At 66.8% G+C, this 56,581-nt stretch carries 50 protein-coding genes (2 of these 50 only partly in view); 18 read left to right on the forward strand and 32 right to left on the reverse strand.

Annotation, left to right across the window (positions count from 1 at the left end):
• A protein-coding gene (locus Q368_RS0108935; protein ID WP_029458725.1) for a PAS domain S-box protein crosses the window boundary here: on the forward strand, positions 1-312 show its 3' portion. The gene continues 1,725 nt to the left of window position 1, outside the view; 312 of the gene's 2,037 nt are visible here — the last part of the coding sequence; its start codon lies off the left edge, out of view; its stop codon occupies positions 310-312.
• 64 nt (positions 313-376) lie between these two features.
• Here the strand turns inward: Q368_RS0108935 and Q368_RS0108940 are convergent, their stop codons facing one another.
• From Q368_RS0108940 to Q368_RS0108950, 3 genes are all read right to left on the reverse strand, one after another.
• Positions 377-2,509, reverse strand: a complete 2,133-nt coding sequence (locus Q368_RS0108940) for a methyl-accepting chemotaxis protein (RefSeq protein WP_029458726.1) — start codon at positions 2,507-2,509, stop codon at positions 377-379.
• A gap of 80 nt (positions 2,510-2,589) precedes the next feature.
• A complete protein-coding gene (locus Q368_RS0108945) occupies positions 2,590-4,347 on the reverse strand; it encodes a glycoside hydrolase family 3 protein (RefSeq protein WP_052360087.1) in 1,758 nt (585 codons plus the stop codon).
• Between the two features lie 18 nt (positions 4,348-4,365).
• The gene (locus Q368_RS0108950) at positions 4,366-5,610 is read right to left on the reverse strand and encodes a GGDEF domain-containing protein (protein ID WP_029458728.1); all 1,245 of its coding nucleotides are present in this window, start codon (positions 5,608-5,610) and stop codon (positions 4,366-4,368) included.
• Positions 5,611-5,738: 128 nt separating this feature from the next.
• Here Q368_RS0108950 and Q368_RS0108955 point away from each other — a divergent pair, with 128 nt between their 5' ends.
• The 9 genes from Q368_RS0108955 to Q368_RS0109000 all read left to right on the forward strand — a co-directional run bounded on the left by Q368_RS0108955 (position 5,739) and on the right by Q368_RS0109000 (position 13,795).
• Positions 5,739-7,292: a glycosyltransferase family 9 protein gene (locus Q368_RS0108955; protein WP_029458729.1), complete on the forward strand. Its 1,554-nt coding sequence runs from the start codon at positions 5,739-5,741 to the stop codon at positions 7,290-7,292.
• A gap of 83 nt (positions 7,293-7,375) precedes the next feature.
• Positions 7,376-7,981: a DUF8043 domain-containing protein gene (locus Q368_RS0108960; RefSeq protein WP_029458730.1), complete on the forward strand. Its 606-nt coding sequence runs from the start codon at positions 7,376-7,378 to the stop codon at positions 7,979-7,981.
• Between the two features lie 4 nt (positions 7,982-7,985).
• Entirely contained in the window at positions 7,986-8,336 is a 351-nt protein-coding gene (locus Q368_RS0108965) for a hypothetical protein (RefSeq protein ID WP_029458731.1), read from the forward strand.
• Between the two features lie 258 nt (positions 8,337-8,594).
• The gene (locus Q368_RS0108970) at positions 8,595-8,981 is read left to right on the forward strand and encodes a YbjQ family protein (RefSeq protein WP_029458732.1); all 387 of its coding nucleotides are present in this window, start codon (positions 8,595-8,597) and stop codon (positions 8,979-8,981) included.
• Positions 8,982-9,021: 40 nt separating this feature from the next.
• Positions 9,022-9,585 (forward strand): hypothetical protein, encoded by a 564-nt coding sequence (locus Q368_RS0108975; RefSeq protein ID WP_029458733.1) that lies wholly within the window; start codon positions 9,022-9,024, stop codon positions 9,583-9,585.
• A gap of 366 nt (positions 9,586-9,951) precedes the next feature.
• Positions 9,952-11,334 (forward strand): sigma-54 interaction domain-containing protein, encoded by a 1,383-nt coding sequence (locus Q368_RS0108985; protein ID WP_029458734.1) that lies wholly within the window; start codon positions 9,952-9,954, stop codon positions 11,332-11,334.
• Positions 11,318-12,124, forward strand: coding sequence for a glutaminyl-peptide cyclotransferase (locus tag Q368_RS0108990; protein WP_029458735.1), 807 nt, complete (start codon positions 11,318-11,320; stop codon positions 12,122-12,124). The genes Q368_RS0108985 and Q368_RS0108990 overlap by 17 nt, the downstream gene beginning before the upstream one ends.
• Positions 12,125-12,161: 37 nt before the next feature.
• Positions 12,162-12,401: a hypothetical protein gene (locus tag Q368_RS0108995; RefSeq protein WP_029458736.1), complete on the forward strand. Its 240-nt coding sequence runs from the start codon at positions 12,162-12,164 to the stop codon at positions 12,399-12,401.
• A gap of 350 nt (positions 12,402-12,751) precedes the next feature.
• A complete protein-coding gene (locus tag Q368_RS0109000) occupies positions 12,752-13,795 on the forward strand; it encodes a linear amide C-N hydrolase (protein ID WP_281174622.1) in 1,044 nt (347 codons plus the stop codon).
• Between the two features lie 86 nt (positions 13,796-13,881).
• Here the strand turns inward: Q368_RS0109000 and lgt are convergent, their stop codons facing one another.
• The 3 genes from lgt to panB form a co-directional block, all read right to left on the reverse strand.
• On the reverse strand, positions 13,882-14,676 hold the full coding sequence (lgt, locus tag Q368_RS0109005) for a prolipoprotein diacylglyceryl transferase (RefSeq protein ID WP_029458738.1): 795 nt from the start codon (positions 14,674-14,676) through the stop codon (positions 13,882-13,884).
• Between the two features lie 68 nt (positions 14,677-14,744).
• Positions 14,745-16,088, reverse strand: coding sequence for a tetratricopeptide repeat protein (locus Q368_RS0109010; protein ID WP_029458739.1), 1,344 nt, complete (start codon positions 16,086-16,088; stop codon positions 14,745-14,747).
• A 29-nt stretch (positions 16,089-16,117) separates the two neighbouring features.
• Entirely contained in the window at positions 16,118-17,005 is an 888-nt protein-coding gene (panB, locus tag Q368_RS0109015; RefSeq protein ID WP_029458740.1) for a 3-methyl-2-oxobutanoate hydroxymethyltransferase, read from the reverse strand.
• Positions 17,006-17,062: 57 nt separating this feature from the next.
• On the opposite strand from panB, the gene Q368_RS0109020 reads away from it, so the two are divergent.
• The gene (locus tag Q368_RS0109020) at positions 17,063-17,653 is read left to right on the forward strand and encodes a TrmH family RNA methyltransferase (protein ID WP_029458741.1); all 591 of its coding nucleotides are present in this window, start codon (positions 17,063-17,065) and stop codon (positions 17,651-17,653) included.
• A gap of 132 nt (positions 17,654-17,785) precedes the next feature.
• On the opposite strand, the gene Q368_RS0109025 is transcribed toward Q368_RS0109020, so the two are convergent.
• From Q368_RS0109025 to Q368_RS0109085, 13 genes are all read right to left on the reverse strand, one after another.
• Positions 17,786-19,024 carry an oligosaccharide flippase family protein gene (locus Q368_RS0109025; protein WP_029458742.1) on the reverse strand — a complete coding sequence of 413 codons (1,239 nt, stop codon included), beginning with the start codon at positions 19,022-19,024 and terminating at the stop codon, positions 17,786-17,788.
• Positions 19,021-19,641 (reverse strand): D-glycero-alpha-D-manno-heptose-1,7-bisphosphate 7-phosphatase, encoded by a 621-nt coding sequence (locus Q368_RS0109030; RefSeq protein ID WP_029458743.1) that lies wholly within the window; start codon positions 19,639-19,641, stop codon positions 19,021-19,023. Before Q368_RS0109030 ends, Q368_RS0109025 begins: the two co-directional genes overlap by 4 nt.
• Positions 19,641-22,646, reverse strand: coding sequence for a glycosyltransferase family 39 protein (locus Q368_RS0109035; protein WP_029458744.1), 3,006 nt, complete (start codon positions 22,644-22,646; stop codon positions 19,641-19,643). The genes Q368_RS0109030 and Q368_RS0109035 overlap by 1 nt, the downstream gene beginning before the upstream one ends.
• Before the next feature lie 102 nt (positions 22,647-22,748).
• Positions 22,749-23,786: a tRNA 2-thiouridine(34) synthase MnmA gene (gene mnmA / locus Q368_RS0109040; protein ID WP_029458745.1), complete on the reverse strand. Its 1,038-nt coding sequence runs from the start codon at positions 23,784-23,786 to the stop codon at positions 22,749-22,751.
• Positions 23,787-23,850: 64 nt separating this feature from the next.
• Complete coding sequence (gene gatA, locus Q368_RS0109045; RefSeq protein ID WP_029458746.1) at positions 23,851-25,317, reverse strand: Asp-tRNA(Asn)/Glu-tRNA(Gln) amidotransferase subunit GatA; 1,467 nt, start codon at positions 25,315-25,317, stop codon at positions 23,851-23,853.
• Between the two features lie 17 nt (positions 25,318-25,334).
• A complete protein-coding gene (locus tag Q368_RS0109050) occupies positions 25,335-26,432 on the reverse strand; it encodes a hypothetical protein (protein ID WP_052360088.1) in 1,098 nt (365 codons plus the stop codon).
• A gap of 69 nt (positions 26,433-26,501) precedes the next feature.
• The gene (gene gatC / locus Q368_RS0109055; RefSeq protein WP_029458748.1) at positions 26,502-26,786 is read right to left on the reverse strand and encodes an Asp-tRNA(Asn)/Glu-tRNA(Gln) amidotransferase subunit GatC; all 285 of its coding nucleotides are present in this window, start codon (positions 26,784-26,786) and stop codon (positions 26,502-26,504) included.
• Between the two features lie 20 nt (positions 26,787-26,806).
• Positions 26,807-28,300, reverse strand: coding sequence for a penicillin-binding protein activator (locus Q368_RS0109060; RefSeq protein ID WP_245611307.1), 1,494 nt, complete (start codon positions 28,298-28,300; stop codon positions 26,807-26,809).
• A gap of 167 nt (positions 28,301-28,467) precedes the next feature.
• Positions 28,468-30,381, reverse strand: a complete 1,914-nt coding sequence (gene dnaK / locus Q368_RS0109065) for a molecular chaperone DnaK (RefSeq protein ID WP_029458750.1) — start codon at positions 30,379-30,381, stop codon at positions 28,468-28,470.
• A 163-nt stretch (positions 30,382-30,544) separates the two neighbouring features.
• The gene (locus Q368_RS0109070; protein ID WP_029458751.1) at positions 30,545-31,078 is read right to left on the reverse strand and encodes a nucleotide exchange factor GrpE; all 534 of its coding nucleotides are present in this window, start codon (positions 31,076-31,078) and stop codon (positions 30,545-30,547) included.
• Positions 31,079-31,155: 77 nt separating this feature from the next.
• A complete protein-coding gene (hrcA, locus tag Q368_RS0109075) occupies positions 31,156-32,193 on the reverse strand; it encodes a heat-inducible transcriptional repressor HrcA (protein ID WP_029458752.1) in 1,038 nt (345 codons plus the stop codon).
• Between the two features lie 131 nt (positions 32,194-32,324).
• Complete coding sequence (locus Q368_RS0109080; RefSeq protein ID WP_029458753.1) at positions 32,325-32,693, reverse strand: hypothetical protein; 369 nt, start codon at positions 32,691-32,693, stop codon at positions 32,325-32,327.
• Positions 32,694-32,936: 243 nt separating this feature from the next.
• The gene (locus tag Q368_RS0109085; RefSeq protein ID WP_029458754.1) at positions 32,937-33,635 is read right to left on the reverse strand and encodes a FadR/GntR family transcriptional regulator; all 699 of its coding nucleotides are present in this window, start codon (positions 33,633-33,635) and stop codon (positions 32,937-32,939) included.
• 212 nt (positions 33,636-33,847) lie between these two features.
• On the opposite strand from Q368_RS0109085, the gene Q368_RS0109090 reads away from it, so the two are divergent.
• Positions 33,848-34,702, forward strand: coding sequence for a substrate-binding domain-containing protein (locus tag Q368_RS0109090; protein ID WP_029458755.1), 855 nt, complete (start codon positions 33,848-33,850; stop codon positions 34,700-34,702).
• The gene (locus tag Q368_RS0109095; protein ID WP_043785471.1) at positions 34,695-35,483 is read left to right on the forward strand and encodes a 4Fe-4S binding protein; all 789 of its coding nucleotides are present in this window, start codon (positions 34,695-34,697) and stop codon (positions 35,481-35,483) included. Before Q368_RS0109090 ends, Q368_RS0109095 begins: the two co-directional genes overlap by 8 nt.
• On the opposite strand, the gene Q368_RS0109100 is transcribed toward Q368_RS0109095, so the two are convergent.
• The 10 genes from Q368_RS0109100 to Q368_RS0109150 form a co-directional block, all read right to left on the reverse strand.
• A complete protein-coding gene (locus Q368_RS0109100; protein WP_029458757.1) occupies positions 35,480-36,325 on the reverse strand; it encodes a lipase family protein in 846 nt (281 codons plus the stop codon). The two genes, Q368_RS0109095 and Q368_RS0109100, sit on opposite strands and share 4 nt — an antisense overlap.
• A 99-nt stretch (positions 36,326-36,424) precedes the next feature.
• A complete protein-coding gene (locus Q368_RS0109105; protein WP_029458758.1) occupies positions 36,425-37,132 on the reverse strand; it encodes an ATP-binding cassette domain-containing protein in 708 nt (235 codons plus the stop codon).
• A 79-nt stretch (positions 37,133-37,211) separates the two neighbouring features.
• A complete protein-coding gene (gene modA, locus Q368_RS0109110; RefSeq protein WP_029458759.1) occupies positions 37,212-37,958 on the reverse strand; it encodes a molybdate ABC transporter substrate-binding protein in 747 nt (248 codons plus the stop codon).
• 19 nt (positions 37,959-37,977) lie between these two features.
• A complete protein-coding gene (gene modB, locus Q368_RS0109115; protein ID WP_029458760.1) occupies positions 37,978-38,646 on the reverse strand; it encodes a molybdate ABC transporter permease subunit in 669 nt (222 codons plus the stop codon).
• Positions 38,647-39,164: 518 nt separating this feature from the next.
• A complete protein-coding gene (locus Q368_RS0109125) occupies positions 39,165-39,818 on the reverse strand; it encodes a PilZ domain-containing protein (RefSeq protein ID WP_029458761.1) in 654 nt (217 codons plus the stop codon).
• Entirely contained in the window at positions 39,815-40,723 is a 909-nt protein-coding gene (locus Q368_RS0109130) for a tetratricopeptide repeat protein (protein WP_245611308.1), read from the reverse strand. The genes Q368_RS0109125 and Q368_RS0109130 overlap by 4 nt, the downstream gene beginning before the upstream one ends.
• Before the next feature lie 189 nt (positions 40,724-40,912).
• The gene (locus Q368_RS0109135) at positions 40,913-42,190 is read right to left on the reverse strand and encodes a radical SAM protein (protein ID WP_029458763.1); all 1,278 of its coding nucleotides are present in this window, start codon (positions 42,188-42,190) and stop codon (positions 40,913-40,915) included.
• A gap of 12 nt (positions 42,191-42,202) precedes the next feature.
• Positions 42,203-43,558 carry a nitrogenase component 1 gene (locus Q368_RS0109140; RefSeq protein WP_029458764.1) on the reverse strand — a complete coding sequence of 452 codons (1,356 nt, stop codon included), beginning with the start codon at positions 43,556-43,558 and terminating at the stop codon, positions 42,203-42,205.
• On the reverse strand, positions 43,555-44,961 hold the full coding sequence (gene nifE / locus Q368_RS0109145; protein WP_029458765.1) for a nitrogenase iron-molybdenum cofactor biosynthesis protein NifE: 1,407 nt from the start codon (positions 44,959-44,961) through the stop codon (positions 43,555-43,557). Before nifE ends, Q368_RS0109140 begins: the two co-directional genes overlap by 4 nt.
• 234 nt (positions 44,962-45,195) lie before the next feature.
• Positions 45,196-45,894: a TerC family protein gene (locus Q368_RS0109150; protein WP_043785478.1), complete on the reverse strand. Its 699-nt coding sequence runs from the start codon at positions 45,892-45,894 to the stop codon at positions 45,196-45,198.
• 163 nt (positions 45,895-46,057) lie between these two features.
• On the opposite strand from Q368_RS0109150, the gene Q368_RS0109155 reads away from it, so the two are divergent.
• The 5 genes from Q368_RS0109155 to Q368_RS0109175 all read left to right on the forward strand — a co-directional run bounded on the left by Q368_RS0109155 (position 46,058) and on the right by Q368_RS0109175 (position 53,979).
• Complete coding sequence (locus Q368_RS0109155; RefSeq protein WP_029458767.1) at positions 46,058-47,221, forward strand: BtaA family protein; 1,164 nt, start codon at positions 46,058-46,060, stop codon at positions 47,219-47,221.
• Positions 47,221-47,850, forward strand: coding sequence for a class I SAM-dependent methyltransferase (locus tag Q368_RS0109160; protein ID WP_029458768.1), 630 nt, complete (start codon positions 47,221-47,223; stop codon positions 47,848-47,850). The genes Q368_RS0109155 and Q368_RS0109160 overlap by 1 nt, the downstream gene beginning before the upstream one ends.
• Before the next feature lie 163 nt (positions 47,851-48,013).
• Positions 48,014-48,820 (forward strand): class I SAM-dependent methyltransferase, encoded by an 807-nt coding sequence (locus Q368_RS0109165; protein ID WP_029458769.1) that lies wholly within the window; start codon positions 48,014-48,016, stop codon positions 48,818-48,820.
• A gap of 11 nt (positions 48,821-48,831) precedes the next feature.
• Positions 48,832-49,116 carry a hypothetical protein gene (locus tag Q368_RS0109170; RefSeq protein ID WP_029458770.1) on the forward strand — a complete coding sequence of 95 codons (285 nt, stop codon included), beginning with the start codon at positions 48,832-48,834 and terminating at the stop codon, positions 49,114-49,116.
• 417 nt (positions 49,117-49,533) lie between these two features.
• Entirely contained in the window at positions 49,534-53,979 is a 4,446-nt protein-coding gene (locus Q368_RS0109175) for a DEAD/DEAH box helicase (RefSeq protein ID WP_029458771.1), read from the forward strand.
• Positions 53,980-53,989: 10 nt separating this feature from the next.
• On the opposite strand, the gene Q368_RS0109180 is transcribed toward Q368_RS0109175, so the two are convergent.
• The 3 genes in view from Q368_RS0109180 to Q368_RS0109190 are tightly spaced (each overlapping or abutting the next) and all read right to left on the reverse strand, a layout consistent with a single transcriptional unit that may run on beyond the window.
• Positions 53,990-54,724, reverse strand: a complete 735-nt coding sequence (locus Q368_RS0109180) for an N-formylglutamate amidohydrolase (protein ID WP_029458772.1) — start codon at positions 54,722-54,724, stop codon at positions 53,990-53,992.
• Entirely contained in the window at positions 54,690-55,955 is a 1,266-nt protein-coding gene (locus tag Q368_RS0109185) for a carboxylate-amine ligase (protein ID WP_029458773.1), read from the reverse strand. Before Q368_RS0109185 ends, Q368_RS0109180 begins: the two co-directional genes overlap by 35 nt.
• Positions 55,952-56,581: the 3' portion of a RimK family protein gene (locus Q368_RS0109190; protein WP_029458774.1), read on the reverse strand. 840 nt of this gene lie beyond the right edge of the window; only the last 630 of its 1,470 coding nucleotides appear in the window; the start codon falls outside the window, past its right edge; the stop codon is at positions 55,952-55,954. Before Q368_RS0109190 ends, Q368_RS0109185 begins: the two co-directional genes overlap by 4 nt.

The following is a 56,581-nucleotide window of genomic DNA, read 5'->3' on the forward strand; positions in this document are numbered from 1 at the left end:
GTGGACAAGGCCATTCCCTTCGGGCTGATCGTCAACGAACTGGTGACCAACGCCGTCAAGCATGCCTTTATCGGCCGCGACACAGGCGTCATCCGTGTGCTCGTGACCCGGGAGGACGACATGATCCGGGCGGCGGTGGAGGACGACGGCGTGGGGCTTGGCGAGGATTTTCATCCGGAGCAGGCCAAATCGCTCGGCATGCAGCTTGTGGTGCAGCTTTCCCGGCAGCTTCGCGGCGCGCTGACGTTCGGTTCCGGGCCGTCCGGCACGGCGTTTCGCCTGTCGTTTCCCGTGAGCGAGGCGGCATCGTGAAGATGCGCCCCGGGCGGCGGCGATGCGGCCTGCCTGCCCGGGGCGTCCCTGTCGATTTTGCGCCTTATGCGCGCAGCGCCTTGGGGCGGCCGCTCCCGCCTGCCCGGAAAACGATTTCCGCCCGCGCGGATTTGCCGTCCCCGGCGGGCGTGACGGTGATCGTGACCGGCTCCCGGAAGTGCTCGGCCGCGCCGCGCAGGATGCCCTCGAAGTATTCGGGGTAGCCGCGCCGGGAGTGGTAGGTCATGACGAGCACGTCACCCTTGTCCTCATAGGTGAACTTGGGCGGCTCGATGCCCGGCATGTCCTTGGTCAGCCGGGCGTGGGTGTCGTTCATGGTCAGGTAGAAGTCCTTGAGGTGCGGCGCCTTGAAGTACCGCGGGTAATGCTGGTAAAAGCCTTTGATGGAGTAGCTGCCGAGCGTCTTGAACACGTCCCCCACGGTCGTCGCGGCGTTTGCTGCGGCCAGTTCCGCCATCTGGCGCAGCACCTGGTCGGGGTAGTTCTGGGTGGGCAGGAAGGTCGGGTGCCCCATCTCCTCCTGCATGCGCTCGAACACGTGTTCGCCGTAGCGCTCCCGGATGAATTCCTGCATGAGCTTGGGCAGGATGCCCTTCATATTGCCCGACGAGGCCCGCAGTTTCAGATCCTCTTCGTGGCGTTCGGCGAACGCGCCGGCCAGGCCGAGCAGGGACTGGGCCAGTTCCGCCAGTTCGCGCGTGGCCTGGGCGGTCTGGCTCGCGCCTTCGTCGGCTTCGCGGGCGACGCCCGCAATGACATCGACGTTGCGGTTGATCTCCTCGGCGGCGGCAGACTGCTGCTCGGCGGCTGTGGCGATCTGGGTCACCTGGCCTGTCACCTCGCGGATGCGCGTCATGATGCGCCCGAGGGCCTCGCCGGCCTGGCGTGTGGCCTCGGTGCTGTCCGCCACGCGCGTTTCGGTTTCATGCATGGAGTCCACGGCATGGCGGGAGCCTTCCTGGATCTGGTGGATGGAATGCTCCACTTCCTTGGTGGCGGTCATGGTCTTTTCGGCGAGTTTGCGCACCTCGTCGGCCACGACCGCGAAGCCGCGCCCCGCCTCGCCGGCGCGGGCCGCCTCGATGGCGGCGTTTAAGGCCAGCAGGTTGGTCTGATCGGCGATGTCGTTGATCACGCCGATGATGCGGCCGATCTCCGCGGCCTGGCCGTCCAGGGCCGTAAGCACCTGGCCGAGCTTGCCGGTGGATTCGGCCACGGCCTGGATACCCGTGACGGCCTGGCGCACTTCCACCGTGCCGGCTTCGGCGGCGCTGTTAGCCCCGTCCGCGGCCTCGGACGTCTTGGAGGCGTTTTTCGCCACCTCCATGACCGTGGCCGTCATTTCCTCCATGGCCGTGGCCACGGCGTCGGCCTGCCGCTTCTGCTCCTGCGCGCCCCGCGCCTGTTCGTCGGACGAGGCGGAAAGCTCTTCCGAGGCCGAAGCCACGCGTTGCGCCAGTTCGTTGATCTCTCCGCCAAGCGTGTGCAGGTCGGCCTGGGTCGATTCGAGCTGGGCCTGTTTTTCGCGCAGACTCGTCAGGTCGGTGATGCAGGCCACCGCGCCGAGCAGGTTGCCTTTTTCCCCGTGAAAGCAGCTGACGGAAATGTGGCAGGAGAGGAGGCGGCCGTTCCAGAGGGTCAGGTCGCGCTCGGCCTGCAGGGCTTTGCCTGCGGCGAGGGCCTCTTCCGTGATCGAGACGCCATTCTTGTTGTAGAAGGCCTGGCTTACGGTGCGGCCCACCACGGACTTCTCGTCTTTTTGCAGCATGGCCGTCAGGGCGTGGCTGGCGTGGGTGATGGCGCCTTCCTTGTTGCAGATGAAAAACGGGGTGCCGACGTGCAGGATGGCGGCGCGGTAGTATTCACGCCGGCTCATGTTGAAGGCCAGGACATCGCTTGCCGCTTCGCCCAGGGGGCCGATGGCTTTCCAGGAAAGGACTTCGTCGAGGAGAAACGCGCGCGGGTGGTTCTTGATGTTGCGCAGGCTCGTAAGAAGCGTGTCCGCAGGAGCCATGGCCCGCCCCACCAGCAGCCAGGTCGCGACGCAGCCTGCGATGCCGACGATGACGGCGGCAATGACGTTGGGGAAAAGGGCTGCCGCAATGATGCACAGGCTCAACAGCACGCCCAGAATGCGAAGGGGAAGGTGTGGCGAGGCGTTCGTTCGCTCTTGCATGGGATCGCTCCAGATTGCTTTCGGGCACGTTGAAACAAAGGGCCGTGAAACGTCAATGCTCGTTGTGAGCATCTCCCGGATTACTTTGTGGCGCCGCGGCAATTCGGCCGCGATTGCGGCGTCATTGCGGCCTGCGGCAAGGCGACGGGACAGCGGCCGCCCGGGTGAAACGGGGTGAAAAGCGCCCGGCCGAGGGCTTCCATGCCGGCGGGTGTTTCGCCGTAGATGGCCAGTCGGGCCCCGGCCTGGGGCAACAGCGGCAGGTCGTAGGGCGACTCGGCGGCGACGAGGGACAGCCTGTCTCCGGCGGCCTGGGCGAGGGCTTCGGCCAGGCGGCGCTGGCCGGGATGTTTGCGCGCGTCCGTGACGAGCAGCGCCACATGGCGGGCCGCGCGGGCCAGGGCCGTGACCCTGGCGATGGCGGCATCGTCGGGATCGGCGGGCAAAAAGAGGGTCTGCGGCCCGCTCCAGGCGTTCATGCCCGTTTTGGCCGCGGCATCGATGGCCTCGCGGCCAAGGCTTGGCCGCACCACCAGCGTATTCGCGTCGCGGCTGGCGGGAAGCCCCCGTATCGGTCCGAATGCCGTCACCGCGCGCGTGGCGATCTCGCGGGCAAGAGCCGTGTTGGCGTCGGTGGCCAGGCGTGCACTCAGGTCGGGCGCGGGCGTGGCCAGGCCGGCCGCGCGCAAAAGCCCGTAGCGCGCCTTGAGGCGCAGTACGGAGAGCACCGCCGCGTCGAGGCGCGCGGCGGGCACGCGTCCCGAGCGGACGGCCTCGATCACCCTGTCCATGGCTTCCAGGCGTTCGGCGGCGGGGCGGCCGGCGTCCGCGCCGATGAGCAAGACGTCGGCCCCGGCGGCCAGGGACTTCACTGCGGCCTCGGGCGTGCCGAAGGTGGCGGCCACGGCCCCCATGCCGAGCGAATCGGTGAATATCGTGCCGGTGAACCCGAGCCTGCCGCGCAGCACGCCGGCCAGCACGCGCCGGGAAAGTGTCGCCGGCAGCTCCTCGGGCTCCAGGGCGGGAGCCAGGACATGGGCGGTCATCACCGCCGGCGCGCCGGCCGCGAACGCGGCCCGGAAAGGCGGGAAATCCACCGCGCCGAGCCGGGTCGCGTCGTGGTCCACCCGGGGCAGGCCCACGTGGGAGTCCACGGACGTGTCGCCATGGCCGGGAAAATGCTTGGGCGTGCAGATGGTGCCCGCGCTGCGGTAGCCGGAGGTGGCCGCGGCCGTGAACCGCGCCACGTCGGCCGCCTGGCTGCCGAAGGAGCGGATGCCGATCACGGGGTTGGCCGGGTTGACGTTGACGTCGGCCACCGGCGCGAAATCGACGTTGATGCCGACGGCCGCAAGCTCCCGGCCGGTCGCGGCGGCGGCCAGGCGCGCGAGGTCGGGCCGGCCCGTGGCCGCCTGGGCCATCTGGCTCGGGAACACGGTGAATCCCTGGCGCAGCCGGGCCACGGGGCCGCCTTCCTGGTCCACGCCGACGAGCATGCCAAGGCCCAGGCGCGTCTTGGCCGCGGTAGCCTGGAGGCCGGCAGTGAGTGTCGCCACCTGTTCGGGGGAAACCACGTTGCCCGGCGCGGCGTAGAGGATCACGCCGCCCACGTGGCGGTCGCGGATGAGCATGTCGGTGTCCGCCGAGACGCTGTGGCCGCTGAACCAAAGCATGAACACCTGGCCGACCTTTTCCTCCAGGGTCATGGCGGCAAGCAGGCTCTCCGGGCGCACGGCGGCCGCCCTGGCCGGGATGGCCGCGTTGCAAAAAAGCGCCAGAAACAAAACAAAGGCGGCAGCAAGCGGCCACGAACGGGTCCGGAAGTGTCGGTTGGGCATGGGGGCTCCGCGAGCGGTTCAGGGTGTGGGCGACGCCCGTTTGTCGGCATACATGGCGGCATCGGCTTGTCGCGTCAAATCGTCGATGCTCTGGCCCGGGACGTAGGCGGCCACGCCGATGGACACGGACAGCCCCGGCGAGCCGGACAGGCCCCGGTCCCTGGCCACCTGCGCCACGCAGGCCCGCAGCCGCTTGGCCATGACGGCCGCTTCCTGGGGGCCGGCGTCGGGCATGAGCACCACGAACTCGTCCCCGCCGAGCCGCGCCAGCAAATCGTAGGCCCGCACGCGGCCGGCCATGGCCCGGGCCACGTCGCACAGGACCGCATCCCCGGTTTCGTGGCCGAACAGGTCGTTGACGGCCTTGAAGCGGTCGAGGTCGCAGAAAAGCAGGGCGGCGGGCGAGCCCTTGCGCGCGGCGAGGCTCAAAAGCGCCGGCCCGTTGCGGCGCAGGTAGGCCCGGTTGGGGATGCCGGTCAGCGCGTCGGAATCGCGCTGCCGGGCGAGTTCCTCGTGGATCTTGACGTGGAGCAGATCCCCGGACAAAACTTCGCAGAAATGCTCCAGAAAATCCGTGCCTTTCTGCGGCGTGTAGCGCCCCGGGTCGGGATCGCCCAGGGCGAAGGCGCCGATGCGCCGGTCGGGCCGGTATTTGTCGTAAAGCGGCGCGATGAAGCACGATCCCGCAAGCAGGCCGGGGGCGTCGGCGATGTCGCGCGGGGAAAAGAAAAACCGCGGCTGGGGCAGGGCGGACACCGGACCGACGTAGATGCGGCGGCCGCCGTCGGCCGGGGGCAGCGCCGACAGGGCTTCGGACAGGCACGTCGCCTCGGGGCAGGGATAGCCCGGCGGCACGAACGCCTCGAAATCCTCCCGGCACAGCAGGCAGGACAAGGCCGGCACGACCATGGCCGCCTTGAGCGTGTCCACGACGCCGGGCAGGGCGGCAAGATGCCGCAACTGGCGCGACAGGGTCAAGGCCGAGCGGAAGGTGAGGAAGGCCTGGTCGTTGATGCGGAAAATTTCCTGGAGCTGCCCCAGGCCCGCGCCGAGGCGCTTGTTGCGTTCGCGCAGACGTTCGTTGTCGGCGGCCAAGCTGCTGCAGGCCGCGGCCGCCTCGTCCCGCTGCCGGTCGCTTTGCGCGCCGATGTCCAGCAGGCCCGCGATCAGTTCCCGGAATTCCGCCTGCCTGCCCTCGGGCAGGAAACGTTCCAATTCCCGGGCCTTGTCTGCGAGGCCGGTCGTGTCTGGGGGGCTTTCCATGGGGTATCGGGGCCGCATTGCCGGCCCGTGCGCTCCGTTTTCTTGCTACCATCTTCGGCGCGGGGCAACAACCCGCCCTTGTGGGGGTATCCGTAACCGGATCGCCCCCCCCGCGCCATGGAGCATACATGAAGATTTTATTACAGAATCTCACACGGTTCGGCGATCTGCTCCAGTCCCAGCCCACCTTGGCCGAACTGGCGGGGCAGGGGCACGAGGTCGCCGTGGCCTGCCTGGAAAATTTTGCCGGCGCGGCGGCGCTGCTGCCCGAGGCCGCCGCCCTCCTGCCTCTGCCTGGGGCGCGGTTCCTGGCCGGCCTCGACGGCGACTGGCACGGCGCGCTTGCGGCTGTGGATGCCTACGTCGGTCGCGTGGCGCGGGAATTCGGTCCGGACATCGTCGTCAATCTGACGCCGGCCCTGTCGGCGCGCCTGCTGGCCAGGCGGCTTTGCGGCGATGCCGTGCGCGGCTTTTCCCTGGACGCCCACGGCTTTCGCCACGAATCCTCGGCCTGGGCGACCTTTCTCGAAGCCTCCTCGGCCAACAGGGGCCTTAGCCCTTTCAACGTCGTGGATCTTTTTCGCAAGGCCGCGGGCGTCGGCGCGGGGCCTGGGCGCTTCGCCTTGAAACGGCCGGCGGGGGAGGCCCTTGACGCGGCCGCCGCGCGCCTTGCCGCCGCGGCCCCGGCAGACGCGGCCTTTTTCGTGGGCATGCAGCTCGGGGCCAGCGCCGCGGCCCGGCAGTGGCCATCGGCGTCCTTCGCTGCCGTTGGCGACGCGCTTTATGCGCGTCTGCGCGCCGTGCCCGTGCTGCTTGGCGGCCCGGGCGAAAAGGAGCTCGCGCAACACTACCGCGCCGCAAGCGCCGCGCCGTGCGTGGACCTTATCGGCCAAACCGACCTGCCCGGACTTGCCGCGACCCTGGCCCACGTCCGCCTGCTCGTGACCAACGACACCGGCACCCTGCACCTGGCCGCGGGGCTGGGCGTCCCTTCCCTTTCGCTGTTCCTGGCCACGGCACAGCCCTTCGACACCGGCCCCTACCGGGAAGGGTGTCTGTGCCTGGAGCCGGACATGCCCTGCCATCCCTGCCCCTTCGGCGTGCCCTGCCCCATCGGCCATGCTTGTCGTGAGGCCGTGCCGGCGCAGACCGTGACCGACGCCGTCCTGGATTTTTTCGCGCGCGGCGCGTTCGCTCCGGGCCTCTATCCGGGAGCCCGGGCCTGGCTGTCGGGCTTCGACGTCTCGGGATTCATGGACATGACCTCCCTTTCCGGCCACGGAAGCGAACCCCGGGCGGTCTGGCTGCGTCTGACGCGCCAGGTGCTTCGTCAATTCCTTGACGAGGAAGACCTTGCCGCCGACGACGGCGAACGTTTCCCCCTGCCGGCGGCGGTGTACGACCCGCTGCGGGAAATCCTCGGCCAGTCCGCGGAATTGCTGCGCCTGCTCGCCGGGCAGGCCGGGCTGGCGGCGCGCAACGCGGCCATGAAGGACCGCTTCCTCGGCACCTGGGAACGCCTGCGCGGTCTGTGGACGGCTTCGCCGCACCTGGGCGTCCTCGGCCGGCTGTGGATGGAGGAGGCGCAGCGGCAGGCCGCGGACCTGGACAGCCTGCTTGCCCGCATTGCACGCTACGCCGCCCTTGTCGTGGCGCTCTCCGGACGCCTGGAACGGGCCTGACCTTCCTTGGCACGGTTGTTGAATGATGGGGGCGGGGATGGAAATCCTTTCCTCCCGACAACAACGCCAGAGGGAGGCGCACGATGATCAGCGTGGACGGCCGCGAAACCGGCATGGAAATCAAGCAGTTTCAAAATCTTGAGGAAATCCTGCTCAAGATCATGGACGGCGGCGAACTGGAAGGCCGCATCGTGACCGACGTCTTCGTCAACAACGAGAGCTTTTCCGAAATCTATCCCCACCAGGCCGAGGACATCGAGGTCGATGAGATCACCTCCGTCGAGGTCACGAGCGTGCCCGTGGCCGACATGGCCCACGAGGTCACGATCGAACTCGACAAGGTCGTCGCCCTGATGGAGCACGGCGCGCGGCGCGTGGCCGAACTGTTCCGCCAGGCCGACGATGCCGAGGCTTTGGAGGTCTACCAGGACCTGATGGACGTCACCCGCGACTTTCTCAATATGGTCGGTGTGTTGCGCGGAGAAAGCCTGAGAGTCGGCGCCCCCGCCTTCGATGCAGCGGCCGAGGACATTTCCAACCTGTTCTCCGAGATGGTCGAGGTGCTCGAGAACCAGGACTGGATCCTGCTCGCCGACCTGCTCGAATACGAATTCGTTCCCTCCATGTCCCGTTTCAAGGGCGTCATCGCCGAACTGCGGGAAAGTTTCCGGCAGCACGACAAGGAATAACGCCATGTCCGACAAGCTTGAATATCTCGAAGCGGCCCTGGTCGCCGGCGAACGCGAACTGCACTGCCTGCTTGCGGGCGAGATCGAAGAGGCCGAGATGCTGGCCAAGGATCGCGGCCGGCTGCTGGAAATGGCCTGGCGCTCCGCCGATCCGGAGAGCATCGGCCAGCTTCGGGACAAGCTGCTGAAGCTGAAAAACCTGCAAGGCCAGCTCACCGTCGAGGCCCGTCGGCTGCACGCCGAACTGAAGACCGATCTGCAACGGGCCAAGCAGGAAAACCAGCGTCTGTCCGGCTACCGCACCTCCGTGCGCCCCAATCCCGCAGTGCGCCGCTATCTGGACAAGGCCGGCTGATCCGAACTTCACTTCCCCCGGAAAGCGACTGTCAGGCCGGACCCTCGGGTCCGGCTTTTTTTTGTGTGTTCGCGGACGCCAGCGCCCGGCAAAGCGTGCCGCTGCGGCGTCATTATTTTGGCTGACGAGGGGGGTGTGTTTGTAAAAAGCTGAAATTATATAGCAAAAATATTGGCAGGGTCTTTGCTTAGGAAACGGCAGCCCGAAAACGGTGGAACGGCAAGGCCGTGTGCCCTGGCCTATGCAAAGGAGAACGACATGCTTTCATTCTTCGGTGGAGACAAGAAGGCCCGGGGACGTCACGAGGAACTCAAGAAGGGCGCACGCCTCAAAAACGCCAAGGAACTCTTCTATTCCGGCAAGTTTCCCGTGGTGACCACGCCGGGGCTCGAAGGGCGCAAGGTACGCAAGGTGCTGGGTCTGGTCAGCGGCCGGGGCTTCGATTCGGAATGCGCCTTCTACGGCCTCACAGCCAGCGCCCTGGACATCGGGGCCGACGCCATCATCGGCTACCAGGAAAACGTGGCCTTCCATCCCGACGGCTCGCGCTATTTCTCCTGCTACGGCACGGCCGTGATTCTGGAGCGGGAATCCGCCGCCCAGGGGCCGCGCAAGGCCGTGGGCGTCAAGTCCCTCATGCACTAAACCCGGCCCGTCCGGCCGGGGAATTCCAAGGAGAAACGCCATGAAGCGTCTCGCCGCAACCAGCCTCCTCGCCGCCTTGTGCGTTTTCCCCGGCAGCGCGTCGGCCCAGGAATACACCAAGGGCACGTCGTACATCGAGCCCCGGGGCGGGGTGTACGCGACCACGAATCCCAACGTGGGCGTCGTCGGTACCTACGGCGGCGCTGCCGGCCATTACGTCCTGGACGGCGTGGCGCTCGAGGCCGAAGGGCTCGGCTATGCCGTGGACCAGACCGGGAAAACGCCGACGCCGCTCGGCCAGGCCAGCAAGACCGAAACCAACAATGCCATGGGGGTGGCGGCCATGGCCAAGTGGAATTTTGTACGCACGCCCAAGGGCACGCTGTTCGTCGGCGCGGGCGGCGGCGGCGTCTTCGCCGAGAAGGACCTGCCGTACAACGGGCAAAAAAACAGCGGCATGGGCCAGGCCGACATCGGCGGCACCGTGGCGCTCGGCAAGAACGTCAGCCTGCGCGCCGCCGGCCGCTACCAGCACCTGGGCTCCTTCGACGACAAGGGCCTCGACAGCCTGGGCGGCAACGTCGGCCTCAAGATCAGCTTTTAGGGTCCGAGCGGTCCGGCTCCTGCGCCGGATCGTCGTCGGGCCGGGAAGGGCGGGGGCGCGAACCGCACCCCGTCGCGATGCCTCAGCCCCCGCGGATGCCGAGCTTCGGGAACACGAACCGGACGACCAGGAACCAGGCGACCATGATGCCGAGAAAGAGCAGAGTGTCGTTCATGCTGTGAACTATATCCTGTCCCGCGGCCCCCGTAAAGGGGAAAGACGGGACGTGGGGCGGCGCTTGCCTTGGGGCCTGGGCCATGCCATGCTCTTCGCATTGTGAGAAAGGAAGCAACGGCCGGAACTGTGGCCGCCGACGCGGCCGTCGGGGCTGTCGGGCGACGACGGCAGGCGGGTGCCGGGGGCGGCGTGGAATTCGAGCGCTATCTGCGGGAAATCGTCGATACCATGAGCGAGGGGCTCATGCTCGTGGCTGCCGACGGTGGCATCGCCATGGTCAACGAATCCCTGGCGCGCATGACCGGCTACGCCCCGGACGAACTCGTCGGCCGCAAGTGCCGCGTGCTCGACTGCGACGTGTGCGAGCGCGAGCGTGGCCTCGGGCAGGGGGCGTGGTGCCGGCTTTTCGCCGAGAAGAGCACCCTGGCCAAGCGTTGCGTCATCAGGCGCAAGGACGGCTCCTACCTGCCGGTCCTCAAGAAGCAGTCGCTGCTGCACGACGCCGCGGGCGCGCCGCTTTTCGCCGTGGAGACCCTGACCGACCTGTCCGAACTCGAAGGGCTCGACCGCAAGGTGGAGGCCCTTTCGCGCCTGCTTTCCTCCGAGGCGGGCTTTCACGGCATGATCGGAGCTTCTCCCGCCCTCGGCCGCGTGTTCGACCTCATCGAGCGCGCCGCGGCCAGCGATGCGCCGGTGCTGCTTACGGGCGAATCCGGCACGGGCAAGGAGCTCGCCGCCCGGGCCATCCACGAGCTCGGCCGGCGGCGCGGCGGGCCGTTCGTGCAGCTCAACTGCGCCGCGCTCTCCGAAAGCCTGCTCGAAAGCGAGCTGTTCGGCCACGCCAAGGGCGCGTTCACCGGCGCGCACCGCCATCGCCAGGGCCGGTTCGAGGCGGCCGACGGCGGCGACCTCTTCCTCGACGAGATCGGCGACGCCCCGTCCGCCATCCAGGTCAAGCTCCTGCGCGTGCTCGAGACCAAATCCTTCGAGCGCGTGGGCGAGAGCCGGTCCGTGCGCGTGGATGTGCGGGTGGTTGCCGCCACCAACCGCGACTTGGCGCGGCTCACGGCCGAGGGGCGCTTCCGCGAGGACCTGTTTTTTCGCGTCAATGTCATCCCCATCCGCCTGCCACCCCTGCGGGAGCGCCTGGAGGATCTGCCCGCGCTGGCCGAACATTTTCTGCGCCGCCTCGCCGGACAGGCCGGACGCCCGGTTCCGGCCGTCGCGCCAGGGGCCATGCGGCTTCTGCTCGCCCACGACTGGCCGGGCAATGTCCGCGAGCTCAAAAGTGCCCTGGAGTACGCTTTCGTGGTTACGGACGCCGGCCCCATCGAGCCGGCGCATCTGCCGCCGGGGCTCGTTGCCGAGGCTTCGCTTCCCGAGTGCCTGTCGCCCCGCGGCGTCCGGGCGGAAATCCCGGACGGCGACGCGCGCAGCGCGCTTGTCGCGGCGCTGCGCAGCGCCGGCGGCAACCGTTCCGGCGCGGCCAGACTCCTTGGCGTCAGCCGGGGCACGGTGCTCAACCGCATGCGCAAATACGGAGTGGATTCCAAACATGTTCTCGAATATTAGCCGGTCGCTCGGCCGGCTCCCCCTCCTCGCCGCATGCCTGCTGTTCGCGTCGGCGTCCCTGTCCCTGGCCGGCGCGCCGGTCTTTACGGCCCGAAGCATCGCGCAACTCCCGCACGACCCCGCGGCCTTCACCCAGGGGCTGCTTTATGACAACGGCGTTTTATACGAGAGCACGGGGCTCTACGGCCGTTCCTCCCGGCGACGCCTGGACGTGAAGACCGGCAAGGTGCTCGCCGCGCGGCAGCTGCCCGCCGCGCTTTTCGGCGAGGGGCTCGCGCTCGCAGACGGCTGGCTCTACCAGCTGACTTGGCGCGAGGGGCGGGTGCTCGTGGCCGACCCGGCGACGCTCGAAACGAGGTCCGTGCTGCCCCTGCCCACCGAGGGTTGGGGCGCGACGGTGCTCGACGGGGCGCTCGTGGTCAGCGACGGCTCGGACAGGATCGCCTTTTACGACCCCGACAACATGAGACTCCTGGGCAGCCTGGCCGTAACCGACGAGGGCGCGCCGGTGACTGCACTCAACGAACTCGAGGTCGTGGGCGGCAAGCTCTGGGCCAATGTCTGGCACGACACGCGCATCGCCGTCATCGACCCGGCCTCGGGCCGGGTTGTCGCCTGGGTGGATTGCGCCGCCCTGGCCCGGCCCCAGCTTGAAGTCGATTCCGAAAACGTGCTCAACGGCATCGCCTGCGATCCGGCCACGGGTCGCGTCTGGGTGACGGGCAAGAATTGGTCCGTGATCCACCAAATCGACGTGCCCGGGCTGCCCATGGGCGCGCCGCTGTCCTGAACGCACGCGCTGGCGCGCGCAAACGGAAAGGACCGCTATGAAGCAGAAATGCAGGATGTGTCGCTATTGGAAGGGGCCCATCCCGGCCGAGCACCGCTACTGTCCGCCCGAGGAGATGCTCACGGGCGAATGGGGCTATTGCAAACGCCATGCGCCGGCGCCGGCCGCCGCGCCCGTGGAGCAGGCCCGGGGCAAGACCTACGTGGCCGTGTGGCCGGAAACCCAGGCCGACGATCTGTGCGGCGAATTCGTGCTCATTCCGCTGCACAAGGAATAGCATTGCAGGACATTGTGCTGCCAAGTCCATTTGGAAGCATGCCGCGGAACTATTCTATGACATATATGAGAAGGTTTTGCGTCAGAACTCCGTAACAGATATTCACGAGCAGTCTTTTCCGCCGTTGGCAACACTTTGGGATTGCTGCTTTACTCTTGCTGCGTAATGTGATTTGTGTCAGAGTGCTACGGCAACGTCTCTCCAGGGTTGTGCGTTTTTTTTCTTGTTGGAGAGGGCGTTTCTGAGGATTCAGGGGTATTCCTGTCCGCAATCCCAATGTTCGTGGAGGCACTCTCATGTTGCAACGCGCAGTCGGCCTGTTGTTTTTGTCTTACCTGCTCGGGATTGCCATGCCGCAGGCATCGGCTTGCACCAGTGTACGGATCAAAACGTCGGATGGGCTTGTTTTTTATGCCAGGACCATGGAAGGCGAATGGACGTTGCAGACGGTCCTCGGCATTGTGCCCCGGGGAACGCCCTACCAGGGCACACTGCCTGATGGAAGTTCCAAGGGAGTGAAATGGAAGACGAAATATGCCTTCGTCGGCATGTTCGATTTCGGCATGCCCCTGGCCTCGGACGGCATGAACGAAAAGGGCCTCGTGGTCGGGCAACTGTTCCTGCCGGGATATGCAGCCTACGAACCGTTCGAAAGCGCCAAGTCCGGCAAGACGTTGGCGCAATATGAATTGGGGACGTGGCTGCTTTCGAATTTCGCGAGCGTGGCCGAGGTGCGCAAGGGCTATCGCGGCGTGCGCGTCTGCCAGGGCCCCACGGACAAGTCCGGTCCGTTGCCTCTGCATTACGTGGTGCACGATCCGTCCGGCGACTGCGTCGTCATCGAGTACACGCCCGGCAAGGTGACGCTTTATGAAAATCCGTTGGGCGTCATGACCAACTCGCCGACCATGGACTGGATGCTCACCAACCTCGACAACTATATCAACCTGTCCGTCATGAACATAGCGCAAAAGGACCTCAAGGGTCTGACGCTCAGGCAGTTCGGACAGGGGTCGGGCCTCTACGGCCTGCCCGGGGACTACAGCCCGCCGAGCCGCTTTGTGCGCATGGTGGCGCTCAGCCAAGCCGCCTTGCCGGCCAAGGGCGCCGACCAGGGCCTCAACCAGGCCATCACCATCCTGGACAACGTGGACATTCCCATCGGCGCGGTGCGGGGCTTTGAAGGCAAGGAAGAACGTTTCGACAAGACCATCTGGTCCGTGGTGGCGGACACCGCGCGAATGCGCTATTATTACCGCAGCATGGACAACAAGAACTGGCGGTATGTGGACCTTGCCAAGGCGTTCGCCGCAGCCAAGGGCATCGAATCCCTGCCGGTCTTTCTCGCCGTCGATTACCCGGACACCACGGCCCAGGCCACGCCGTTTCATTAATGCGAATGCGGCGTTCCCGGAATGTCCTCGTTGACATTCCGGGAACGCCCTGCTGCATGCTCTGCGGAGAGGGGTGGAAAGCCTTGTCAGGCGGCCTTCGTGGGCGCGGGCCGCAGCCACAGCAGCCACGCCGCCAGCAGGATGACCGGGATGCTCAGCAGCTGGCCCATGGTCAGCCAGCCGAAGGCCAGGTAGCCGAGCTGCGGATCGGGCACACGCACGAATTCCACGACGAAGCGGAAGATGCCGTACCAGAGCAAAAAGACGCCTGACACCGCGCCGGTCTTGCGCTTTTGGGCCGAATAGAGCCACACGATCAGGAAAAGCGCCAGTCCTTCCAGGCTCGCTTCGTAGAGTTGGGAGGGATGACGCGGCAGCCCGCCGGCCCTGGGGTCGGGGAAGATCATGGCCCAGGGCACATCGCCCACTTTGCCCCACAGCTCGCCGTTGATGAAATTGCCGATGCGCCCGGCCAGGATGCCGAGCGGCACGAGCGGCACCAGGAAATCCGCCACGCCCCAGAAGCCCTTGCCCGACTTTTTCCCGAGCAGCCAGGCGACCACGGACATGCCGACGATGCCGCCGTGGAAGGACATGCCGCCCTGCCAGACCTTGAAAAAGGAGAGCGGGTCGGCCACGAGCCCTGGCATATCGTAGAAGATCTCGTAGCCTGTGCGGCCGCCGAGCACCACGCCCAGCACCGAATAGGTGATGAGGTCGTCCACTTCCAGGGCGGTCCAGCCCGAGCCTGGGCGTGCGGCCCGGTAGCGGCCGAGCAGCCAGGCCGAGCAGAAGCCGATCAGGTACATGAGGCCGTACCAGCGCACGTGCAGAGGGCCGAGGCTTATGGCCACGGGGTCGAACTGGGGATAGGCGAGCATGAAGGGGTCCTGGCGCGAGGCCGGTTGGCGTCCGGGCGGCCGGCGGGCCGTCGCTTGGAAGGGGCTGTCTACTGCCCCTGGCCGATTTCTTCGAGCAGGCTTTTGGCCTTGGCGTAGTTTGGATTGAGCTCCAGCGCCTTTTTCAGGTAGTCCACGGCCTGTTCCTTCTTGCCGTAGCGGCGATAGACCGTGGCGATGTTGTAGCACACCGCCTCGCCCGTGCGCCACAGGTCCGCATTGAGCGTCAGCGCCCGGTCCAGGTACTGGTAGGCTTCGATGTACTGGCGGCCCTCGGTGTAGGCCATGGCGATGTTGTAGTACAGGCCGCCGTCGTTGGACGAAATCTTGAGCGCCTTGCGGTACTCGACGATGGCGTCCTGCCACTTGCCCTGACGGCGCAGCATGAGTCCCAGGCGGTTGAACGTCTCGATGTCCGAGCGGTCGAGCATGTTTTTGCGGGTGTTGAGCGCCTGGCGCAGGTACTGCTCGGACAGTTCGGGCGCGGATTCCATGCAGCGTACGGCGATGGACTGGGTGACGCGGCTGACCGCGTCCAGCGCTTCCTTGGTGGCGATGCGCACGGCTTGGTCAAAGGCCAGCTTGGCCTTGTCGGCATCGCCCAGCTTGATGTAGCCCGCGCCGATGTCCACCTTGCGGTCCACGTTGAGCGGCGACAGTTTGTCCAGGCGCTCCAGGAATTTGAGCTCCTCCTGGGTGTTGCCCTCCTCGCGGTGCAGTTCGGCGATCTTCTTGAGCGGATCCAGGAAAAGTTTCGCGCCTTTTTCCGCCTGGGTATAGGCCCGAAGCGCGTCATCGCGCTTGCCCATGGCGCGCAGGGCGTCGCCCATGAGCAGCAGCCCCGACGGGCTGTTGGGCTTGAGATCCAGCACCTGTTTGGCGGCCTTGGCCGCTTCCAGGGGATTGCCCATGTCGAGGCTCTGGCGGCCCTTGTCCATGAGCTCGCCGAGTTGGCCGCGCGGCTTGACCGTGAAGGCGATCTTCTCGATCAGCGTATCCGGGGAAATGGGCTTGGTGATGATGTTGTCCGCGCCCAGTTCGTGCAGGAGCACCAGCTTGTCGCGCTCGACTTCGGTGGTCAGCACGACCAGGAACAATTCATTGGTGAAATCGGACTTCAGGTAGCGGATGAGGTCGGAGGTGTTGCGGCCATTGAGTTCGCGTTCGATGAAGACAAGGAGTTTATGGCTCTTTGCCCGCAGCAGCTTGATTTCCTTGTGCAGACCCTCGACTGTGGCGACGTTATAGACGCATTCGTCCTTGATCGTCAGATGGCGCAGGAGGGTGCTGCGCAGGTTTTTGTTGAAGACGGCATCGGTGCTGACGACCACGAACACGCCGTTTTGCAACGCCACGAATTCCCGGACGTCATCATCGTATTGCTTGTTTTTCATGCAGAACTCACAGGCAGGGCGCTAGGCGCTCAGGCGGGGTCGCCTTTGGTCGCCTCGGGCCCGGCGGCAGTCGCGTCGGTGTGTATCCGGGAGATAAAGGCGGCATAGGCGTCGGGGGCCATGGAAAAAACATGCTCAGGTCCCGGGAAAACGCCGTTTCTAACCGCATCGGCCCATTGCGTCAACGCCTCCACGGCAAGGTCGCCGAGTTTGGCGTATTGCTTGACGAATTTCGGCAGGAACCGGTCATAAAGCCCGAGCACATCGTGGAAAACGAGCACCTGCCCGTCGCAGTCGGCTCCGGCCCCGATGCCGATGGTCGGCACCGGCAGGTGCTTGGTGACCACCGCCGCGACCGCGGCGGGAATGCACTCGAGCACCACGGCGAAACACCCCGCCTCGGCCAGCGCCATGGCGTCTTCCAAAAGCCGCGCCGCCGCCTCGGCCGTCTTGGACTGGACCTTGAAACCGCCAAGCGCCGCCACATGCTGGGGCGTGAGCCCCACATGGCCGATGACCGGGATGCCGGCGGCCACGATGGCCCGCACCTGCGGCAACACCTCGCGCCCGCCCTCCAGCTTGACCGCGCCGGCCCGGCCCTCCTTGAGGAAGCGCCCGGCATTGGCCACGGCCTCGGGCACCGATACCTGATAGGAAAGAAATGGCATGTCCGCCACGACCAGGGCGTTTTCCGCCCCGCGCGACACCGCCCGGGTGTGGTGGAGCATCTCCTCCATCGTCACCGAAAGCGTGTCCTCGTGACCCAGCACCACCATGGCCAGCGAATCCCCCACCAGCAGCATGTCCACGCCGGCCGCCTCGGCCAGACGCGCGGCGGCGAAATCATACGCCGTCAACATGGCCAGCTTGCGCGTTCCCTTGGCAGCCAGCACCGCCGGAGCGGTCACCTTGGTCATCACTTTCCCCCTCTTCGGCCTTGCGTCCGTCCGGTCCATGGCTTATGTGCCACGGCCATGCGCATCTGCATCACCGAACGCCGACTCGATCGTATCCGGGACGTCCTGTCCAGACGACAGACCGATTTGACGCTTGTCATAAACAACATTCACGATCCACACAATGTTTCGGCCATATTACGAAGCTGCGACGCGTTCGGCATTCACCGCGTCCACCTGCTCTACACCGATACGGCCTTCCCCGCGCTCGGCAAGAAATCCTCGGGATCGGCCAAGAAATGGGTCGAAACCGTACGCCACAAGGATGCCGCCTCCCTGGCCGCCGTCCTCAAAAGCCAGGGCTATACCCTCGTCGCCACCAGCTTCTCCGAAACCGCCCGGCCGCTGGCCGCATGGGACTTCACCGGCAAGATCGCCATCATCCTCGGCAACGAACATCGGGGCGTGGACGAAGACCTCGCTCCCCACGTCGACGGTGCGCTCTATATCCCCATGCAAGGCATGGTGCAAAGCCTCAATGTCTCCGTCGCCGCCGCCATCATCCTCTACGAAGGCTTCCGCCAACGCCACGTCGCCGGTTGCTACGACACCCCCAGCCTGCCCGCGGACGAGCTGGAACGCCTGACCCAGCTTTGGGCGCAGAAGTAGCGAGAACGGGAGAGAAGGCGGGGGAGCTGAAGAGGGAAGATGCCTCCGGCGGCCGGGGGGGATGATCCTCCCCGGCCGCCGGAGGCATCTTCCTCTTTTCCCCTCTCTTTTCCCTTCCGCTCTCCCTATTCCTTACTCCTTCTCCATCCCCTTCTCCCTTGCGCCCGCACCGAATCCTCCCCGGACGAAACAGAGCGCCAGCCCTGCGCACAGGGTCGCTTCGGTGGCGATGGTGGCCAGGGCTGCGCCTTTTGCGGCGAGCAGCGGGATGAGCAGCAGGTTGAGGAGGATATTGAGTACGGCGGCGAGGACGGTGAGCAGGGCGTAGGCGCGTTCGCGTCCCAGTGCCACGAGGGCCTGGGTGAGGACGTAGTTGGGCAGGATGAAAGGCAGCGAGCCGAGCAGCCAGGCGAGCAGCGGGATGGCGTCGAAGTATTTGTCGCCGAAGGCCAGGGTGAGAATGTAGGGGCCGAGCAGCAGGCCGCCGGTGGTGGCGGCGAGGGACAGGGCGATCATGACGCCGAGCATGCGGGTGAAGGAGTGCTTGAAGGCTGCGGTGTCGTTTAAGGAGACGCGCAGGGTGCGGAAGAAGATGTGCGCGAGCGGCGTGGCCAGCATGATGACGCCTTCGATGAGGCGGTAGGCGGCTGCGTAGTTGCCGACTGCGGCCGGGTCGTCCGTGAGCAGGCGCAGCAGGATGATATCGCAGCGGAAGTAGATGGTGGTGGCGGCGGAGATGCAGAGAAACGCCAGGCAGGGGGCGTAGACTTCGCGGGTCGGGGCCAGGCGCGGCCGGACGCGCAGGGCTCGGCCGTAGGGGGTGATGCAGGCCACGGCCTGTCCGGCGAGGAGTCCCAGGAAGATGGCGGTCGGCCCAGGCGACGGGAAAAGGAGCGCGATGCCGACGCAGAGCGCGGTGGCGGTGCGGGAAAGCGCCCGCCACAGGCCTTCGGCGGCGAAATTGTTGTGTCCTTTGAGCGAGGACGAGACCAGGGCGGCGGCGGTAAAGAGCGCGTAATAGGCCACGGCCGCGCCGAGGGGGAGGTTGTCGGCGTCCGGGAACAGGGGCACGAGGGCGAGCCCGAGGAGAGTGGTTGCACCGAGGTGCCCGAGCGCCAGGGACATGAGCGGCGGCCTGTCGGAATTTGCGGTCAGGGCGGCCTTGGCTGTTTCGCGGAAGATCAGGGTGGAAAAGCCGCCGTCCTGAAGGATGGCGAAAATCGAGGCCACGGTGAGGATGTAGGAATACTGGCCGAACTGCGCCGGGCCGAGCACGCGGCCGAGCAGGAAGGTGAGTCCCACGGACACGGCAGCGGCGTAGAGGGTCGCGGCCCACTGGCTGGTGAGGGCCTTGGCCAGGGCGCGGCTCACGGGGCGCTCCCGGGGCCGGCGTATGCCAGAAGATGGTCCACGGCGGCGGGCAGATCCCGGGCCAGGACGTGGGGCCAGCCCGGCCGGCGCGCGCCGAGGGCGAGGGAAGCGGCGTCGTTTGGGAGTTGCGGCAGGCCCAGTTCACGGGCATGGCGTGCGCCGTGGCCCGTGGTCACGAGGATGGTCAGGGGTGAGCCCAGGGCGAGGCCGAAGGCGATGTCCGAGGCGGCGTCGCCGATGACGGCCGTTTCGGCGGCGAGCAGGCCGTGGCGCGCGGCCAGGGCCGTGAACATGCCCGTGGCCGGCTTGCGGCAGGCGCAGCCGTCGGACGGGGCGTGGGGGCAATGGGCCGTTTCCGTGAGGATTACGCCATAGGGCGCGAGCAACGCGTCCAGGCGGTCGCGCACGGCTTCGTACTGGAGCGGGGCGTAATAGCCCCGGCCGATGCCGGACTGGTTGGTGACGGCGAAAAGCCGCATGCCCGCCCGGGCGAGTCTGGCCAGGGCCTCGCCGCCGCCCGGCACCAGGGCCACGCCTTCGGGGTCGCAGAGGTAGTGGCGTTCCTCGATGATGGTGCCGTCGCGGTCGAGCAGGACGTTGCGGAGGGCGGGCGGCATCAGAAGTCGTCCTGGAGGCTCGGCAGATAGGGCTGCGGCCGGGGTGAGAGAAAAAGTGACAGGGGCGCATCGGCGTTTTCGCGAAGCGTCAGGGGGAGGGTCTCCCCGGCGACGGGGATGCCGGAAAACGCCGTGGCGTCGAGTTCGGCCTCGATGCGCATGCGCGTGTCGTCCCTGGACCAGAGCTGCGCGCCCGATTCGGACAGTTCGAAGCGCACGAAACCGGTGGTCACGGGCTTGTCGAAGCGCAGCACCGAGACGCGCCGGGTCATGAGGCCTTCCCAGAGCCCGGAGCGGTCGCTGGCGAGGCGGTCCAGGGTCTTGAAGCGTTTGCCGTCCGTGGAAAAGGAGATGGTCACGTTGTTCTTGCCGGCCTTGTCCGCGTAGATACGCGGATAGGAGACGATGCGCAGCAGGCGCAGGGGGTAGGCGGAGCTCAGGGGCACGGTCACGGCGCAAGGGCCTGGGGCCTTGCAGGACAGACAGTCCTCGTTTTTGTTTTTGCGGATGTTGTCGGCCAGGGGAAAGGCGGCCAGGGCTTCGGATTCGCTATGGAAGCTCGGCTCGAAGCGCAGCACGCCGGTATTGCGCTGGAGAAGCAGGGTGGCAGGCGCAGGGGCGAGGACCGGCACGGCCACGGTCTTGCCGCCGACGTCCAGGTGCGGGCGGTTGAGCGCACCCCGGAGCTTGAGCGCCGCGAATTCCTGTGGCGGTGACTGGCCCAGGCGCGTGGTCACGGGGACGCCCGGGGCGAGGCGCACGAAAGGATCGGCTAGGGCCGGGTCGAAAAAGAGGTAGGCCGGGGAGCCGTCCGGTCCGGGGATGGTAAAGACCGGCACGAGTCCGGGGTGGGCCTGGCGAAAAGCGGCGAGGGACGCGTACGGGTTGGCCGGTCCTTGGGCGATTTCCTGCGCGGCCGGGAAGGCGTAAAGGGCGTCGGCGTCCATGAGGGGCTCGCCGGGCAGCCAGCGGGCCAGGGCGTTGTGGCCCGCCGCGCGCCAAAGCGCGGCCTCTGCCGGGCCGGGGCCGGACGGCGCGCCGTCGAGCGCGGCTTTGAGTTCGATACGCGAGACTTCGATGACGCCCGGCTCGAACACCGGGCCGTAGGCGATGCGCAGCCGCACTTGCGCCGCGCCGTTGCCTCGGATTTCCAGCGGAAAGTCCCGGCCGATCACGCGCCGGTTTTTCTCAAGCGGCGCGATGCGTTTGCCGTCCGGACCGAGGAAGTCCTTGTCGGTCACCACGCCGGCTTCCAGCCAGGGACCGTCGTCCACGGCCAGGGAGAGCGTCACGCGGGAATCCGAAGGCAGATCGGCCAGGAACTCGGCGGTGAACTCCAGGTGAACCGTCGTGCGTGCGATACGCGTGCCCGGTGCGGCCACGAAACGGTACTCCGCATGGCCGGGCTTGTCGTAATCGAAGTGGGCAAGGGTTTGGGCGAGGCTGTCCGGGGCGAGGTTGGCCGCCTCCTCGCAGTCTTCATAGAACCTGTAGGTGCTGAAATCCTCGACATAGGCGGCATCCCCGTCGGTGCCTGGGAAAAGCGCCACCGGCGCGGTGCTGACAAGGCCCATGGCGGAAATGGCGGTGTCCCGGATGACGGCGCGCCGCTGGGGCGTAAAAGGGATTTCGGGCTGCGGTTTGCCGTTTTCGATCAGGTAGAAGGCGCGTTTGTAGCCGTCCGGGGTATAGGTCGAAAGGCTTGTGAACGCGTGCGGCATGTACCAGTCGGTGACGAGCTTCATGTTGCGGTTTTTCTGAAAGAACAGATAACGGATATTGTTTTTGTTCCAGGCAAGGTAATCCGAGAGTTCCTTGTAATAGGAGGTTTCGCGCCGGTAATAAATGGAAAGGGAGCGCACGTTGGGGATGCTGACGAGCAGGCACAGGAACACGCCGGCCAGGGGCGCTGCCCATGCCGCGCGTTGCGGCGCAAGCGCCATGTGCCGGGCGACGCGATCCGCGATCCAGGCCGCGCCGAGGCCGGCCAGGGCAACCAGGGCGTAATAGGTGTTGAAGAGGTAGCGGGAGCTTAGCTCAAGCCTAGTCGCAGCAGCCAGGAACGCGACCAGCGGCATGAGCGCGAAGGCGGCCAAAAGCGCCAGTCCGTCGCACCACGGCCGCCGCAGGGCCACGGCGCAACCGAGTAGGGCGAGCAGGGCCAAGGGCAGCCAGGGCAGGCCGGGCCCGGGCGCGGCGTAGGACCCGAATTCCGACAGGACGTTGCGCAGGAAGTCGCCCGGGATCGAAGGCGACCCTCCGCCGGATTTGAGCAGGGTGAAGACGTTATTATAGGCCGTAAGCCAGGGGATGTAGAGGATGGCCGCGACGACCACGCAGCCGGCCAGGGCAAGCCCCTTGCGCAGGGCCTGCCCCGGGGAAAGCTCTCGAGTCGCCAAGCCGCGCAGCAGGAACCAGGCCGTAAAGACCCCTTCGGCCGCGATGTTCGAGGTAGCCGTATAGGCCGTGTAGCACATGGCCGTTGTGGCGGCGACGTAGCCTGCGTAGCGACCCAGGCCGCCCTTGGTCAGGGCGCGGTAGAGTGTGAGCAGCGACAGGAGCCCCAGCAGCATGAAGAGGCTGTAGGGCCGCAACTCCCGGGAATAATGAATCTGGTAGACGGAAAACGTGGCCAGGACGGCGGCGCAGATGCCGGCGCTGTGGCTGAAGACCGTCGCGCCGAGCGCGTAGACCACGCCGATGGTCGCCGTGCCGCAGGCGACGCTCAAAAGCCGCAGCACAGCGTCGTTGCGGCTTGCGGCGAGCACGGCGTGGGTGAGCAGGTGGTAGAGCGGCGGAAAGAATTCGCCGCCGATGTCCGACGGCCCCACCACGGTGAGCGTGTGGAGCATGCGGGACACGGGCAGCTTGGCGATGCCGAGCGTGATGAATTCGTCCCACCACAGCGACGGCTCGCCCAGGTGCAGCAGGCGCAGCAGCGCGCCGGCCGCGAGCAGCAGGGCGAGGAGAATGGCGTAGAGGCGTCGGGTGTTGTCGCTGGGCATGGAGGGTGCGATTTTCCTTGCCCCAAAAATGAGGGGCAAAGGCCATTTAGCCAAGGTTTGCCGGGATGACAAGGCCGCTGCGCGTCGCGTCGGTCACGTCGGTCACGCGTCTTCGAGCACGCCTCCGGCCAGGACACGGCCCGCGGCGTCGTAGAGCACGGCGAGCTGGCCGGGAGTCGGCCGGGTCACGGGCTCGGCGAAGGCGATGACGAGCGTTTCCCCGTCCATGGCCGCGCGCGCCGGGCGTGGGCGCATGCGGTAGCAGGTTTGCGCCAGGACGGTTTCGGGCCAGTTCTCCGGCGTGACCAGCAGGTTGACGCGGCCGGCACGGCAACATGTTACGGCGAGGTCGCTTTTTGGGCCGACGCGCAGGGCGTTTCGGGCCGCATCCTTGGCCAGCACGTAGAGGGGCTCGCGCCAGCCAACGCCAAGGCCCTTGCGCTGGCCCACGGTGTGCCGCCACAGGCCCTGGTGCGTGCCCAGGCGCGATTCGTCGGGGAGCAGGATGGGGCCGGGGCCGGAAAGCGGCGCGCCGCTTGCCTGCAAAAAGGCGCGGTAGTCGTCGCCGGGCACGAAACAGACCTCGCGCGATTCCTTGGGCAGCGGCGGCGCAAGGCCAAGGGCGGCCAGCGCCGCCGGGTTGTCGGCTTTTTTTCGGTCCGCCAGCGGAAAGACCGCCTGGGCCAGGGCGGAAGCGGGAACGAGGGAGAGGAAATAGCTCTGGTCGCGCGTGGCATCGGCCCCGCGATAAAGCGCCGGCCCGTTTCCGGTCGCCTCAAGCCGGGCGTAGTGCCCCGTGGCGAGCCGTTCGGCCCCGAGGCCGCGCGCGGCGATAAGCAGCAGGCCGAATTTCATGTCCCGGTTGCAGGCGGCGCAGGGATTGGGCGTAAGGCCCTGGGCGTAGGCGGCGATGAAGGGGGCGATGACCCGGTCGTGAAACGCCCGGGAGAGGTCCACGGCCTGAAACGGTACGCCTATGGCGTCGCACTGCGCGGCAATGGCCGAGGCCAGATCACGCTTCTCCGCGTCGGGCGGCAGAAAATGGGCATGCACGGCCATCACGTCATGGCCGGCCAAGCGCAAGAGCCCAAGCGCCAGCAGGCTGTCCGCCCCGCCGGACAACGCCACAGCTACCCGCATATTCCCCCCTTCCAGGGGGTCCGGGGGGGATGATCCCCCCCGGCCGCCGGAGGCATCTTCCCTCTTACAATCCCGCCGGCTGCGGGAGTTTGGGCAGGTTCTCTCCGAGCACCTTGGCCGTGCGCAGGATGGCGGCCTCGTCGAAGGCCGGGCCGAAGAGCTGCATGCCGATGGGCATGCCGGAATCCTTGCCCAGGCCCACGGGCATGGACAGGCCGGGAAGACCGGCGAGGTTGAGGGAAATGGTAAAGATGTCGCTCAAGTACATTTTAAGCGGATCGCCCGTCATCTTGCCGATGGGGAAGGCGGCGAAGGGCGAGGTCGGGCCGCAGATGACGTCGCATTTCGTGAAGGCGTCGAGGAAGTCTTGGCGGATGAGCCGGCGCACCTGCGCGGCCTTGCGGTAGTAGGCGTCGTAGTAGCCGGCCGAGAGCACGTAGGTGCCGATGATGATGCGGCGGCGCACCTCCGGGCCGAAGCCCTTGGAGCGCGACAGTTCGTAGAGTTCCTCCAGGGTCTTGGCTTCGGGGGCGCGGTAGCCGTAGCGCACGCCGTCGAAGCGGGCGAGGTTGGAGGACGCCTCGGCCATGGCCACGATGTAGTAGGTGGCCACGGCGTAGTGGGTGTGGGGAAGCGACACGGGCACGACCTTGGCCCCGAGGCTCGCGGCGACGTCCATGGCCTGGCGGCAGGATTCGCGAACTTCCGCGTCCACGCCTTCGCCCCAGTACTGGTCGGGCAGGCCGATGGTCAGGCCCTTGAGGTCGGCCGCGCCGGCGAGGGCCGCCTCGAAGTCCGGGACCTCGCGCGGGGCCGAGGTGGAATCCTTGGGATCGTGGCCGGCGATGACCGTGAGCATGGCGGCGGCGTCGTCCGCGGTGCGGGCGAGGGGGCCGATCTGGTCGAGGCTCGAGCCGTAGGCGACGAGGCCGAAGCGCGAGACGCGGCCGTAGGTGGGCTTGATGCCGACCGCGCCGCAAAAGGCGGCGGGTTGGCGTATGGAGCCGCCGGTATCGGTGCCGAGCGCGGCGAAGCACTGGCCCGCGGCCACGGCGGCGGCCGATCCGCCGCTCGAGCCGCCCGGAACGCGGGAGAGGTCCCAGGGGTTGGCCGTGATCTTGTAGGCGGAATTTTCCGTGGACGAGCCCATGGCGAACTCGTCCAGGTTGGCTTTGCCCAGGATGATCGCACCGGCGTCCTTGAGCTTTCCGATGCAGGTTGCGTCGTAGAAGGGCACGAAATTTTCGAGGATTTTGGAGCCGCAGGTGGTGGGGGCGTCGGCGACGCAGATGGCATCCTTGATGCAGACGGGCACGCCCCAGAGGCGTTTGCCGGCATCCGGGCCGGTGGCATCCATGGCCTTGGCCTGTTCGAGGGCCTTATCGCCGTCCAGGTGCAAAAGCGCCCTGATCTTGGGCTCCGTTTCTTCGATGCGGCGCAAGCAGGCGGCCACGGCCTCCTCGGCCTTGATTTCCCGGGCGGCCAGCTTGTCGCGAACGTCGGTCAGGGTCAGCGAGACGATGTCGGGCATGGTGTTTCCTTTGCTGCTTACTGGCTCATGGCGGCGTAGGCGTCCAGGGTGGCGATGACCTGGGTCAAGGCGGTGAGGACTTCGTCCGCGTTGTCGTTGATGTCGATAGCTATGGTGAACTTTCCGTTATATACGTATCCGAGATGGTGCAATGTTTCCTCGACATCTTTCTTCAGTGTCGGAAACGGGGCAAGATATTCCGTATAGAACTGCAAGGAAGGTCCTGTAGGCTTGCCGAAAGCATATGTAACCATCTTGCCGTGCAGCCGGCACTTGAGGGAGAAGTTCGTGATCCCAGGGACTACGATGTGGTTATGCTGTCGTGCCGTATCAACGACCTGTTCGAATATTTCCTTGCGGGGGTAGGCGCAAAGCTGCTTTTCAATGCTTTCGTATTTCTTCTTTCCCAGGTTCTTCCGGGACTGATTTTGTTCCGTCTGGCCGATGACGCGCGGCACGAAGGCCTTAAGGTTGCTTCTTTCGTTGACGAACTGTTTGAGTTCGACCGCCAGCACTTCGACATCCGTCGTTTTGGCATTGAGAAATTCCACAATCCTGCGCAGTTCCCTGGGTATGGTATCGGCAACGAAAAGCAACCGCACGACGCCGTTGGCCAAGTTGGCGTCAGCCATCGCCCAGAAGGCGTCTTGATCATCCTCGGAGGCCGCTGCGTCGAGCTGGAGCAATTCGCCCAGGGCATCCGCCAGGGAGCGCCCGGCCGTCGCAGCTGTTTCTTCCGCGAGCACGCGCAGTTTTCCCTCGGGCCAGTACTCCATGCCGTTGGCGGCGTAATCGAGCATCTGCGCGACGACTTCGCGGCGCAGGCGGGGGTCGCTTGAACGTTTGCACTCGACAAGCGTCGGGATGCCGTCCTGATCCACGAACAGATGGTCCAGGCTCCAGAAATCGCCACCGTCCTTGGCGCAGGGAACGCCTGCCTCGCGCCTGACGAGCAGCCAGCGACGCGGATTTTCCTGGTCGATCTGATCCCCCGGGAGCAGCTCGGGCGTCGAGGCTAGGTGGGCCTGTAAAACGCGTTCTGCGTCATACGGGCGCGCTTCCATGGGGCAAAGCGCGTCATCGTCGCCGATGAGAAAAATCCTGGGGTATTGCATGAGCGGTCTTCAGCCCGGCTCACTCTCCCGGGAGCATGCCGCCCGGGAGAGTGAGAGCCAAGCGAAAAACTATACGATTTTGGGGACGATGAAGAACTGCCCGTCCGTGGCCGGGGCGTTGGCCAGGATATTGTCGCGGGAGAAGGTCTTGGCGGCCTTGTCCTCGCGCATGGGCGTCTCATGGAGAACCGGGCTGTAGAGCGGCTCGACGCCGTCTGTATCCACCGCGCCGAGCGTCTCCATGTAGGCCAGGATGCCGTCCATCTGGGCGGCGAACCCTTCCAGATCACTTTCATCCAGGCGCAGGCGGGCCAGCTTGGCCACCTTGGTCACTTCCTCGATTCCGATGCTCATGGGCGCGTCTTCCTTGGCGGTTACGAAGCGGTCACGGCCTGCCGGTGGGCGGGCACGGGCGCAATCGGCGTGGGCTGTTGCTGCCCGGGTACGGGCGTGACCGGCTGGGGCGCGACAGGTTGCGCCGGGGCCGGCTGTACCGGAGCGGGTTGCTGTGCCGGGACGGTCCCGGCCGGGACAGGCTGCGCGGGCGCACCGGGCTGCGGCGCGGCAGGCGCGGGATTTGGCGAATAGGACTGCTCGGTCTCGGGCGCGGGGTTTTCCAGCGCCTTTTGCCGGATGGCGTTCAAGCGCTGACGGAAGCCCTCGGGATCGAGCAGGACCGGCCCGGCCACGGACGGCCGGAACAGATACATGGCCACATGGGCCTTGCCGTCGGGGGTGTAGGACAGTGGCGCCATGCTGAAATCCATGCCCGTGGCGGCCTGGGCCAGGCGGGCGCTGACGTCCTGCGGTCCGGAACCCTGCGGCACGCGGCCCACGCGGGCGGCGAAACGCACGAAGTCATAGCCCACGGCCTCCCAGAGATCGGCGTGCTCGACGCCGGCGGCGCGCATGGCCGCGATGAGGTCCTGGGTGGCCTTGCCCTGGTTTTCGGGCCACCAGGCCCCGGGGCATACGGCCAGGCGGTAGTTGTTGATCTTGATGGGCGTCTTGGACGCGGCGGCGCGGTAGAGGGCTTCGGTCCACAACTGGGGCCCGAGGATGAGCAGATCTTCAACCTTGTTCTTGAAAAAATTTTCCAGAACCGAATCGGCCCGGGCAAACTCGTCGGGGATGAACACCGCGCCGAAACCGGGGCGTCCGCCGCCGGTCTTGAGCATTTCCATGACGGTCGTGTTCCAGCTGTTGGAATCCTGCGGCGAATAGACGCCCGTGGCCGTGACCTGGCCTCCGAGCCGGGAGACGCTCAGGGCAAAGGCCTCGCCCATGGACTGGCCGTAGCGGTCGCCCGGGCGCAGGATGCCGAACTGGTTGATGCCGTAATCGGAAAGCGACAGGCGCAGGAGCGCGTCGATCTCGTCGGCGGCGCTGGGGAAGAAACGCCAGGCGTCGATGCCTTCCCGAGCTTCGCCCAGGGTGGAAAGGAAGGCCAGGAACACACGGCTTTGCAGCAGTCCCGTGGATTGCAGCTCCTTGAGCGTGAGCGGATGCATGGGGCCGCCGACCAGGGAGACTTCCGGCGGCAGGTTGCGCACGCTGTCCACCCAGCCGGGCTGGGTCGCGTCGATGACGATCACCTCGAGCGGCGTGCCGGCAGCGGCGAGCGCGTCCTGGGCGGCCTTGGCGCCTTTTTGCACCTTGCCGCCGAGCTCGCGGAAGGGGCCGCCGAGCGGCAGGAGCAGGGCCACCGTGTTTTGCGCCACGGGCTTGGGCGCGGGCGTGGGCGTGGTCGGCGCGGGCGGCGTCTCGGGCGGCGGCGGCGGGGGCGCGGGCGCGGTGGAGGGGCCGAAGAGGCCGCCGCAGCCGGACAGGGCGGCCAGGACGAAACACAGCAGGAGACTCGCGATCAAACGCGGGACATGGCGGGATATCATAGGCATGGCGTGCATGGGCGAACCGGGTTTGGCGGTCGTGCCGCCGTGGCCAAGGGGCAAAAAAAGCCCGACCCGTCGGGGACGGGTCAGGCTTTCCGATACGCGCGAACGTCCACGAAGGCAAGTCCGCGGACGTTCGCGGGTTATTTCACTTCGGTGTAGTCGGCGTCGACCACGTCCTCGTCGGACCCGGATTTGCCGGCCTGGGCGCCGCCGGCCGCGCCGGCTTCGGGGCCGCCGGGCTGGCCGCCGGCCTCGGCCTTCTGCTGGTAGAGCTTCTCCGCCAGTTTGTGCGAGGCCTGGGACAGGTCGTCGGTGGCGCGCTTGATGGCGTCGGCGTCCTCGCCCTTAAGCGTTTCCTTGACGTGGTTGAGCTTGGACTCGATCTCGCCGCGCGTGGCCGCGTCGACCTTGTCGCCGAGCTCCGCCAGGGACTTCTCGGTGGTGTAGACCAGCGTATCGGCCTGGTTGCGCACCTCGATCAGGGCCTGCTTCTTCTTGTCGTCCTCGGCATGGGACTCGGCGTCCTTGATGAGCTTCTGGATGTCGGCTTCCGAAAGGCCCGAGGAGGCCGTGATGCGGATCGACTGTTCCTTGCCCGTGCCGGTGTCCTTGGCCGAGACGTTGACGATGCCGTTGGCGTCGATGTCGAAAGTGACCTCGATCTGCGGGATGCCGCGCGCCGCCGGCGGCAGGCCGGTCAGCTCGAAGCGCCCGAGCGTCATGTTATCGCCGGCCATGGGCCGCTCGCCCTGGAGCACGTGGATGGACACCGAGGGCTGGTTGTCGGCCGCGGTGGTGAACACCTGGCTCTTGCGGGTCGGGATGGTCGTGTTGCGGTCAATCAGCTTGGTGAACACGCCACCCAAGGTCTCGATGCCGAGCGACAGCGGGGTCACGTCGAGCAGCAGCACGTCCTTGACGTCGCCGGCCAGGATGCCGCCCTGGATGGCCGCGCCCATGGCCACGACCTCGTCGGGGTTGACCGAGCGGTTGGGCTCCTTGCCGAAGAATTCCTGCACGGTCTTCTGGACCAGCGGCATGCGGGTCATGCCACCGACGAGCACGACCTCGTCGATGTCGGCGGCCTTGAGGCCGGCGTCGGCCAGGGCCTTGCGGCAGGGCTCCACGGTGCGCTGGACCAGATCGTGGACCAGGGATTCCAGCTTGCCGCGGGTGAGCTTGACCATCATGTGCTTGGGACCGGAGGCGTCTGCCGTGATGAACGGCAGGTTGACCTCGGTCTCCATGGCCGTGGACAGTTCCTTTTTCGCCTTTTCGCCGGCTTCCTTCAGGCGCTGCAGGGCCATGCGGTCCTGGGCCAGGTCGATGCCGGTCTCCTTCTTGAATTCTTCCACAAGGTAGTTGATGACGCGCTGGTCGAAGTCTTCGCCGCCAAGGAAGGTGTCGCCGTTGGTGGCCCGGACCTCGACGACGTTGTCGCCGACTTCCAGGATGGAAATATCGAAGGTGCCGCCGCCGAGGTCGAAGACGGCGATCTTTTCATTGGACTTCTTGTCGAAGCCGTAGGCCAGGGACGCGGCCGTGGGCTCGTTGATGATGCGCTTGACCTCGAGGCCGGCGATGCGGCCGGCGTCCTTGGTGGCCTGGCGCTGGGCGTCGTTGAAGTAGGCCGGCACGGTGATGACGGCTTCGGAAACGGGCTCGCCGAGGTACGCTTCGGCGTCCTTTTTCAGCTTGCCGAGAATGATGGCCGAGATTTCGGCCGGGCTGTACTTCTTGCCCTCGACCTCGACATAGGCGTCGCCGCCGGTGCCTTCGACGATCTTGTACGGGCAATGCGCGAGCCACTTGCCGACTTCCGGGGCGTCGAAACGGCGGCCCATCAGGCGCTTGATGGCGAAAATGGTGCGCTCGGGGTTGGTCACGGCCTGGCGTTTGGCGATTTCGCCGACCAGCCGCTCCTTGGTAAAGGCCACGATGGACGGGGTGGTGCGGCCGCCCTCGGGGTTGGTGACGCACTTCGGGTCCTTGCCCTCCATGACGTAGACGCAGGAGTTGGTGGTCCCGAGGTCGATCCCGATTATCTTACCCATGATAGCCTTTCCTCCTTGGGGGTTCCGGTATGATATTCCGCCGCTGCGGGCGGATGGTTTCGTATTGACAGGCTGACATATAAGGCCCGATTCTCCCGAGTAAAGGGGGTTTTTCGGAAAAAAACGCCCTCTTTCCGGTAAAAATCGACCGCAGTGCCGGGCGTTAGGCCTCCGGGGCCTTGTTGACCATCACCTTGGCCGGGCGCAGCATCCGCCCGCGCAGGGTGAAGCCCTTCTGCACCACTTGCGCCACGGCGTCGGTCGGCAGGTCGGGCCGGCTGGCCATGCCGAGGGCTTCGTGGGACTCGGGGTTGAACGGCTCGCCCTCGGCCCCGAATTCGGTCACGCCGTGGCGGCCGAGGATGTCCATGAAGGCCTTGCGCGTCATGTCCACGCCGACCACAAAGTCCTTGCAGGCGGCAAGGCCCTTGCCGTGGGTCAGGGCGAGATCGAGGTGGTCGAGGACGGGCAGCAGCTCCGAAACCAGGGATTCCGTGGCGTATTTCTGAAATTCCTCCTTCTCCTTGAGAAGGCGTTTTTTCAGATTTTCCGTTTCGGCGAGGCTGCGCAGCCGGCGGTCGGACTCGGCGGCCAGTTCGGCGCGCAGGCGCTCGATTTCCTCTTCCGGCGCGGCCGCGGCGGCCGGGTCGGAGCTTTCGGGAGCGGCGGCATCGGTGATTTTTTCTTCAGGGGCCATGCATCCTCCACAATGTCGCGTCGGGCGCGAAAAAAGGCCGGCGGGAGCCGGCTTGGCCTGGCGCGCGGGCGTTGACGTTAAAAGTGCCGGTCGAGAAGCCGCGTCAGGGCGGCGGCCGTGCAGTTCACCACGGGCACGAGCTTGGCGTAGTCCATGCGCAAGGGGCCGATGACGCCAATGGCCCCGAACGGAAGGCCGCCGGTGCCGTAGGGCGCGGTGATGACGCCCAGTTCCGCGAGCACGGCCCTGTCCGACTCGTCGCCGATGGTTATGACCGTTTTAAGTTCATTTGCGGTTTTGTCCAGGAGTTCGAGCAGGATCGTACGTTCTTCGAGCACGCGCATGAGCTCGCGCACGTGTTCGGCGTCGGTGAATTCTGGCTGGGACAGGATGTTGGGCGTCCCGTCCACGATGACCTCGCAGGCCGCTTCGCGCTGCTGCTCGAAGGCGCATTGGGCCATGGTCAGGGCGCGGCGGCACAGGTCGTCGAGGGTGCGCCGCGCCTGCTCCATCTCTGCCACGAGGCGCAGGCGCGCCTGGGCAACGGTCATATCCGTAAAGAGATGGTTCAAGTAATTGGCGAAGCGCACGAGGTCGTCGGCCGTGACGTCAGGGTCGGTCTCGATGATGCGTGTGCGCACGAGCCCGCCCTGAAGAACGAGCAGGACCATGACGAGGCCGGAGTTGAGCAGGGAAAAATCGATGCGTTTCCAGCGCGCCGCCGATTCGTTGGGCACGACCACCATGGCCACTTGCAGCGACAGGCCGGAAAGCAGGCGCGAGGCCCGGCGCAGCATGTCGCCGACGTCGTGGCCGGCCGTGGACAGGTCGTCGGCGATGCGCCGGCAGGCGTCCTCGGCCACGGGCGCGGGGCGCATGACCGTGTCGAGGTAGAGGCGGAAGGCCTTGGCCGTGGGCACGCGGCCGGCCGAGGTGTGCGGCTGCGCCAGATAGCCGGCGTCGGTCAGGTCGGCCATGATGTTGCGGATCGAGGCCGGGGACAGGCCCAGGGGACACAATTTGGAAACCGCGCGCGATCCCACCGGCGCGGCCGAGGCGACGTAGGCCTCGATAATGGTGGTCAGTACGGCTTGTTCCCGGTCGAGAAGGGGCATGGCGCAACCTCGTTTGGCACTCAGGACTCCTGAGTGCCAAAACGGGTAACAATCCGACCGGGGCGTGTCAAGGGAAGGATACGGAAATTGCTTTTAATTTCCTGCGATATCAACCTGTTGTCAAAATAGTTTCAATCCTGCCCCGGAACCAGCACGGGATAGCCCGGATCGGGTTCGGCCAGGGTCGCGGCGACAGGCCGGGAAGGCTCGAGGTCCTTCCACAGGGCCACGAAATCGCGTCGGGCCTGTTCGGCGCTGGGGCGGCTGTCGCGCAGGAGTCCCGCCGCCTCCACGGCTTCGCGCAGTCCGCCCATGGCCCGGTGAACGGTGTCGGTCAGGCAGGCCGGGACGGCCAGGCGGGGGATGATGCGGCGCAGCTGGGAAATCGCGCTTTCCGGCCCGGAAAGAATGTCTTTTTGCAGGGAGGCATGGGCCACGGCCGCATAATAGCAGAGAAAGGCGGGGAGCAGGACGTATAAGACCGATTTGTGCATGCGCATGAAAAAACTCCGGCGAAGTGACGGCCGCTACATTCAAGCGGACGCCGGTTGCGGATGGTCGTGGATCATGCGATTTCGCGTTCGGAAAGCCCCATTCGCGGCACGATACCCATTCACCCGTTGGATTTCTCCAGTCTTGTTTCTAACGACGTGCGCTTCGGCTGCGGCAAAACCCGCGCGGTGCGGCGTTTCAGGTGTTGATCTTATCATCTGATGTTTGGGCGGCATAAAAAAACGCGCCTCCTAGTCCTCGCCCAGCGCCTTGGCATCGTCGCTGGTGCGGTCCAAGGCTTCCATGGCGAACGCCACGGCCTTTTCGGCATCGCGGGCGGCGATGGCGTCGAGCAGGCCCGTGTGGATGCGGTCCTGGTACTGGTTGACGCCCCGGTCGGCGATGAGGCTGTCGAGGAAGTCCTGAAAAACCATGGTGAAGCTGCGGTAGATGTCCGCCAGCAGGCTGTTGCCGCTGGCCGCGGCCACGGCGGAGTGGAAGGCGATGTCAGCCGCGACGTAGCCATGGGTGTCGCCGGCATGGATGGCTTCGCGTTTTTTCTCCAGGTGCTCGCGCATGGCGGCGATGTCGGCCGGGGTGCGGTTTTTCGCGGCGAGCCTGGCCGTTTCCACTTCGACGATGCGGCGCACTTCCCGTATTTCCTCGGCCTTGGCCCGGCGCAGGCGGTATTCCAGGGGCTCATGGCCCGAGCGGCGGTCGAGCACGTAGGTGCCGTCGCCCTGACGGACTTCGAGCAGGCCTGCGCTGACCAGCACGCGGACGGCCTCGCGCACGGTGGAGCGGCCCACGCCAAGTTGCGCCATGAGCGTGGGTTCGGTGGGGATCTTGCTGCCCGCCGGAAAGACGCCCAGGGAAATCTTTTCCTGGATTTGCTGAATGACAAGGTCGCCGAGTTTTTTCGGGCGTACGGGGGTGAGTCGGGATGGCATCGTCTGATGATCTCCTCAATTAGGATAGACGGCGGCCCCGGGGCTGTCAAGACCCTGGCTGTGCCGGACAGGGCATACACGTTTTTTCTTGTTCCTGGGATAGTCGGGCCGGATGGAAGGGGAGCCAGGTAATAGTCTGCATCTATTGGATTTCTCGCTATGTTTGCGGTATGGAACCGCAAAAATCGCCACCGACGGCGACAGGAGGGGATATGGCCGAAAAGACCGAGTGTTCCGGCCGCCGGCTGTTTCTCAAGGCTGCGGCGGTTTCGGCCTGCGGCGTACTGTGCGGGGCCGTCCCGTCCAGGGCGGCGGAAACCGGGGAAGTGCTGCGCGTGTGGTCCTGCGGCGGGCTGGCCGAAGCCATGATGCCGGCAAATGAGGAATTCGAGGCCCAAAGCGGCGCGAAAGTCGCCTATACCGGAGCCTTTGCCGCGGCGCTCGGCAAGTCGCTGCTCGCTTCGGCGACCACCGACGTCTTTGCCGGCCGGGTGCTCGATCTCGCCAGGAAGCTGCGTGCGGCGGGCAAGATGACCTGGTTCAAGCCGCTGTGCTTCACCCAGTACGTGCTGGTCACGCCGCCGGGGAATCCCGCGGGCATCAGGAGCGTGGAGGATCTCGGCAAGCCGGGCGTCAAGGTGGTGCTCGCGCCCGGGGCCTCGCCGCCGGGGGGCGCGGCCGCCCTGGCCCTGCTGGGGAAGGCCGGGGTGCTCGAAGCGGCGCAGGAAAACGACATCGCCAAGGGCTCCTGCGTGCAGCGGGTCATGGAAGACATCGTCTCCGGCAAGGGCGACGTCTCGGTGGTGGAGCTGCGGGTCACGCGCCTGCCGCAGTTCGTCGGCCGCATGGACATCCTGCCCGTCGATCCGAAGTTTTTTCCGCCGCCGCCCATGACCTTCACCGTGGGCGTCATGGAAAGCGCGCGCGACAAGGCGTTGGCCGAGCGCTATGCCGCGTACCTCGTTTCCCCCCAGGGGCAGGTGCATTTCGAGCGCCAGGGGTTCATTGCGGCCATTTCGGCGCAGGGGCGGAAAATGGTGGAACAGTACGGAGTCAGGGATGTCTGAGCTCGCCGTGGCCGCCAAGGCGGCATCACGGGGCATGCGCGCGTGGCGCCGCGTCGCGCAACTGGCCGGGACGGCGATCCTCGGCCAGTGGTCGCTCTACGGCGTGCTGCGCTGCCCCTTTGTCGTGCCCTACGTCAGTTGCCAGAACTGTCCGGTCATCACCTGCCATGGACGGCTTTTTTCCCTGTTCTGGGGCTTCTGGCTCCTTTTGCCGCTGTCGGTGCTGGTCGTCGGCCGGGCGTTTTGCGGCTGGGCCTGCCCCGGCGGTCTGGCCGTGCAACTGCTCGGCAAGGTCGCGCCCCTGGGCCGGCGTTTCGGTGGCCGGTTCGCGCGTCTGGCGGGGTACGGCAAGTACCTTTCCGTGGCCGCGTGCCTGTACGTCTATTACGTCCTCAGCCAGCCCCGGGCCGACGTGCCCATCCGCGTGGGAGCGTTTTTCGAGTCCGTGGCCCTCACCTTCGAGCACGCACAACTGCTGTGGCTCGTACGCACGGCCGTGGTGCTCGGCATCCTGGCGCTCGGGCTGGTATTTTCCGCGGCCTGGTGCCGTTTCGCCTGCCCCACGGGCGGGGTGCTGGAGGCGCTCAAGGGCGTGTCGCTTTACAAGGTCTTCAAGACCAGCGCCTGCAACGGCTGCGGCAAGTGCGACAAGGTTTGCGAGCTCTCCACCCGGCCCGAGGAGGCCAACTGCACCAATTGCGGCGACTGTCTGGGCGTGTGCCCGACAGGGGCCATCGGATTCGGGCGCAAGCCGGGCGAAGCGGGCAAGGGCGCGGATTAAAGCGAGGAGGACTGGGCGATGGTCACGCCGTTGAAGGCGGCTTTGGCCGTGAAGAAGGTCGTCGTGTCCGTGGCGGCGATCCCGGCCTTGGCCGCGTCGTAGGTGGCGGCGTCGCTGGCGAACAGGCTGATGGAGTGCGTATCGAGGAAAGAGGCCGGGTCGCTGAGGAGTGTCGCCAGATCGAGCCCCGAGGACGACAGGCTCGTTTCGCCCGTGCTCACCGTAATGGTCAGGCCGGCGGTTTGCGTGCCGAGCGAGTTGGTGAAGTCCGAGGCGTCGGCGAAATTCGTGATGCGTCCGTCCGTGGTCCAGGTCCCGTCCCCGGAAAGCCCCAGGGAGCCGAAGGTCACAGCCGTGTAGGACGTGTCCGCCGTGTCCGGGTGCGCGGCCATGTAGGCCTGGGCCGCCGCGCCGCCGAGGCTATGCCCTGTTACGTAGACCTGCTTGATGCCGAGGGCGGAGACGGCGGCGTCGAAGGCGGCGACACCGCTATCGAGCAGGTCGTAATACCCCTTGGTGTCGAACCAATAGGCGGCGTCCGCGCTGCCGAGGTAGGCGCTTATGCCGTCGAGGCTGTAGTCGATGTCGTCTGTGCCGCGAAAGGCGATGATGGCCGCCGGTTCGCCGTTTATCACCGTGGTCCAGGCGTCGAAGGCGGCGTTGCCCGCCACGTACGTGCCCGTGCCGCTGCCCGTGAGGTCGAGCTCGCTGAGGCCTTGCGCCGTGAGCCCGGAGACGAGGCTGGCGTCGTCGCGGTAGGCCGCGTCGGAAACCACGGCCAGCACGGTGTCGAGATTGGAGGCAGTGATCGGGACCGTGGTCCACTCGGACAGGCTAGCCATGGACGGCTCCGCAAGCGTGCATCGTGCGCATTTTTGTAAGATACGCCCGGGGACCGGAGGCGTCAATGGAGTCCGAACGCGCGTCTTGCCGGGGAGGCGTCAGGCCACGCGCACCATGGTGCGGCGCATGACCTCGGCGGGCTGAACCTCGAGCACTTTGCCGTCGCCGTAGCTCACCACGTCGCCGCCGAAAAAGGCCACGTCGGCCGGGTCGTGGGTGACCATGACGAGCGGGATGTCGAGGCGGTTCAGGATGCCGGCCAGCTCCACGCGCACGCGCTGGCGCAGGGGGATGTCCAGGGCGGAGAAGGGCTCGTCGAGGAGCAGGGCGCTCGGGTCGCTGACCAGGGCCCGGGCCAGGGCCACGCGCTGGCGCTGGCCGCCGGAGATGCGGGCCGGGCGCGAGCCGGCCAGGCCTGCGATGCCGAAAAGCTCCATGATGGAGTGCACGCGGTCGCGGTTTGCGGCGGAAAGCCTGCCGAAAAGGGGCGTGAGGCCGAAGGCCACGTTCTGCGTCACGGTCAGGTGGGGAAACAGGGCGTAGTCCTGGAAAAGGTAGCCGATGCGGCGGTCGCGCGGCGGCACGAACACGTTCCGGGCGCTGTCGCACAGGGTACGCCCGTCCAGGGTGATGCTCCCGGCGTCGGGGCGCATGAGGCCCGCGATGGCGCGCAGGGTGAGCGTCTTGCCCGAACCCGAAGGCCCGAACAGCACGACCCGGTTGTCCGTGGTGGAAAACGTGGAATGCAGGTGGAAATCCCGGGCCGCGCCGCGGTAGGCTTTCTTGATGTCCACGGTGATACGCATGGGCGGGACCGTTTCCTGGCTGTTTTTTTCGCGCGCTCCCGGGCAGCGTCCCGGGAGCGCGCAAAGCGGTTGATTCGGGTTAGGGCTTCTTGAAGCCGTACTTGGCCAGGATCGCCTGTCCCTCGGGGCTGACGACGAAGGCCACGAAGGCGGCGGCGTTTTTCTTGTCGGCCGAGGCGGAAAGCACGGCGATGGGGTAGCTGACGGGCTTTTCCAGCGGAATTTCGGCCACGATCGTGACCTTGTCCCCGCCCTGCTTGGCGTCGGTGCCGTAGACGAAGCCGGCGTCAACCTCGCCGCGGGCGAGGTAGTCGAGCACCTGGCGCACGGACTCGGCCATGACGAACTTGGGCGCCAGCGCGTCCCATTCCCCCATTTTGGTCAGGGCGGCCTTGGTGTAGCGGCCCACAGGCACGGAATCCGGGTTGCCGATGGCCACGCGCTTGACCGAGGCTCCCTTGAGGGAGGCCAGATCCTTGACCTTGGCCGGGTTGGCGGCGGGAACGGTCAGCGTCAGGGAATTCTGGGCGAAGTTCACGCGGGTGGGGGCGTCGATGAGCTTTTTCTCCACGGCCATGTCCATGGTCTTCTGGTCGGCCGAGGCGAAGACGTCCACGGGCGCGCCTTTTTCCATCTGGGAGAGCAGCGCGCCGGAAGCGGCGAAGTTCATGGTGACGTTGACCCCGGGATGGGTCTTCGTGAACTCGGCCTTGACGGCGTTGAAGGCGTCGGTGAGGCTCGCGGCGGCGGACACGGTCAGATCGGCGGCCTGGGCCGGCAAGGCGGTCAACAGGGCGATCGCCAGGGACAACAGGATTTTTTTCATTTGCGGCATCCTCCTTCCTTTACGCTTTGGGTTTGATGACTTTCGCCACGATCACAAGCAGGACCACGCAGACCACGGAGATCAGCAGTACGAGCTCGTTGGCCAAGGTGTCGTTGCCGGCCTGGGTGGCGCTGTAGACGGCCAGGGACAGCGTTTGCGTCTTGCCGGGCAGATTGCCGGCGACCATGAGCGTGGCGCCGAACTCGCCCATGGCCCGGGCCAGGGCCAGCATGATGCCGGCGAGCAGGCCGCGCATGGCCAGGGGCATCGAAACCCGGAAGAAGATGACCGTCTCCGACGCGCCAAGGGTCCTGGCGGCGTTCTCGAGGTTTTCGTCCACGCCCTCGAACGCCGCGCGGGCCGAGCGGTACACCAGGGGAAACGCCACCACCGCGGCCGCGATCACCGCGCCTTCCCAGGTAAACATGATGCTAATCCCGAAGGTGTCCCAGAGGTAGGACCCGAAAACGCCGCGCCGGCCGAGCAGGACGATGATGTAGTAGCCGAGCACCGTCGGGGGCAGCACCATCGGCAGGGTCAGGATGGCGTCCGCCAGGTCCCGCCCCGGGAATTCGCGCACGCGGGCCAGCCTGGCCAGGGCCACGGCGGGAATTGTCGCCAGGGCCGTGGCCAGGGTGGAGACCTTGAGCGTCAGGAGCAGCGGCGGCAGCACGGCGGCGTCAAGCATGGGGCGTCTTCTCTCATGGATCACGGGCATCCGGAATGCGTGGCGATTGGCAAAATGTGTCCGCGGCAGGCTGGTGGATTCCAGCATGTGGAAAGGATAGGGAAAGGTTGCCGTTCTGTATAGAGTCACACTTGTTTTACTGAATGCGTGTCACTTGTGTCCTCCTGAGACAAGCGTCCGTTGCCTGTCGCTGCAACAGGAAGACATAGGTCTTTGCATGACGCTGTTTCATTTGTTCCTGTCCCGTTTCAGATCGCGCACGGGGACGGGAACGGCGGCCGGGGGCAAAGATGGGGTCAAGAGCCAGTGGAGCAGGATGACCAGCATGGGGACCTCCTTTGTCGGCATGTCATCACGCAAAAAAGATGCCGTTTGTTGCGGGGGTGTCCGCCCGCGCGCGCCCCGGCCGGCAACGGCACGGCTTCCGGCGGGACATGCCAGCGCACGCCGGGATGCGGCTGCGCAAAAAGGGAGGCGGACGCAACAGTATTGTCGCCTCCAGGCACGAAACGGGATGCTCAGCCGAGCACGGACAGGGCGGCTTGCAGGTACGCGCCGAGGGCGTCGCTCGCGGCGGGCGGCAGGGTGCGGAACTTGAGACCGACTTCCAGCCGGCGGCCCGCCGTGGAGACCCGCATGACGGCGCAGGGCAGGCAGGCGTCGGACGCCGCGCCGAACAGCTCGCAGCGCAGCTCCATGACGTCGTCGACACGGACGGCGGGCGCCGCGCCGTCCGTGATGGTGGAGAACTGGCAGCCGGAGAGGCTGAGGTCGAGCACCATGCCGGTGAAGGAGGCCTCCCCCAGACGCACCTGCCCGGGGAAACAGCAGGAAATGCGCTTGTGGCGGCGCAGGTCCATGGATTCGAGGCGGGGCGGGTAGGTGAGAAAAATCAGGGGAAAGGGCACCTGGATCCATTTGATGATCTTGGCCGAAAAGCCGATGACCGTTCCCTCGTGCAGGTAGCGGGCGATGACCCCCGCGCCCGGATAGAGGAGCTGGTAGAGCGCCTCGCGGTTGGCCTCGGCCAGAAGCGGCATCTGCGTGATGACGCAACGGCTGCGCAGATAGCCTGCGCAAAGGGATTGCAGCTTGTCCTCGATGCCCGCCACCTCCAGGATCATCTTGGTGCCGGGCGGGCAGTGGAGCGACGGCACGGTGGGCGCGGTCACGGCGTCGCCTCCCTGGGAACCGTCACATCAGGAGATGGCTGGCCGTCGCCGGACGGGGCGGCGCTGCGGATATGCTCGAGCAGGCGCGCCGCCTGCTCGAATCCGGGGCGAAGCGCCAGGGCCTGCTCCAAATGGCGCATGGCCCCGGCCGCGTCGCCGGATTCCGACAGGGCGCGGGCAACATTGAAGTGGAGGTTCTCGTCGCTGGCATTGCGCTCCAGGGCCTTTTCGTAAAAGGAAACGGATTCGGCGTAGCGCTTTTCCTTGCGCAGGCTGATGGCGAATTCGTTGAACAGATGCCGTTCCTGCTCCATGAACAGCACGTCGATGGAAAAGATGCGTCGCAGCGCCGCGGCCAGCTTCTTGCCGTCGCCCTTGTCCAGGTAGATCTTGCCGAGCTCGATATTGGCCTTGGGGTGCTTTTCGTCCAGCAGCAGGGCCTTGAGGAATTCCTTTTCCGCGCCGTCCAGGTCGTCCTCGGAGAGGTGCTTTTCGGCCAGGGCGATTTTCTTCTTGAGCGACTCGATAAACGGCAGGCAGCGTTTTTCGTAGTAGCCGGCTTCAGGCTGGTAGTGGCTCAGGAATTCACCCTTGGTGACGGGCGTGACCGGTCCTGATGGAATGGCGTTGGCGTTGAGCGCCTGGACGTAATAGTCGCCCTCTGGACTGCGGCGGATGAACCAGTATGTCTTTTGGTCATAGGCGCGGCTTGTCCCGCCCTGTCCCGTCTTCGTCTGTTTGGACATGGAATAGACGCCGAGGATGTGGCATTGCTCCATATCCGGGAGAGATGGCAACGCGGCGGCAGCGTCGCCCGTGCCTGTCGTGGTGTGCGCGTCTTGCATGAGCGGTGGTGGATCGTCGACCACCGGATACGAGCGTGGCGCGATGGGTTCGGGTTGCATCGGGCCGGGACGCCGGAACGCATGCGTCCGGTCCGCAGCGGCCGCGTGCAACTTTGTTTCACGGACCGCGTTGATTGTAGCTTTATATAGAGTGACGGTCGGTTTGTCAAAAAATATAAGCGGCCTGCTCCGCTATGGAAGCAAGCCGCTTGCGTCGGCATTATGGCCGGGAGCGGGAAACCTCGGGCATCAGCCACAGCCTTCGCCGCTGCCGCCGCTGCAGCCGCAGGCCTTGCCCAGGCCTTTTTTGCGGCTTTTGAGAAGCGACAGGTCACCCGCGCCGTAGACCTCGGCCAGGGCCGTCTCCAGGAATCCCGAGCATTCGTAGGGCAGCACGCCGTGGGCCGTGAGCACCTTGCGCGGGGTCTCGCCGAACGCGGCCACGAGCACGGCCCGGCAGTCGGAGAGCACCTTGGCCAGTTCCTCCCAGCGTTTGGGGCCGGCCCCGGGGTCCGGGGCATAGCGCTCCTCGACATAGGAGAAGCCGATGCCTTCCTGCTTCCAGATCTGGAACTTGTGGGCCTCGCCCAGGTGCATGTTGACAAGCATGCCCTCGCGCGTGGCCACGGCCACGTACGGCCGTTTGCCGAGGTCCGACCCGGGCGCGGTGCGGGAGCATTCGCCCAGCAGCGGCGACAGTTCGCCCGAGCGGTCGTTGCACAAAAGCCCCACGGCGTCGGCGCGGCAGCGCTTGCAATGGCTCATCTGCGGCAGGAGTTCGCCGGCGGAGGCGCGCAGCTCCTTGATCATCTCGGCCGTGGGCGCGGGCACGTCGGCAAACGGCGTGTCCGCCACCGGGAACAGCGGCATGATGTTCTGGATGTCCACCCCGAGCGTGGACAGCGTCTTGGAGATCTCCAGCACGTGGTGGTCGTTGACGCCGGGGATGACGATGGTGTTGGATTTGACGATGACGCCCTTCTCCTTGAGGATGCGGATGCCTTCGAGCTGGCGTTCGAGCAGGAGCTTGGCCGCGGCCTCGCCGCGCAGGATGACCTTGCCGTCGCGGGCCCAGGCATAGACCTTGGCCCCGACCTTCGGGTCCACGGCGTTGACGGTCACGGTCACGTGGGTCACGCCCAGTTCGGCCAGTTCCGCCGCATGGGCCGGCAGGGCCAGGCCGTTGGTGGACAGGCAGAAAAGCATCTGCGGATACGTGTCCTTGAGCAGGCGGATGGTCTCCATGGCCTCGGGGTTGGCCATGGGGTCGCCGGGGCCGGCGATGCCGACCACGGTGATGCGGGGCTCTTTTCCCAGCACCTTTTCCATGTACACCACGGCCTGCTCGGGGGAGAGCACGGCGCTGGTCACGCCGGGTCGCGATTCGCTCACGCAATCGTACTTGCGATTGCAGAAGTTGCACATGATGTTGCACTTGGGGGCCACGGGCAGGTGCACGCGGCCGCAGGAGCCGGCGGATTCGCGGTTGAAGCAGGGATGCTTGGAGAGGTCCTTTGGGGTGGTCATGGCGGGCTCCTTTTAGAGATAGCCGTATCCGACGGCGCTGTCTTCCTGCTTGCGTTCGAGGATGGTGTTGACCAGGCGATCGAAAAGTTCCTGCGTGCCGCGGTAGCCCACGTGCAGCATGCGCTGGCCGCCGAAGCGGTCGTGGATGGGGAAACCCACGCGCACAAGCGGCACGCCCATGTCCTTGGCGTAACGGTAGCCCTTGCTGTGGCCGACGAGAAGGTCCGGGGCAAGGTCGGCCGCCTGCTCGGCTATGTCGTGGAAATCCACGCCTTCCCGGGCCTCGGGGGGCTCGGGCAGGATGCCTTCCGTGACCTCGGCCAGGGCCTGCTTGAAGTTGCGGCACTTGGCGCCGGTCGCGGCGAGGATCGGCTTGACGCCGATCTCGGCCAGGAAGGCGACCATGGCGATGACGAGATCCTCCTCGCCGTAGACGATGGCGCGCTTGCCGGCCACGTACTTGTGGCCGTCGACGTAGGCGTCCACGAGCTTGCCGCGCTCGCTGGCGTATTTCTCGGGCATGGGCTGGCCCGTGAGCCGTTCCAGGGCGTCGAAGAAGACGTCGGTCTCGCGGATGCCGACCGGGATGCCCACGCGCAGGTTCTGCACGCCGAAGCGGCGTTCGAGGTTTGTGCCGGCGCTTTCGGCCATGTGGTCGGCCCGGCCGCATTCGATGGTGCCAAGCGCCCCGGACATGGCCCGGATGTCGGCAAGCGGCGTGCCGCCGGCGGGCAGCTTTTCGTAGTCGAGCAGCGCCGGGCGGTCCATGCTCTCGGAAATGTCGGGCAGCACGGTCGCGTCCACGCCGTAGTCGGCGAGAATTTCCTTGAAGTGGCGCAGGTCGGCCGGGGAGACGAAGCCGGGGATCAGGTTCACGCGCCGGTGCGCGGCGACCTTTTCCCGCACCAGCTGGGAGGCCAGGGCGGCCGTGGCCGCGTGCCAGCCTTCCATGTGCGTGCCGGAATAGCTCGGCGTGGAGACATTGACGATCTCGGGCAGGGGCAGGTCGCCGAATTCCTTGCGGAACTCCGCCAAAAGCCGGGGCACGTCGTCGCCGATGGTTTCGGTCAGGCACGTCGTGGCCACGCCGACTACCTTGGCGCCGTACTTGGACATGACGTTGAGGATGCCCTTTTTGAGGTTGGGGCCGCCGCCGAAGACAGCCTGCTTTTCCCCCAGCGCCGAGGAGGCGATGTCCATGGGTTCGCGGAAATGGCTGATGATGTAGCGCCGCATGTAGGTGGCGCAGCCCTGGGAGCCGTGCAGGAAGGGAATGGCCCCCTCGACGCCCCGGAAGGCCAGGGCCGCGCCCAGGGGCGTGCACAGCTTGCAGGCGTTGGTCGTGGAAACGTAGGGCGAGTCGCTCATATGCCTTCTCCGCCGGCCGCGCGCTTGGCGGCTTCCTGTTCCTTTTCCCTGGCCATGGCCTCGCGCCGGGGCACGAACCGCCAGACCGGGCTCGTGGCCGAAGCGTGGACTTCCTTGGCGAAATTGAGCATGCCGACGAAGCCTTCCAGCGCTTCCTTGCGTTCGTGGTTGTGGTCGCAAAAGCCCACGCCGAGCTTGTGGGCGATGGGCCGCTCCTTGACGCCTCCGACGAAGAGGTCCACGTCGAGTTCCCTGACGAACTTCGAGAGCTCCAGCGGGTTGGAGTCGTCCACGATGACCGTGCCCGGGTCGCAGATGGCGGCCAGTTCCTCGTAGTCTTCCTTGGTGCCGGTCTGGGAGCCCACGAGCACGACCTGCATGCCCAGGTGGCGGAAGGCCTTGATGAGCGAAAAGGCCTTGAAGGCGCCACCGACATAGACGGCGACCTTCTTGCCTTCGAGGTCCTCGCGGTACTTGCGCAGCTCCGGCAACAGCTTGGACAACTCCTCGCGCACCAGCGCCTGGGTGCGCTCCACGATGCCGGGGTCGCGATCCTTGAAGTGGTCGGCCACGGCGTAGAGCGAGTCGGCCATGTCCTCGATGCCGAGGTAGGACACGCGCAGAAATGGCGTGCCGAACTTCTCCTTCATCATCTGGGCCAGCTCCATGGTGGCGCCGGAGCACTGCACCACGTTGAGGCCCGCGCCGTGGCAGCGCTTGATGTCGGCCACGCGGCCGTCGCCGGTGATGTTGGCCACCACCTCGACGCCCATGCGCTTGAAGTATTCGCGGATGATCCAGATCTCGCCGGCCAGGTTGAAATCGCCGAGGATATTGACGGAAATGGGGCTGATGCCCGAGGTGTCGCCGGTGCCGGCCAGGGTGAACATGGCCTTGCAGGCGGCGGCGTAGCCTTCGCGCTTGTTGCCCTTGAAGCCCTCGGACTGGACCGGGATGACCGGGATGCCCGTCTGTTCGGACACGTCGCGGCACACCGCGCCCACGTCGTCACCGATGATGCCCACGATGCAGGTGGCATAGACGAAAGCCGCGTTGGGCTTGTGGCGTTCGATGAGTTCGAGCAGGGCGGCCTTGAGTTTCTTCTCGCCGCCGAAAATCACGTCTTTTTCCTGGAGATCGGTGGAAAAGCTCAGGCGGTGCAGTTCCGGGCCGGAAGACAGCGCGCCCCGGATGTCCCAGGTGTAAACGGCGCAGCCGATGGGCCCGTGCACCAGGTGCAGGGCGTCGGCGATGGGATAGAGCACCACGCGGGAGCCGCAGAACACGCAGGCCCGTTGGGACACCGCCCCGGCAAGGCTGTCGCGGTTGCACGCGAGCTCAAAGGGCCCTTCGCCCTTGCGGTGGATTTGATCCCGCCGTTCCTCGAAAATGGCCTGTTCCATGAATGCTCCTTTCCCCGGTCACCACAGCGCGGGGTCATCGGGATTATACAAGGAACGTGCCACTGCTTAACTATTTGTTAATGCAGTATATTTTATGAAACACCCAGTGTAGGAAACAAATTTGTCAGCGCGAAAGCGACAGAAATGTAGAACGAAGCACGCTTTGGAAAGAAATCGTGGATCGCGATCCTGAAAAGGGCGTACCGGCGTGTCGGGACCACGAAAAATGGATCGCTACGGCCGCGCATGGCCCGCCATGAGGCGCAGCCGGAGCTTGCCCACGACCACGACGCCGACCGCGCCCACGACCTCGCCGGCGTAAAGCCCCATGGTGCCCGGGTTGGCCAACCCCGCCACCCAGGCGTCGGTCAGGATCATCTCCGCCGCCACCTTGCCGAGCACGGCCGCGCCGACGACCACGATGATCGGATGGCGGTCCATGAGCCGGCTCAAGAATCCCGCGGCGAATACCACGAAGGGGATGGAAAGCCCCAGGCCGAAGACGAGCAGGGGAAGGCTTCCCCGCGACGCGCCAGCCACGGCCAGGATGTTGTCCGTGGACATCACGAGGTCGGCCACGACGATGGTGCCGACCGCCCCGAGAAACGTGGTGCAGGACTTCTCCTCAGTGGCCTCGCCGCCGTCCGCGAAGAGCCTGACCGCGATCACGGCCACGAGCGCGCCGCCCACGAGCTTGAGAAAGGGCAGGTCGAGGAGCTTGGCCGCGAAAAAGGTCAACGCCACGCGCAGGATCACGGCCGCGCCCGCGCCGATGACGATGCCCCTGGCGCGCAGGCGCGGCGGCAGGTTGCGCACGGCCAGCGCGATGACCACGGCGTTGTCGCCGCCAAGGACCACGTCGATGGCCACGATGCTGAGCAGGGCAGTGAGGGAATCGAGGGACAGGGGCAGGACGGCGGGCGAATCGAACATGGCGTCTCCTTGAGGCAGGCCCGCTCTAGCAAAGCCCTGCGCGCCGGGCAACGCGCCCGCATCGTCTCCATTCCGTCACCCGGCCGTCGCACGGCGCAAAAGCAACCCGGGTAAAAGCGGCTTCCACACCCCATACCGCCCCAGGCGACAGGCACCTAACCCCATGGCAAAATCCATCGGCTCCCGCGTCCAGGACGCTTTTTTCCGGTTCGTCCACGGCAACCGCCTCATCTACAACACCTGCTGGGAGGATCCCCGGCTGGACAGGAAACTGCTCGGCATCACCCCCGGCGCGCAGGTCGTCGTCATTACCTCGGCCGGGGACAACGCCTTGGACTACCTCCTGGACGATCCGGCCGGCGTCGCCTGCGTGGACCTCAATTTCCGCCAGAACGCCCTGCTCGAACTCAAGCGGGCGCTTTTTCGCCGCGCCTCCCACGCCGAACTGTTTCTCTTTTTCGGCGACGGCGGCGGCGCGCGCTGCGCCGCCATCTACAAGGCCCTGCGGGGCGACCTGCCGGACTACGCCCGGGAATTCTGGGACAGGAACATCGACTACTTCAAGCCCGGCAGGCTCTCGCGCTCCTTTTACTACCACGGCGCGTCCGGGGCCGTTGCCTTCGCCTTTTCGCGTATTTTAAGCGCCGTGAAGCCTGGCGTGCGCCGCCTGATCCCCGAACTGCTCGCCGCGCAAACCCCGGAGGCGCAGCGCCGCGCCTTCGATGCCATCGAGCCCGCCTTCTGGGACCGTGTGAGCCGCTGGCTCGTCGGCCGCCCGGAAACCATGGCCCTGCTCGGCGTGCCGCGTCCGCAGATCGAACTGATCCGCAACTCCCACCCCGGCGGCCTCGAAGGTTTCGTGCGCGACAAGGTCCGGCAGGTCTTCACCGGCCCTCCCATGGCCGAAAACTACTTCTGGCGCGTCTACCTGACCGGCCGCTATACCCGCGCCTGCTGTCCCGAATATCTCAAGGAAGACAATTTTCCGGTCATCCGCGGCCGCCTTGCCGCCCTTTCCACCCATACCGCGAGCGTAAGCGCCTTCCTCGCCGGGAATCCCGGCCCCTACAGCCATTTCATCCTGCTCGACCACCAGGACTGGCTGGCCAGCAACGCCCCGGCCGCCCTGGCCGAGGAATGGGACCGCATCTTCGACAGCGCCGCGCCCGCCGCGAAAATCCTCATGCGCACCGCCGGCCTCGATGTCTCCTTCGTGCCGGGCGCGGCCCGCGACCGCCTGCGCTTCTTCCCCGAAATCACCGAGCCGCTCCACGCCGCCGACCGAGTCGGTACCTACGGCAGCCAGCACCTGGCGGTGGTCGCCTGATGGACAACGCCTGCGCCGCCAACCCCCTGCACGGCTACTACAAATGGCACGCGCGCATCTATGACGCCACGCGCTGGAGTTTCCTCTTCGGTCGCGATCGCCTGCTGCGTCTGGCCGCCGAAGCTTTGGGGCCGCGCCGCCGCACGCACATGACGCTCCTCGAAGTCGGCTGCGGCACCGGCCGCAACCTGGCCCGCCTCGCCCGCCTCTTTCCCGCCGCTTCGCTTACCGGTATCGACCTCTGCCGGCCCATGATCGCCCGCGCCGCCAGGGCCACGACGCCCCACACCCCCCGCTGCCGGCTCCTGTGCGAGGCCTACGGCCCGGAAAGCCTGCCTCCCGCCTCCGCGGACTGCATCGTCTTTTCCTACAGCCTCAGCATGTTCAACCCCGGCTTCGACGCCGCCCTCGACGCCGCGCGCAGCCACCTCGCTCCGGGCGGCATCGTGGCCGTGGCCGACTTCCGTCGCTCCGCACACCCCTGGTTCGCCGCCTGGATGGGCGTCAACCACGTGCGCATGGACGACCACCTGCTTCCGGCGCTGCAGGCGCGGTTTGATGTGGTGAACCTGGAGAGCCGGAAGGCGTATGGCGGGTTGTGGGAGTATTTTGTCTGTTTGGGACGGTAGGTTGAGAGATTGGGAGAAGGATAAGATGCCTCCGGCGGCCGGGGGAGTCACTCCCCCCGGCGGGGCCTGGGGCAGCGCCCCAGCTTTGACCGGGAGCAGCCCGACAATCCTGTAACTGGCGGGCGGCTGCGTGTGGCGGTAGAAAGCTTCCAGGAGTGTAGTCATGACAGATCTGGAGGCCAATGCCGCCCGTTTCGACGGGCTTTCCGAGGTGTATGAGGCCAGCCGGCCTTCGCCGCCGGCTGTGCTGGTGGACGTGTTGTGTCGCTATGCCGGGGTATCGCGGCCGGAGTTGGTGGTGGATTTGGGCAGCGGCACGGGCCTTGCGACGCGGTTATGGATCGGCCGGGCAGGGACGGTGATCGGCATCGAGCCCAACGAGGGGATGCGATATCGCGCAGAGGCGGCGGTCCTTGCCATTCCCGGCGGTGCGGATGTGATTTTCCGCAACGGTTATGCCGACGAGACCGGGCTTCGGGACGGGTGCGCGGACATTGTGACGTGTTGCCAGTGCCTGCATTGGATGGAACCGCAGCCGACCTTTGCCGAGGTGTCGCGCATCTTGCGCGAGGATGGCGTGTTCGCGGCTGTGGATGCGGACATGACGCCGTCGTTTGGCGGGGCGGCCGAGGAAGCGCTCTGGTCGATGCGGCGTCGGGCGCGGGCACTTGAAGAGAAGTTGCGACTGACGGACGTGCGGCGTTGGGACAAGGAAGGCCATCTCGGCCGCATGGCCGCTTCGGGGCGGTTTCGTTTCACGCGCCAGTTTGCGATGCATCATGTGGAGCCGGGCAGCGGCAGGCGGCTGCTCGATCTGGCGCATTCCTTCGGCGGCGTGGCGGCGCTGCTGGCGCATGGCGTGCCCGAATCCGATTTCGGCATGGACGTGTTGCGCCGCGAAGCCGAGGCCATGGGCGATGTGGAAGTGCCGTTTTACTGGAGTTATGCCGTGCGCATCGGCGTGAAGTAGGCGTTACGTTGATGCAAGAGGAAGCCGGCTGGTGGGTGCTGGCGCTCGGCGGGCCTTACGATCCCGGGGATTTCGAGCAGCGGGACGCGGCGCGCACGCGGTTGCGCCAGGAATTGCTGCTCGTGGCAATCGTGCCGGACGCCTATGTCTGGGTCTGGGACGAGACGGACCGGGCGCAGCTGGTGCTGCGGACGTTTGCGCGTCGCGAGGCGGCCGAGGACTATGCGGCCTATCTGTCGGGCCGGGGCGTCACGGCGCGGGTACGGCAGGTGTTCGGCGAGACGGCCGGGGACTGAGGGCGTTCGTTTCCTGTCGCCGGGGTGTTCCTTCCGTGTTCCTAACGCCCCCTTGGTCGTTTCTTCGTTGTTCGTATCCTGATTATCATACCGGATTCACGGGATAAAATCAATACTTTCGCTCTCGGGCCGAAAGGCTTGGCCGTCGCGGCGCGGGCGATGCCCGCTTTTTTGCGTGCCTTGTTCCTTCGCTGTTCCTTGGCTGTGCCTCACTGCGGGCCAGCTGTCGCCAAAATGTGCGTTACCTGTTCCTCACGACCTTTAGGGTGTCGCTTTCCTGTGCGCAACCTGTCGCCAACAGGTCCTGTTTTGTTCCTTTCTTGTGCACAAATTGTATAATATACATGAATAATTGATATATTTTAAAGAAGCGGAAAGGGCTTTGCCAAACACGGCCCGGGAATTTACCCTGCCGCCATGCTGCCGTTGCCCTTTGATCCGCGCATCGCGTCCTGGTTCGCCGCACATGTCGGCGCGCCCACGGATATCCAGGCGCGCGCCTGGCCGCGCATCGCCGCCGGCGAGCACGTGCTCGCCGTGGCCCCCACGGGATCGGGCAAGACGCTGACCGCGTTTCTGTGCGCCCTGGACCGGCTGGCCACGGGCGCGTGGCCCACGGGACGGGTGTCCGTGGTCTACGTGTCGCCGCTCAAGGCCCTGGGCACGGACGTGCGCACCAATTTGCTTGCGCCCCTGGCCGGGATTCGCCGCGATTTCGAGGCCGCCGGGCAGACGCTGCCGTCCCTCCGGGTCGCCATCCGCAGCGGCGACACCTCCTCCGAGGAGCGGCGGCACATGCTGCGCAAGCCGCCGGAAATCCTCATCACCACGCCGGAATCCTTGAATCTCCTGCTCTCCTCGCGCGGCGGGCGGGGCATGCTCGGCGACGTGCGCCTGGTCATCCTCGACGAGATCCATGCCGTGGCTGGGAGCAAGCGCGGGGTGTTTCTGCTGACCGCCGTGGAGCGGCTGGCACTGCTTTCCGGCGAATTCCAGCGCGTGGCCCTTTCGGCCACGGTCACGCCGCTGGCCACGGTTGCGGCCATGGTCGGCGGCTTCGCCCCCGCGCCGGACGCGTCCGGCGCGCTTGTGCCGCGCCCGGTCGCCATCGTGGCGAGCGAGGCGCAAAAGCGCATGGAGGCGCGCGTGCGGCACGTGCCCTGGCCCGAGGGCGACCGCACGGGCGGGCGCGTCAAGGCCGTGGCCGCCGACCTGCGGGAGCGCATCAAGAGAAACCGCGCGACCCTCGTATTCGTCAACAACCGCAAGCTGTGCGAAAAGCTCGCGCGCCTGATCAACGACGGCGACGAGGGCACGCTCGCCTACGCCCACCACGGCTCCCTGTCGCGGGAACTGCGCCAGTCCGTGGAGGCGCGCCTCAAGGCCGGGGAACTGCGCGCGGTGGTGGCCACCAAATCCCTGGAACTTGGCATCGACATCGGCGCGGTGGACGAGGTGGCGCTCGTCGAATGCCCGCCCACGGTCAGCGCCGCCGTGCAGCGCATCGGCCGCAGCGGGCACGGGGTGGGCGAGACCAGCCGTGGGCTTTTCCTGCCCACTTCCGAAAAGGACCTGCTGGAAGCGGCGGTCATGGCCCGGGCGGCGCACGCGCGCGACATCGAGGCGCTTCGCCCGGTGCTTGCGCCGCTCGACGTGCTGGCGCAGATGCTCGTGGCCATGTGCGGCGTCGAGGCCTGGGGCGTGGACGCGCTTTACGACGCCGTGCGCCGGGCCTGGCCGTACCGCGACCTGTCGCGCACGGCCTTCGACCTCACGCTCGGCATGCTGGCCGGGCGCTACGGCGCGTCGCGCGTCCGCGAACTTTCGCCGCTGGTCGCCATCGACGCCGTGGACGGCACGGTCGCGGCGCGCAAAGGCGCGCTCATGCGCCTTTACGCCTCGGGCGGGGTTATCGCCGACCGGGGGTACTACGCCCTGCGCCGCGCGGACAGCGGCGCGCGCCTGGGCGAGCTCGACGAGGTCTTCGTCTGGGAGGCGCGCCTGGGCCAGCTTTTCGCTTTTGGCGCGCAAAACTGGCGCGTCGAGCGCATCACCGACGCCGACGTCTTTGTTTCACCCGCGCCCGAGGGCAGCGTACCGGCTCCGTTCTGGCTTGGCGACCCCCACGGCCGCGACCGCCATTTTTCGGGCCTGCTCTCGGATTTCCTGGAGCAGGCCGACACGCGCCTGGACGAGCGGGGCTTTGCGGCCGCGCTGGAAGCGGAATGCTTTCTCGAACCGGACGCGGCGCGGGCCCTGGTGGATTTCCTGAAAAGCCAGCGGGAAGCGACCGGGACCGGCCTGCCCCATGCCCGGCATCTGGTCGTCGAGGTCACGGCCACGGGACCCGGCGGCGCGCCGGGTTCGCAGGTGCTTCTGCACGCGCCCCTGGGCCTGGCCGTGACCGCGCCGCTCGGGCTCCTGCTCGAAGCGGCCCTTGGCGACACGCTGGGCGAAAGTGCGCCGGTCTACGCCGGCAACGATTGCGTGGCCATCACCCTCCCGGGCGAGGTCGCGCCAGAGCGCATTCTCGAACTGCTCGCCCCGGAGGAGACGGCGGCGCGGCTGCGCGCCCGGCTCGAGGGCTCGGGCTCCTTTGGCGCGGCCTTTCGCGAGGCCGCCGGCAGGGCGCTGCTGTTGCCCCGCGACGGCTTCGGCAAGCGCCAGCCGCTTTGGATCACGCGGCTTCGCGCGCGAAAGCTCCTGGCCGCCGTGGCCGGCTACGGCGACTTTCCCATGGTGCTCGAAGCCTGGCGCACGTGCCTGGCCGACGCCTTCGACATGGAGGGGCTGCGCGCCTTCCTTGCCGGCGTGCGTTCGGGCGCGGTCGCGGTCAGCGTCGTGCGCACCCGGGTGCAGAGCCCCTTTGCCGCGGACCTCGTCTGGCGACACGTCACGGAATACATGTACCTGACCGACGCCGGCACTGCCGCCGGCCCGACGTCCGCCCGGCCCGACCTCGTGGCCGAGGTGGCGCGCGCGCCGTCGCGGCCGAGCGTGCCGGCGCATATCGCGCAGGCGTTCGTGGCCAAGCGCCAGCGGCTCTTTCCGGGCTATGCCCCGTCCGGCGCGGCGGAGCTGCTCGAGTGGCTCAAGGAGCGCGTGGTCGTCACCGAAGCCGAATGGGCGGCGATGCTCGCGGCCATGGCCCGGGACCACGGGGATGCGCCCGAGGCGCTTGCCGAGGCCTTGCAGCCGCGTATGCGCCGCCTCGTCGCGCCGGGCGACGGCAGGCCCCGTGTCGTCGCCCTGGAGCGGGCGGCGGACGTGGCCCTGGCGCTTTACGGCGACGCCGCCCAGGCCTTGGAAGGCGCGTCCGGGCGACCCAAGGCGCGCAGGGGCAAAAGTCCGACGCAGACCCCGGAAGAAGCGGCGGCCCTGCGCGAAGGGCTGCTCGTGGAATGGTTTTCCTTTTACGGCCCGCTCTCCCTGGCGGAAATGGCCGGACTGCTTGGCATGGACCACGCTTCCCTGGCAGGGGCGGCCGAGGACATGGCCGCGGCCGGACGTTGGCTGTCCGGCGCGCTCGTTACCGGCGAAGAGGGCACGCTCTGGTGCGACGCGGCCAATTTCGAGACCCTGCTGCGTCTGGCCCGCGCCGCCAGACGGCCGGGGCTTGCGGCCGCGCCGGCGGAGCGGCTGCCGTATTTCCTGGCGCTGTGGCAGGGGCTCGCCACGCCGGCCGACGACGCGGCCGGCGTGGCCGCGCGCCTGGAACAGCTCGCCGGTTTGGCGCTTCCCGCCGCGCTGTGGGAGACGGAAGTCCTGCCCGCGCGCTGCCGCGCCTACGATCCGGCCTGGCTCGACGCGGCCCTTGCCGCGACAGGCTTCGGCTGGTTCGGGGCCGGGACGAAGAAGGTCGTCTTCATGCATCCGGACGACCTCGATCTGGCCGGCTTTTCGCCGCCCAAACCGGGCGCGGGGTTTTTTCCCGATCCCCGCGCGCGCTACGATTTCGCCGCGCTGCTCGACATCACCGGCCTTTCGCCCACGGAACTGGCCACGCGGCTCTGGGCCGCGACCTGGAAGGGCGACGCGGCCTGCGACGCGCTGGCCGTGCTGCGCCGGGGCGTGGCCACGGATTTCACGCCCGAGGCCCCGTTTTTCGAGGCCTCGCGCGGCGGGCGGCGCACGGTGCGGCGCACGTCCCAGGCGCGCTTCGCCGCGAGCCTGCCCGCATCCGGTTTATGGGGGTTTTTGCGCGTTCCGGTTCCCCCGGACGATGCCGTGGGGCGCGAGGAGCTGGCCATGGACCGGGCGCGCGTGCTCCTGGCGCGCTACGGCGTCGTCTGCCGCGACATGCTCGCGCGCGAAGCGCCGGCGTTCGTCTGGCCGGGTGTTTTCCGGGCGCTGCGGCGCATGGAGCTTTCGGGGGAAGTGGTCTCGGGCGAATTCTTCGCCGGCCTGTCCGCGCCCCAGTTCGCCACGGCCAAGGCCGTGCGCCTGCTTGCCGCCGGCCTTTCGGGAACGCAGCCCTGGTGGTGCGCCGGGCGCGATCCCTGCGCCCTGTGGGGCTTCGGCGCGCCCGGCGACGGCGTGGCCCTGCCGCGCCGGGCGGCGGGCTGCGCCGTGGCCTTCGTCGGCCCGAGGCCCGTGCTGGCCCTGTCCGCCGGCGGCGGGCGCATCGAAACGGTCCTCGCCCCGGACGACCCGGCCTTGCCGGCGGCGCTCGCGCCGCTTGAGAACCTGCTCGTCCGGCGCACCCTGCCCGAACCTCGCGTGGCCGTTGCGACCCTAAACGGCCGTCCTGCCGGGGAGAGTCCCTTCCTGCCGCTTCTGCGCCAGCGGTTCGAGGCCGTGCGTGAACGCAATGGCCTGACGCTCTTCAAGGGGCGCGGCCCGGCCGTAGGGGCCGGCTCGTAAGGTGGCAGGCTCACGCCTCCCCGGCCGGCACGCAGACGGTTTCCCGGCCCATGGCCCGCAGGAGCGCTTCGGCCAAGTGGTCGTTGATGCTCGCGAGCGCTTCCTCGCCGCCCCGGGCAAAGCGCTGGTTCACTTCCAGTTCCACGCCGAGATAGGCCTCGCCGAAGCGGCGGCGAAGGGCCGTGACCAGGCCGTCCGTCACCCCGCGGTAGGGATAGTTGCGCCGCAGGATGAGGTCGCCGTCCAGGCAGCGCAGCTCGCGCAGCCAGCGGCTGCAAAACGTCTTTTCCGCGGCGCGCTCGGGGTCGTAGAGAAAGCCCACATCGCAGTGGCGCACGACATCGCCAAGGCGTGGCGTGAAGCTGTGGCTGGCGATGTGCAGCACGCACCTGTCCGTGGCGCGAAGCGCGGTGACCTTGGCAATCACGGCCTCGCGGTGGGGAACGTAGCAGGTCGCGAGGATTTCCAGGCGGGTCCGGCGGGGAAGGAACTTGGTGATGTCCGAAAAGAGGCGGGGATGTCCGATGCTGCGGTTGTGGTCGGCAAGCAGGCGCGTAAAATCCACGGACAAAAGCGGCGCGCCGGCCGCCCGGGCGAGGGCCTCGGCCGTGGCCAGCGCCCCGAGGTCGTAGCCGCGGTGCGAGGCGAGCAGGTCCTCCCTCCCGGCAAATAGCGGGAGGTATCCGGGCGGCACGGCGTTGCCGGCGTGCTCACAGGTAATAAGCGGCGCCCAGCAGTCCGACATTGAACGGCTCGTTTTTTTCCAGGCAGTCGCACAGCCTTTCGTAGACGCCGCGGATGTTGACGGGCCGCATGTCGCCATCAAGGGCGGCCAGGATGCGCCGGGCCAGGCTCGACTGGTCCACGAGCACGGGCAGGGGCTTGTCCCAGGCCGGGTCGTAGTCCATGGCCGGCAGGCAGCTGTGGGTCAGCCGTCGCCAGATGACGCGGGCCGGGATGTTCGAGGGCGCGTAGACCCCGAAGAGCTTGGCGTATTCCTGGGGCACCATCGTGCGGCCGGCGTTGCGGATGGTGTTCTGAAAGACGGCCGCCAGCTCCCGCGTGTCCCAGGCCTTCTGCTCCGCGTAGGTGGACCAGCGTTCCTCCACGAGGCCCTTGAGCGCCGCCGTGAGCACGCCGGCCAGGGCGAGGTCGGCGCAGGGGCACTCCTGGGTGTCGAGGACGCGAATCTCGATGGTGGAGCGGTCGAAACGGGCGATGGCCCCCCTGGCGTTTAGGAACTCGTCCTGGAGCACGCCGGCCGGGTCGAGCGGCGCGATGTCCCGGTACATGGGTGCGAGGATGCGCTCGCGGTATTCCTGTTCCGAGGAGACGTCCTCCGGGACGACCGCGGCCATGACCGAGGGCACGCGCGCGGCGTTGTGGGAATACTGCTCCATGCGCGCGTCGAGGAAGCCGGTCGCCTTGCCGTCGAGCAGCGGCGAGGACGCGGCCAGGGCCGGCATGATGGGCAGCAACACCCGGATGGCGGCGTGCAGCCGGGCGAATTCCTCGTCCCCGCGAAAGGGGAGGTTGATGTGCATGCTTTGCAGGTTGGACCAGCCGTGCCCCTTGCAGTCGAAGACGGCGTCGAAGGCCTTGTAGATCTCGCCGTATGCGTGGGGCCAGAGCACGGTTTCGGACTGGGGATTCATGAACGGATGCGCGCCCGTGGGCATGAGCCGCCCGCCCATGGGCGCAAGCAACGCGTCGGCCATGGCCACGCCCTCGGCGAACTGGTCGGCCAGGCCGACCAGGCTTTTGGCGGGCTTTGAGACCTTCATCTCCAGCACGTGGTTGACGAGTTCGTTGGACCAGGTGAGCGCGCCCATGTCGACGTCCGCAACGCCTTCCTTGCGGGCGGCGGCGGCAAGCAGCTTGTCGGCCACGGGCAGCACGCGAAGCGTGCCCCGGTCCACGATCATGTATTCGATTTCGATGCCGTAGGCGGAAAAAAGAGGTCTGGCCCGGCTCATATATTCAGGCTCCCGGTTTTGCGGCGTTCTATGCGTTTGAGAAACACTTCCACCACGCGGAGGTACAGCTCGTCCTGGAGGACTTCGTCCTCGAACCCGGCGTCGATGTTCGGGTTGTCGTTGACCTCGATGACGTAGACCTTGTTGCCCACCTGCTTGAGGTCGACGCCGTAAAGGCCGTCGCCGATGGCGTCCGCGGCCTTAAGCGCCGTGGAAACGACCTTCTTGGGGACCTTGCCCACGGGCAGGGTTTCCACGCGGCCGTAGATGTCCTTGCCGCTTTTGCCCTTGCGCAAAATCTGCCAGTGCCCGGCGGCCATGTAGTACTTGCAGGCGAAAAGCGGCCGGCGGTCGAGGATGCCGATGCGCCAGTCGAAATCCGAGGGCAGGTATTCCTGGGCGATGACCAGGTCGGATTTGGCGAGGAGTCGCCGGGCTTCGCTGACCAGGACGTCGGATTCGCGCACGAGCACCACGCCCTGGGAAAAGGCGCTGTCGGGCTGCTTGAGCACGCACGGCAGGGGCAGTTCCTCCAGGATGTGGTCGATGTTCTTGCAGTGGGCGATGACCGTGCGCGGGGCCGGAATCTTGTGGCGCGCCATCAGTTCGGCCAGATAGACCTTGTT

The sequence above is a fragment of the Solidesulfovibrio alcoholivorans DSM 5433 genome, from assembly GCF_000702665.1.
Lineage (GTDB): Bacteria > Desulfobacterota > Desulfovibrionia > Desulfovibrionales > Desulfovibrionaceae > Solidesulfovibrio > Solidesulfovibrio alcoholivorans.

Coding starts and splice junctions, on each gene's coding strand:
- Q368_RS0108940 (WP_029458726.1), bottom strand. CDS start 2,509: ATGCAAGAGCGAACGAACGCCTCGCCACACCTTCCCCTTCGCATTCTG.
- Q368_RS0108945 (WP_052360087.1), bottom strand. CDS start 4,347: ATGCCCAACCGACACTTCCGGACCCGTTCGTGGCCGCTTGCTGCCGCC.
- Q368_RS0108950 (WP_029458728.1), bottom strand. CDS start 5,610: ATGGAAAGCCCCCCAGACACGACCGGCCTCGCAGACAAGGCCCGGGAA.
- Q368_RS0108955 (WP_029458729.1), top strand. CDS start 5,739: ATGAAGATTTTATTACAGAATCTCACACGGTTCGGCGATCTGCTCCAG.
- Q368_RS0108960 (WP_029458730.1), top strand. CDS start 7,376: ATGATCAGCGTGGACGGCCGCGAAACCGGCATGGAAATCAAGCAGTTT.
- Q368_RS0108965 (WP_029458731.1), top strand. CDS start 7,986: ATGTCCGACAAGCTTGAATATCTCGAAGCGGCCCTGGTCGCCGGCGAA.
- Q368_RS0108970 (WP_029458732.1), top strand. CDS start 8,595: ATGCTTTCATTCTTCGGTGGAGACAAGAAGGCCCGGGGACGTCACGAG.
- Q368_RS0108975 (WP_029458733.1), top strand. CDS start 9,022: ATGAAGCGTCTCGCCGCAACCAGCCTCCTCGCCGCCTTGTGCGTTTTC.
- Q368_RS0108990 (WP_029458735.1), top strand. CDS start 11,318: ATGTTCTCGAATATTAGCCGGTCGCTCGGCCGGCTCCCCCTCCTCGCC.
- Q368_RS0108995 (WP_029458736.1), top strand. CDS start 12,162: ATGAAGCAGAAATGCAGGATGTGTCGCTATTGGAAGGGGCCCATCCCG.
- Q368_RS0109000 (WP_281174622.1), top strand. CDS start 12,752: ATGCCGCAGGCATCGGCTTGCACCAGTGTACGGATCAAAACGTCGGAT.
- lgt (WP_029458738.1), bottom strand. CDS start 14,676: ATGCTCGCCTATCCCCAGTTCGACCCCGTGGCCATAAGCCTCGGCCCT.
- Q368_RS0109010 (WP_029458739.1), bottom strand. CDS start 16,088: ATGAAAAACAAGCAATACGATGATGACGTCCGGGAATTCGTGGCGTTG.
- panB (WP_029458740.1), bottom strand. CDS start 17,005: ATGACCAAGGTGACCGCTCCGGCGGTGCTGGCTGCCAAGGGAACGCGC.
- Q368_RS0109020 (WP_029458741.1), top strand. CDS start 17,063: ATGCGCATCTGCATCACCGAACGCCGACTCGATCGTATCCGGGACGTC.
- Q368_RS0109030 (WP_029458743.1), bottom strand. CDS start 19,641: ATGCCGCCCGCCCTCCGCAACGTCCTGCTCGACCGCGACGGCACCATC.
- Q368_RS0109035 (WP_029458744.1), bottom strand. CDS start 22,646: ATGCCCAGCGACAACACCCGACGCCTCTACGCCATTCTCCTCGCCCTG.
- mnmA (WP_029458745.1), bottom strand. CDS start 23,786: ATGCGGGTAGCTGTGGCGTTGTCCGGCGGGGCGGACAGCCTGCTGGCG.
- gatA (WP_029458746.1), bottom strand. CDS start 25,317: ATGCCCGACATCGTCTCGCTGACCCTGACCGACGTTCGCGACAAGCTG.
- Q368_RS0109050 (WP_052360088.1), bottom strand. CDS start 26,432: ATGCAATACCCCAGGATTTTTCTCATCGGCGACGATGACGCGCTTTGC.
- gatC (WP_029458748.1), bottom strand. CDS start 26,786: ATGAGCATCGGAATCGAGGAAGTGACCAAGGTGGCCAAGCTGGCCCGC.
- dnaK (WP_029458750.1), bottom strand. CDS start 30,381: ATGGGTAAGATAATCGGGATCGACCTCGGGACCACCAACTCCTGCGTC.
- Q368_RS0109070 (WP_029458751.1), bottom strand. CDS start 31,078: ATGGCCCCTGAAGAAAAAATCACCGATGCCGCCGCTCCCGAAAGCTCC.
- hrcA (WP_029458752.1), bottom strand. CDS start 32,193: ATGCCCCTTCTCGACCGGGAACAAGCCGTACTGACCACCATTATCGAG.
- Q368_RS0109080 (WP_029458753.1), bottom strand. CDS start 32,693: ATGCGCATGCACAAATCGGTCTTATACGTCCTGCTCCCCGCCTTTCTC.
- Q368_RS0109085 (WP_029458754.1), bottom strand. CDS start 33,635: ATGCCATCCCGACTCACCCCCGTACGCCCGAAAAAACTCGGCGACCTT.
- Q368_RS0109090 (WP_029458755.1), top strand. CDS start 33,848: ATGGCCGAAAAGACCGAGTGTTCCGGCCGCCGGCTGTTTCTCAAGGCT.
- Q368_RS0109095 (WP_043785471.1), top strand. CDS start 34,695: ATGTCTGAGCTCGCCGTGGCCGCCAAGGCGGCATCACGGGGCATGCGC.
- Q368_RS0109100 (WP_029458757.1), bottom strand. CDS start 36,325: ATGGCTAGCCTGTCCGAGTGGACCACGGTCCCGATCACTGCCTCCAAT.
- Q368_RS0109105 (WP_029458758.1), bottom strand. CDS start 37,132: ATGCGTATCACCGTGGACATCAAGAAAGCCTACCGCGGCGCGGCCCGG.
- modA (WP_029458759.1), bottom strand. CDS start 37,958: ATGAAAAAAATCCTGTTGTCCCTGGCGATCGCCCTGTTGACCGCCTTG.
- modB (WP_029458760.1), bottom strand. CDS start 38,646: ATGCTTGACGCCGCCGTGCTGCCGCCGCTGCTCCTGACGCTCAAGGTC.
- Q368_RS0109130 (WP_245611308.1), bottom strand. CDS start 40,723: ATGCAACCCGAACCCATCGCGCCACGCTCGTATCCGGTGGTCGACGAT.
- Q368_RS0109135 (WP_029458763.1), bottom strand. CDS start 42,190: ATGACCACCCCAAAGGACCTCTCCAAGCATCCCTGCTTCAACCGCGAA.
- Q368_RS0109140 (WP_029458764.1), bottom strand. CDS start 43,558: ATGAGCGACTCGCCCTACGTTTCCACGACCAACGCCTGCAAGCTGTGC.
- nifE (WP_029458765.1), bottom strand. CDS start 44,961: ATGGAACAGGCCATTTTCGAGGAACGGCGGGATCAAATCCACCGCAAG.
- Q368_RS0109150 (WP_043785478.1), bottom strand. CDS start 45,894: ATGTTCGATTCGCCCGCCGTCCTGCCCCTGTCCCTCGATTCCCTCACT.
- Q368_RS0109155 (WP_029458767.1), top strand. CDS start 46,058: ATGGCAAAATCCATCGGCTCCCGCGTCCAGGACGCTTTTTTCCGGTTC.
- Q368_RS0109160 (WP_029458768.1), top strand. CDS start 47,221: ATGGACAACGCCTGCGCCGCCAACCCCCTGCACGGCTACTACAAATGG.
- Q368_RS0109165 (WP_029458769.1), top strand. CDS start 48,014: ATGACAGATCTGGAGGCCAATGCCGCCCGTTTCGACGGGCTTTCCGAG.
- Q368_RS0109170 (WP_029458770.1), top strand. CDS start 48,832: ATGCAAGAGGAAGCCGGCTGGTGGGTGCTGGCGCTCGGCGGGCCTTAC.
- Q368_RS0109175 (WP_029458771.1), top strand. CDS start 49,534: ATGCTGCCGTTGCCCTTTGATCCGCGCATCGCGTCCTGGTTCGCCGCA.
- Q368_RS0109180 (WP_029458772.1), bottom strand. CDS start 54,724: ATGTCGGACTGCTGGGCGCCGCTTATTACCTGTGAGCACGCCGGCAAC.
- Q368_RS0109185 (WP_029458773.1), bottom strand. CDS start 55,955: ATGAGCCGGGCCAGACCTCTTTTTTCCGCCTACGGCATCGAAATCGAA.